This is a genomic window from Natrialba aegyptia DSM 13077 (assembly GCF_000337535.1).
In the GTDB taxonomy this organism is placed as follows: Archaea; Halobacteriota; Halobacteria; order Halobacteriales; family Natrialbaceae; genus Natrialba; species Natrialba aegyptia.
In genome coordinates, this window is the sequence record NZ_AOIP01000056.1 from 56,561 (window position 1) to 114,231 (window position 57,671).

The 57,671-nt window shown below is 56.8% G+C and carries 45 protein-coding genes and 16 pseudogenes (2 of these 61 running past the window's edge); 30 read left to right on the forward strand and 31 right to left on the reverse strand.

What is annotated here, in order from left to right; genetic code table 11:
• A protein-coding gene (gene tnpA / locus C480_RS19630; RefSeq protein ID WP_049904059.1) for an IS200/IS605 family transposase crosses the window boundary here: on the reverse strand, positions 1–267 show its 5' portion. 141 nt of this gene lie to the left of the window's left edge; only the first 267 of its 408 coding nucleotides appear in the window; it begins with the start codon at positions 265–267; its stop codon lies beyond the left edge, outside the window.
• 44 nt (positions 268–311) lie between these two features.
• On the opposite strand from tnpA, the pseudogene C480_RS19635 reads away from it, so the two are divergent.
• Positions 312–1,593 (forward strand): annotated as a pseudogene (locus C480_RS19635) (RNA-guided endonuclease TnpB family protein); the annotation flags it as partial.
• Between the two features lie 157 nt (positions 1,594–1,750).
• Positions 1,751–2,608: pseudogene (locus tag C480_RS19640) on the forward strand (LLM class flavin-dependent oxidoreductase); the annotation flags it as partial.
• 144 nt (positions 2,609–2,752) lie between these two features.
• Here the strand turns inward: C480_RS19640 and C480_RS22630 are convergent.
• The 3 genes and pseudogenes from C480_RS22630 to C480_RS24690 all read right to left on the reverse strand — a co-directional run bounded on the left by C480_RS22630 (position 2,753) and on the right by C480_RS24690 (position 5,414).
• Positions 2,753–3,498, reverse strand: a pseudogene (locus tag C480_RS22630) (IS6 family transposase).
• A gap of 190 nt (positions 3,499–3,688) precedes the next feature.
• Complete coding sequence (locus tag C480_RS19650) at positions 3,689–4,321, reverse strand: LysE family translocator (RefSeq protein WP_006667401.1); 633 nt, start codon at positions 4,319–4,321, stop codon at positions 3,689–3,691.
• A 355-nt stretch (positions 4,322–4,676) separates the two neighbouring features.
• Positions 4,677–5,414, reverse strand: a pseudogene (locus C480_RS24690) (PEP-utilizing enzyme).
• A gap of 186 nt (positions 5,415–5,600) precedes the next feature.
• Between C480_RS24690 and C480_RS19660 the strand changes: the two are divergent.
• Positions 5,601–6,056: a universal stress protein gene (locus C480_RS19660; protein ID WP_006667403.1), complete on the forward strand. Its 456-nt coding sequence runs from the start codon at positions 5,601–5,603 to the stop codon at positions 6,054–6,056.
• Positions 6,057–6,066: 10 nt separating this feature from the next.
• Here C480_RS19660 and C480_RS19665 read toward each other — a convergent pair whose 3' ends face one another.
• The 8 genes from C480_RS19665 to C480_RS19695 all read right to left on the reverse strand — a co-directional run bounded on the left by C480_RS19665 (position 6,067) and on the right by C480_RS19695 (position 15,878).
• The gene (locus tag C480_RS19665; RefSeq protein ID WP_006667404.1) at positions 6,067–7,458 is read right to left on the reverse strand and encodes a hemolysin family protein; all 1,392 of its coding nucleotides are present in this window, start codon (positions 7,456–7,458) and stop codon (positions 6,067–6,069) included.
• A 5-nt stretch (positions 7,459–7,463) separates the two neighbouring features.
• Positions 7,464–9,566, reverse strand: a complete 2,103-nt coding sequence (locus C480_RS19670) for a dipeptide ABC transporter ATP-binding protein (protein ID WP_006667405.1) — start codon at positions 9,564–9,566, stop codon at positions 7,464–7,466.
• On the reverse strand, positions 9,563–10,483 hold the full coding sequence (locus C480_RS19675; protein ID WP_006667406.1) for an ABC transporter permease: 921 nt from the start codon (positions 10,481–10,483) through the stop codon (positions 9,563–9,565). The genes C480_RS19670 and C480_RS19675 overlap by 4 nt, the downstream gene beginning before the upstream one ends.
• Positions 10,480–11,475 carry an ABC transporter permease gene (locus tag C480_RS19680; RefSeq protein ID WP_006667407.1) on the reverse strand — a complete coding sequence of 332 codons (996 nt, stop codon included), beginning with the start codon at positions 11,473–11,475 and terminating at the stop codon, positions 10,480–10,482. Before C480_RS19680 ends, C480_RS19675 begins: the two co-directional genes overlap by 4 nt.
• A complete protein-coding gene (locus tag C480_RS23570) occupies positions 11,472–11,648 on the reverse strand; it encodes a hypothetical protein (protein ID WP_161607035.1) in 177 nt (58 codons plus the stop codon). Before C480_RS23570 ends, C480_RS19680 begins: the two co-directional genes overlap by 4 nt.
• Before the next feature lie 14 nt (positions 11,649–11,662).
• Positions 11,663–13,573 carry an ABC transporter substrate-binding protein gene (locus C480_RS19685; protein ID WP_006667408.1) on the reverse strand — a complete coding sequence of 637 codons (1,911 nt, stop codon included), beginning with the start codon at positions 13,571–13,573 and terminating at the stop codon, positions 11,663–11,665.
• 118 nt (positions 13,574–13,691) lie between these two features.
• Positions 13,692–14,342 (reverse strand): helix-turn-helix domain-containing protein, encoded by a 651-nt coding sequence (locus C480_RS19690; protein ID WP_006667409.1) that lies wholly within the window; start codon positions 14,340–14,342, stop codon positions 13,692–13,694.
• A 99-nt stretch (positions 14,343–14,441) separates the two neighbouring features.
• Positions 14,442–15,878, reverse strand: a complete 1,437-nt coding sequence (locus C480_RS19695; protein ID WP_049904061.1) for an SLC13 family permease — start codon at positions 15,876–15,878, stop codon at positions 14,442–14,444.
• Between the two features lie 125 nt (positions 15,879–16,003).
• On the opposite strand from C480_RS19695, the pseudogene C480_RS22635 reads away from it, so the two are divergent.
• The 3 pseudogenes from C480_RS22635 to C480_RS24380 form a co-directional block, all read left to right on the forward strand.
• Positions 16,004–16,216 (forward strand): annotated as a pseudogene (locus C480_RS22635) (IS5/IS1182 family transposase); the annotation flags it as partial.
• Positions 16,210–16,365, forward strand: a pseudogene (locus tag C480_RS24835) (ArsR family transcriptional regulator); the annotation flags it as partial. The pseudogenes C480_RS22635 and C480_RS24835, both read left to right, overlap by 7 nt.
• 92 nt (positions 16,366–16,457) lie before the next feature.
• Positions 16,458–16,748, forward strand: a pseudogene (locus tag C480_RS24380) (transposase); the annotation flags it as partial.
• A gap of 21 nt (positions 16,749–16,769) precedes the next feature.
• Here C480_RS24380 and C480_RS19705 read toward each other — a convergent pair.
• From C480_RS19705 to C480_RS24840, 3 genes and pseudogenes are all read right to left on the reverse strand, one after another.
• The gene (locus C480_RS19705) at positions 16,770–17,630 is read right to left on the reverse strand and encodes an aldo/keto reductase (RefSeq protein ID WP_049904063.1); all 861 of its coding nucleotides are present in this window, start codon (positions 17,628–17,630) and stop codon (positions 16,770–16,772) included.
• 142 nt (positions 17,631–17,772) lie between these two features.
• The gene (locus C480_RS24625; RefSeq protein WP_083873438.1) at positions 17,773–18,087 is read right to left on the reverse strand and encodes a YqcI/YcgG family protein; all 315 of its coding nucleotides are present in this window, start codon (positions 18,085–18,087) and stop codon (positions 17,773–17,775) included.
• Positions 18,088–18,178: 91 nt separating this feature from the next.
• Positions 18,179–18,661 (reverse strand): annotated as a pseudogene (locus tag C480_RS24840) (phosphate-starvation-inducible PsiE family protein).
• 148 nt (positions 18,662–18,809) lie between these two features.
• On the opposite strand from C480_RS24840, the gene C480_RS19720 reads away from it, so the two are divergent.
• Positions 18,810–19,751 carry an alpha/beta hydrolase family protein gene (locus tag C480_RS19720; RefSeq protein ID WP_006667414.1) on the forward strand — a complete coding sequence of 314 codons (942 nt, stop codon included), beginning with the start codon at positions 18,810–18,812 and terminating at the stop codon, positions 19,749–19,751.
• 380 nt (positions 19,752–20,131) lie between these two features.
• Here the strand turns inward: C480_RS19720 and C480_RS19725 are convergent, their stop codons facing one another.
• The 4 genes and pseudogenes from C480_RS19725 to C480_RS22655 all read right to left on the reverse strand — a co-directional run bounded on the left by C480_RS19725 (position 20,132) and on the right by C480_RS22655 (position 22,586).
• Complete coding sequence (locus C480_RS19725) at positions 20,132–20,632, reverse strand: hypothetical protein (RefSeq protein ID WP_241433886.1); 501 nt, start codon at positions 20,630–20,632, stop codon at positions 20,132–20,134.
• 111 nt (positions 20,633–20,743) lie between these two features.
• Positions 20,744–20,836, reverse strand: a pseudogene (locus C480_RS23305) (IS6 family transposase); the annotation flags it as partial.
• Positions 20,837–20,920: 84 nt separating this feature from the next.
• A complete protein-coding gene (locus tag C480_RS19730; protein ID WP_006667416.1) occupies positions 20,921–21,772 on the reverse strand; it encodes an aldo/keto reductase in 852 nt (283 codons plus the stop codon).
• Between the two features lie 154 nt (positions 21,773–21,926).
• Positions 21,927–22,586, reverse strand: coding sequence for a helix-turn-helix domain-containing protein (locus C480_RS22655; protein WP_006667417.1), 660 nt, complete (start codon positions 22,584–22,586; stop codon positions 21,927–21,929).
• 230 nt (positions 22,587–22,816) lie between these two features.
• On the opposite strand from C480_RS22655, the gene C480_RS22660 reads away from it, so the two are divergent.
• Together C480_RS22660 and C480_RS24845 are read left to right on the forward strand one after the other, a co-directional pair.
• Positions 22,817–23,071 (forward strand): SDR family NAD(P)-dependent oxidoreductase, encoded by a 255-nt coding sequence (locus C480_RS22660; protein ID WP_161607036.1) that lies wholly within the window; start codon positions 22,817–22,819, stop codon positions 23,069–23,071.
• Between the two features lie 169 nt (positions 23,072–23,240).
• Positions 23,241–23,708: pseudogene (locus tag C480_RS24845) on the forward strand (YbaK/EbsC family protein).
• Positions 23,709–24,250: 542 nt separating this feature from the next.
• Here C480_RS24845 and C480_RS23575 read toward each other — a convergent pair.
• Positions 24,251–24,421 carry a hypothetical protein gene (locus C480_RS23575; protein ID WP_161607037.1) on the reverse strand — a complete coding sequence of 57 codons (171 nt, stop codon included), beginning with the start codon at positions 24,419–24,421 and terminating at the stop codon, positions 24,251–24,253.
• Positions 24,422–25,653: 1,232 nt separating this feature from the next.
• Between C480_RS23575 and C480_RS19755 the strand changes: the two are divergent.
• A pseudogene (locus C480_RS19755) lies at positions 25,654–25,944 on the forward strand (IS5/IS1182 family transposase); the annotation flags it as partial.
• Between the two features lie 961 nt (positions 25,945–26,905).
• Here C480_RS19755 and C480_RS19760 read toward each other — a convergent pair.
• Positions 26,906–27,967 (reverse strand): halocin-H4, encoded by a 1,062-nt coding sequence (locus C480_RS19760; protein ID WP_241433888.1) that lies wholly within the window; start codon positions 27,965–27,967, stop codon positions 26,906–26,908.
• Positions 27,968–28,149: 182 nt separating this feature from the next.
• Positions 28,150–28,941: a helix-turn-helix transcriptional regulator gene (locus tag C480_RS23310; protein ID WP_152424117.1), complete on the reverse strand. Its 792-nt coding sequence runs from the start codon at positions 28,939–28,941 to the stop codon at positions 28,150–28,152.
• 278 nt (positions 28,942–29,219) lie between these two features.
• Here C480_RS23310 and C480_RS22670 point away from each other — a divergent pair.
• Together C480_RS22670 and C480_RS19770 are read left to right on the forward strand one after the other, a co-directional pair.
• Positions 29,220–29,603: pseudogene (locus C480_RS22670) on the forward strand (geranylgeranylglyceryl/heptaprenylglyceryl phosphate synthase); the annotation flags it as partial.
• A 413-nt stretch (positions 29,604–30,016) separates the two neighbouring features.
• Positions 30,017–30,271 (forward strand): DUF7692 domain-containing protein, encoded by a 255-nt coding sequence (locus C480_RS19770; RefSeq protein WP_006667425.1) that lies wholly within the window; start codon positions 30,017–30,019, stop codon positions 30,269–30,271.
• 575 nt (positions 30,272–30,846) lie between these two features.
• Here the strand turns inward: C480_RS19770 and C480_RS23315 are convergent.
• The 4 genes from C480_RS23315 to C480_RS19785 form a co-directional block, all read right to left on the reverse strand.
• Entirely contained in the window at positions 30,847–31,194 is a 348-nt protein-coding gene (locus C480_RS23315; protein WP_152424118.1) for a hypothetical protein, read from the reverse strand.
• A gap of 452 nt (positions 31,195–31,646) precedes the next feature.
• Positions 31,647–32,312, reverse strand: coding sequence for a hypothetical protein (locus C480_RS23320; RefSeq protein ID WP_152424119.1), 666 nt, complete (start codon positions 32,310–32,312; stop codon positions 31,647–31,649).
• A 194-nt stretch (positions 32,313–32,506) separates the two neighbouring features.
• A complete protein-coding gene (locus C480_RS22680) occupies positions 32,507–33,253 on the reverse strand; it encodes a quinone oxidoreductase family protein (RefSeq protein WP_083873440.1) in 747 nt (248 codons plus the stop codon).
• Between the two features lie 273 nt (positions 33,254–33,526).
• Complete coding sequence (locus C480_RS19785; protein WP_049904087.1) at positions 33,527–34,189, reverse strand: helix-turn-helix domain-containing protein; 663 nt, start codon at positions 34,187–34,189, stop codon at positions 33,527–33,529.
• Positions 34,190–34,285: 96 nt separating this feature from the next.
• Here C480_RS19785 and C480_RS19790 point away from each other — a divergent pair, with 96 nt between their 5' ends.
• From C480_RS19790 to C480_RS19800, 3 genes are all read left to right on the forward strand, one after another.
• Positions 34,286–35,494 (forward strand): CaiB/BaiF CoA transferase family protein, encoded by a 1,209-nt coding sequence (locus C480_RS19790; RefSeq protein ID WP_006667429.1) that lies wholly within the window; start codon positions 34,286–34,288, stop codon positions 35,492–35,494.
• Positions 35,491–36,579, forward strand: coding sequence for a LeuA family protein (locus tag C480_RS19795; RefSeq protein ID WP_241433889.1), 1,089 nt, complete (start codon positions 35,491–35,493; stop codon positions 36,577–36,579). The genes C480_RS19790 and C480_RS19795 overlap by 4 nt, the downstream gene beginning before the upstream one ends.
• Before the next feature lie 470 nt (positions 36,580–37,049).
• Complete coding sequence (locus C480_RS19800) at positions 37,050–38,867, forward strand: sodium:solute symporter family protein (RefSeq protein ID WP_006667431.1); 1,818 nt, start codon at positions 37,050–37,052, stop codon at positions 38,865–38,867.
• 74 nt (positions 38,868–38,941) lie between these two features.
• On the opposite strand, the gene C480_RS24850 is transcribed toward C480_RS19800, so the two are convergent.
• The gene (locus tag C480_RS24850; RefSeq protein WP_152424127.1) at positions 38,942–39,088 is read right to left on the reverse strand and encodes a transposase; all 147 of its coding nucleotides are present in this window, start codon (positions 39,086–39,088) and stop codon (positions 38,942–38,944) included.
• 654 nt (positions 39,089–39,742) lie between these two features.
• Here C480_RS24850 and C480_RS19810 point away from each other — a divergent pair.
• Entirely contained in the window at positions 39,743–40,546 is an 804-nt protein-coding gene (locus tag C480_RS19810; RefSeq protein WP_049904077.1) for an N-acyl homoserine lactonase family protein, read from the forward strand.
• Entirely contained in the window at positions 40,547–41,863 is a 1,317-nt protein-coding gene (locus tag C480_RS19815) for a hydroxyacid-oxoacid transhydrogenase (RefSeq protein WP_006667434.1), read from the forward strand. It begins immediately after the preceding gene.
• A gap of 57 nt (positions 41,864–41,920) precedes the next feature.
• On the opposite strand, the gene C480_RS19820 is transcribed toward C480_RS19815, so the two are convergent.
• Complete coding sequence (locus C480_RS19820) at positions 41,921–42,253, reverse strand: DUF7344 domain-containing protein (RefSeq protein WP_006667435.1); 333 nt, start codon at positions 42,251–42,253, stop codon at positions 41,921–41,923.
• 161 nt (positions 42,254–42,414) lie between these two features.
• Here C480_RS19820 and C480_RS24735 point away from each other — a divergent pair.
• The 7 genes and pseudogenes from C480_RS24735 to C480_RS22705 all read left to right on the forward strand — a co-directional run.
• A pseudogene (locus C480_RS24735) lies at positions 42,415–42,537 on the forward strand (ABC transporter ATP-binding protein); the annotation flags it as partial.
• A 147-nt stretch (positions 42,538–42,684) separates the two neighbouring features.
• A complete protein-coding gene (locus C480_RS19825; RefSeq protein ID WP_006667436.1) occupies positions 42,685–44,343 on the forward strand; it encodes an ABC transporter substrate-binding protein in 1,659 nt (552 codons plus the stop codon).
• Positions 44,340–45,677, forward strand: a complete 1,338-nt coding sequence (locus C480_RS19830) for an APC family permease (RefSeq protein WP_006667437.1) — start codon at positions 44,340–44,342, stop codon at positions 45,675–45,677. Before C480_RS19825 ends, C480_RS19830 begins: the two co-directional genes overlap by 4 nt.
• A gap of 518 nt (positions 45,678–46,195) precedes the next feature.
• Positions 46,196–46,300, forward strand: a pseudogene (locus tag C480_RS24395) (IS6 family transposase); the annotation flags it as partial.
• A gap of 49 nt (positions 46,301–46,349) precedes the next feature.
• Entirely contained in the window at positions 46,350–46,907 is a 558-nt protein-coding gene (locus tag C480_RS22700; RefSeq protein ID WP_083873442.1) for a maltose acetyltransferase domain-containing protein, read from the forward strand.
• Positions 46,908–47,049: 142 nt separating this feature from the next.
• Complete coding sequence (locus C480_RS19835; protein ID WP_241433890.1) at positions 47,050–47,784, forward strand: CPBP family intramembrane glutamic endopeptidase; 735 nt, start codon at positions 47,050–47,052, stop codon at positions 47,782–47,784.
• A gap of 36 nt (positions 47,785–47,820) precedes the next feature.
• Positions 47,821–47,985 (forward strand): annotated as a pseudogene (locus C480_RS22705) (IS5/IS1182 family transposase); the annotation flags it as partial.
• An 87-nt stretch (positions 47,986–48,072) separates the two neighbouring features.
• Here the strand turns inward: C480_RS22705 and C480_RS23335 are convergent.
• Complete coding sequence (locus tag C480_RS23335; RefSeq protein ID WP_152424121.1) at positions 48,073–48,489, reverse strand: DUF7344 domain-containing protein; 417 nt, start codon at positions 48,487–48,489, stop codon at positions 48,073–48,075.
• Positions 48,490–48,678: 189 nt separating this feature from the next.
• Here C480_RS23335 and C480_RS23340 point away from each other — a divergent pair, with 189 nt between their 5' ends.
• Together C480_RS23340 and C480_RS19845 are read left to right on the forward strand one after the other, a co-directional pair.
• Positions 48,679–50,061, forward strand: a complete 1,383-nt coding sequence (locus tag C480_RS23340) for a DUF7504 family protein (RefSeq protein ID WP_152424122.1) — start codon at positions 48,679–48,681, stop codon at positions 50,059–50,061.
• Positions 50,062–50,139: 78 nt separating this feature from the next.
• Positions 50,140–52,251: a hypothetical protein gene (locus C480_RS19845; protein ID WP_049904080.1), complete on the forward strand. Its 2,112-nt coding sequence runs from the start codon at positions 50,140–50,142 to the stop codon at positions 52,249–52,251.
• A gap of 165 nt (positions 52,252–52,416) precedes the next feature.
• Here C480_RS19845 and C480_RS24970 read toward each other — a convergent pair whose 3' ends face one another.
• A complete protein-coding gene (locus C480_RS24970; RefSeq protein ID WP_444993594.1) occupies positions 52,417–52,551 on the reverse strand; it encodes a DUF7503 family protein in 135 nt (44 codons plus the stop codon).
• A 248-nt stretch (positions 52,552–52,799) separates the two neighbouring features.
• Here C480_RS24970 and C480_RS24400 point away from each other — a divergent pair.
• From C480_RS24400 to C480_RS19855, 3 genes and pseudogenes are all read left to right on the forward strand, one after another.
• A pseudogene (locus C480_RS24400) lies at positions 52,800–53,063 on the forward strand (IS5/IS1182 family transposase); the annotation flags it as partial.
• 310 nt (positions 53,064–53,373) lie between these two features.
• A complete protein-coding gene (locus C480_RS19850) occupies positions 53,374–54,771 on the forward strand; it encodes an ATP-binding protein (RefSeq protein ID WP_006667444.1) in 1,398 nt (465 codons plus the stop codon).
• 99 nt (positions 54,772–54,870) lie between these two features.
• Positions 54,871–55,677 (forward strand): NAD(P)/FAD-dependent oxidoreductase, encoded by an 807-nt coding sequence (locus tag C480_RS19855; RefSeq protein WP_006667445.1) that lies wholly within the window; start codon positions 54,871–54,873, stop codon positions 55,675–55,677.
• A 394-nt stretch (positions 55,678–56,071) separates the two neighbouring features.
• On the opposite strand, the gene C480_RS19860 is transcribed toward C480_RS19855, so the two are convergent.
• Positions 56,072–57,334: an FAD/NAD(P)-binding protein gene (locus C480_RS19860; RefSeq protein ID WP_006667446.1), complete on the reverse strand. Its 1,263-nt coding sequence runs from the start codon at positions 57,332–57,334 to the stop codon at positions 56,072–56,074.
• A gap of 104 nt (positions 57,335–57,438) precedes the next feature.
• Between C480_RS19860 and C480_RS19865 the strand changes: the two genes are divergently transcribed.
• Positions 57,439–57,671, forward strand: the 5' portion of a protein-coding gene (locus C480_RS19865) for a GTP-binding protein (RefSeq protein ID WP_006667447.1). Its footprint extends 1,036 nt past the window's final position; 233 of the gene's 1,269 nt are visible here — the first part of the coding sequence; it begins with the start codon at positions 57,439–57,441; the stop codon falls past the right edge of the window.

A 57,671-nucleotide genomic window follows, 5' to 3' on the forward strand; every position in this document is an offset into this window, starting at 1 on the left:
CAGCAAGTGCTTTCCAGAGTACGACTTGAACTGCCGTGCTACCTCAGCAGGGCTATGTTTCGGGTCTGTTTGCACGAACAGATGAATGTGGTCGTCTGCAATCTCCAACGCCAAAATCTCGTGGCCGAAGTGGTCGGCAGTCTCCGCAAACAACTCTCTCACGTCCTCCTTGACCACACCGAGAACAGAGTGTCTATACTTCGGACACCACACGAAATGATACTTGCAGGAACTAACCGAATGTGCGTGACTGCGGTACTCTTCCATCCCTAATCCCTACATTTATGACAATCTGGAACGATTGTCAATGCATGGGTGAAGAAGCCACGAAGACGATCCAGACGCGGCTCCACATAGCGTCTGGTGAACGATCGTGGCTTCACGACGCCCGCCTCGCCTCTCGCGAGATATTCAACCAAACCATCCGCCTCAAACAACAAGGGTACAATCGCACCGAGATACAGAAGGAGGTTGACCGCGACAACTTCCTACGGAACAACAAGTGCGCGGTCGTCGGCAAAGCCCTCCAAACATGGGACTCCTACCAATCACTCAAAGACTGGTGGGAGAATCAAGACGACCCTGACCGAGGGAAGCCGNCCGCCGAGTACGGACAAATCTGGTGCCTACCCGCTTGTGATGGCGCACACGGAAGGCTACCGCCTCACCGTGAACGACAACACGAACCGCGTCCAGTTCCGCATCAGCCCGAAACCCTACAAGAAGGTCAAGGGCCATCTTCGCGGTGAGCCGGACGCAATGGACGAACTTCGAGACGCCCTCACGTCGGATGAGGTGGATATAGGGCAGGCCGAACTCCTGTACCGCGATGGCGTGTACTACCTACACGTCACGGTCACACGCGAGTTCGACGTGCCCGAACCCGATACCGCCGATACGGTAGTCGGTGTGGACATCAACGAGCGCAACGTCGCTCTCACCGCCCTCGACCGCGACACGATGCGAACGAAGGGCACGCTCGTCCTTGACTACGGACGGGTGAAGCAGGAACGCCAACGTTACCACACCATTACGAAACGTTGTCAGGAACACGGCAAGACGAGCATCCACCAGAAACTCAGTGACAAAGAAGAGCGATTCACCGAGTGGGTATTGCACCGTCTTTCCCGTGCTGTCGTAGAGTTCGCAGAGCAGTTCCCGAACCCGGTTATCGTGTTCGAGGATATGAGTGGTATCCGCGAGGAGATGCAGTACGGGTCGTATATGAACCGCCGGTTGCACAAACTGCCGTTCCACAAATTCGAGAGGTTCGTCTCGTACAAGGCGACGTGGCGGGAGATTCCGACGGATACGGTGGACGCTTACTACAACTCGCAGACGTGTTCGTGCTGTGGTGAGCGTGGGTATCGGCAGGGTCGGCGGTTCAGGTGTCCGAACGACGAGTGTGACGTGGCGCAAGACCACGCCGACCGGAATGCGTCGGTGAACATCGCGTGGCGTGAGAAGGCGAAACTCGATGGTAACGAATCGAATTACCGGACTCACAAAACCCAACCACAGGTTCGGTTGGTGCGTCTGTCCGGGTCGGGGCGCGTAAGCCGCCCAACCTCATCCCGCTCGCTTGCCGAGCAGNACAAAACCCAACCACAGGTTCGGTTGGTGCGTCTGTCCGGGTCGGGGCGCGTAAGCCGCCCAACCTCATCCCGCTCGCTTGCCGAGCAGAGAGTGCTAGCACACAGCTGAGGGAACCAACAAAAGCCTCGGGCCACCGCGCCCGAGGCTGTTTACCGATGGGTATATGCCGGGGATAATACCTGCACTGAGCGCGCTAGCAGCGGTCACCAACGATATTGAACTCGGGCCGTGTATCGCACTGGCCCCACTGTATAACCCGATTCGACTCGCGGAGGACATCGCGACGATCGACCTGATCGCGGGCGGGCGGACGACACTTGGCTTCGGGATCGGTTCAAATATCGATTTGCTCAACGCGTTCGGGATCGCAGGGGATGAACGAGTCGATCGACTGACGGACACCATCGATGTGATTCGGGGTGCATGGTCGGAGGGGTCACTCAATTATGAGTCGAATTTTCACGAGACACCAGCCGATATCGACGTGACGCCTAAACCGGCACACGATGTGCCGATCATGTTCGGTGGCGTTGCAAAGCCAGCCGTTCGGCGTGCCGCCCGTATCGGGGATGGCTGGTGTGCGCCCCAGAGTCTCCCGCTCGAAGCCATTCGCAAGCGTGTCGCGGACATCGAAACCGTTCGGGAAAATGAGGAGATCGACGGCGATTTTCAGGTCTATTTGGTCTTGGATGGGTTTGTCGGGGACTCCCACGAGCTAGCGTGGGAAACAATGCGTGAGGGTTATTTCTATACCACACGTCGATACGCAGAAATCGACTCAGGCGAGCCTGTCGACGAACTATCCACTGAGCAAAAGCAGGATCTAAAAGAACAGGCGATATTCGGCACACCCGAGCAAGTCGTTGACGAACTTCAGACGTACCGCGACGCCCTCGGCGATGATGTCCACATCATATTTCGATCGTACCATCCAAACATAGGCACGGAGGAGATGGCTAGCTGTATCCGTCGACTCGGCGACGAGGTTCGACCTGAGCTGGTCAGGGCATAGCAAAACAGCGTGTCCCAGTATCTCACAAACCGAGTAATCGAACCATCCGCTTGTTGATGGTAGCCGCTCTATACCTGATGTAGTCGCATCTTCCAACTCGTCCAGAAGTTGCGACTGGCGTGCTCAATGCATGAGTGGCACTGTCTAGTTTAGCATCTCCTCGGCTGGCGTTCGGCATTGAGTGCTTGATTCGGTCGATCGTGGTTGTAGTAGTGTCTGAAGCGTCTAAGTCAGCGTCTTGCACTGGCCGGACTGCCGCGCCAGAAGGAGTGAAAGCGGTCGAGCCGCATTGAGACCGTCTGAAACCACTTTTCGACGTGGTTTCGGTCACTGTAATTGAGCTGACCACTCAATTCGTGGCGTGCGAGGGCAGTCAGATAGCCGCCAGCATCGACGAGAAACTCTGTCTCGTCGATATCGTGTTTCTCGGTGAGACGGTGCAGAAACGCCGCCGCGGGGTCAGTCCCGCGGCGTTGACNGGCGTTGACGAGACGCACAGCGTCTCGTTCGCACACCAGAACGCAAGGCGTTCTGGGGACGGCTGTAGATGTCGATTTCGAGCAGCAGCGTTGATTTGGTGTCGATCGCGGCGTACAGCCACTTTTTCTCGCCGTCAACCTCGATCTGTTTCTCGTCGACCGCGACTCGCGACGGCTGCGCCGTCGGCGGGTCGCTCTGGGCCTCCGAAAGCTTGTGCGTCCAGTTCCAGATTGCGCCGTGAGAGCGGTCAATGCCGAGTAATTCGAGCACTGATACAATCTCTCGAACCGACAATCCCATCGAATGCAGACGCACCCCGAACACCCTGACGGGTGTCGGGTGCGCTCGTTCTCCCAAACCTCATCACAATCCACGTCTAAGGTCTCTCTGAGCAGGTTGGCGAGTTGCATTGGACACTTCTCGCCACCACCTGCTCATTCCTCAAACTCTCATCTAGACAGTGCCTGCTCACTTAAATCTCACTGCGATGACGTAAGATGGCCAACGGAAGGTGTTGTCAGCATGAAGGTCGAGAACGGAGCCGTCATTATTGTCGGCTAAACGCCATTTGTAGCCAGTTTGCGTAGCTAAGGGATTTTCCTACGTAGTAGGTCTTCGTTCAAGGGCGAGTTTGACACCAAACCCGACCAGAACGCTTCCGCTTGCCATGCGCAGCATGGTCTTCACGAGATCTCGTTCCGTGATTACCCGCCGCGCTCGGGCCGAGAACACCGCCAGCATCGCTTGATAGACGAATCCAAGACCCGCAAACAGGACGCCGAGCAGGAATATCTGGACGGAAACGTTGCCTCCGGGTTCGACGAACTGCGGGAGAAACGTGAGGAAGAAAATCGCCACCTTCGGGTTTAGGACGTTGATCATCAGAGCACTCCGATACGACGCGCTGGGCGTGTAAGTGGTTCTCTCCGGCGTTATCTCGAACTCTTCGGAATTTCTAAACGTCTGAATGCCCAGATACACGAGATATGCCGCCCCGACGAATTTGACGACTGTGAAAGCCACCGCCGATGTGCGTAGCAGGGCGGAAAGACCCAGTACAGCCGCGGTCGTGTGGACGATGCTTCCAGACGAGGATCCGAGTGCAGCAGTGATACCCGAGGTACGCCCGTCGCTGATACTTCTGGTCAACGTGTAGATACTGTCTGGACCAGGGGAGACGATGAGGGCGAATGCGATTGGAATGAATGCGAGAATGGTACTCAGTTCAAGCATATCCTTCGAGACACTCCCGCTCGAAATAACTCATTCGTCGGTAACGAATGGAGGGAACCACTTGCGACGTGTTCGTGACTAATCGAGCTGGCTACTATCCCCTGTTCGACTCCACGCTGCCCCGAGAGCCACGCCTAATGCGATGCCGATGGCTATCCACAATACCAGAAGTCGGCTAGGTCGATTCGTTATGCATAGCCACCGCCGAAATGTAGGCTGGTTGGATCGGATTCAACACGTACCATGCACGAGTGGACTCTCTCCCTGACTTCAGTCTCTGCAGAATCTCGAACTTCTTCGAACTACCGAAGCTGATTTTTCCAGAACGATCCAGAACGATCCAGTGAGTGAGCCATCAATCGTCCTCAATGATCTCAACCGTTCCCCGGGTTCCGTCAATCCGCACCCGCTGTCCCGTCTTGATGCGACGTGTCGCTTCAGGTACCGACACCACGGCTGGTAGCCCCTATTCGCGCGCGACGAGCGCGCCGTGGCTCAACCGGCCGCCAACTTCTACGACGATGCCTGCTGCGTTCAGGAATAACGGCGTCCAGCCGGGATCGGACGACGAGGCGATGAGAATTTTACCCTTCTCGATCGTCTCTTCGGAGGGATCGTGAACGACGCGGGCAATCCCTTCAATAGCACCGCCTGACACGCCCGTTCCGACGAGTGCGTTTTCCGGGACATCCTTACGCTCGATGTCCCCGCTTGGCGCTTCACCTTCGCTCGTCAACACTGGTGGCGCATCCAGTGCCGCGTGGCGGTTGAACGCGGCGCGTCTGGCGTCGATATTGACCGCGATCGAGTCACCATCGAGCGCAGCGAACAATTCGCCTTTTCGGAGGAACCAGACGTCGTTGGAACTGTTCAAAATTCCCTCCGTGACGAGGAGGTCGCCGGCGTCACGGAGTGTTTCATGCCACGCCGTGAATATGTGGGCCAGACCCTGTTTTGGGTACTCACGTGTCTGGATGTAAGCGCGATACGTTCTGATGAGTCGGTGAACGAGACGTTTTCGAGTCGAGCCGAACAATCCATTATCAGCTCGCTGTTCGAGCCGCTTGGCTGCGTCCAGTGCTCCACGTTCCATCTGCTGGACATGTTCGCGGTGTTCGCCCGACTCACCGTGGTCGAGATTCGCGCGAACTGTCTCGAGCACTCTTTGGGACGGAACGGATCGATATATCTTGAAAAATAATATCTGAATGTCTGTTCCTTCCTCACCGTGGTGGAACCATTCCGTATATTTACATAATTCGGCCACGGCTATTCGAATATGTCAATACTTGCAGCCGTCGATGCGACGAGTGAGCACGATTCCGTCGTCGAGATCGGATACGATCTGGCTTCGGCCTACGAGACAGAATTGTCCGTCCTCCACGTCGTCTCACAGGAGGCGTTCGAATCTCGCAAGGCGGCTGTCGAACGCGTCTCGGATGTGCAGGGGTATAGCAAACCGCAGCGCGCCGACGCTGCAGCGAACGTCGCGAACAAAGTAGTCGTCGAAACGCTCGAGAACAGCGATCGCGAGACGATCTCGACGGTCGGACGCGTCGGCGAACCAGTTCCATCGATTCTGGACGTCGCAGCCGATATCGACGCCGAGTACATCGTTATCGGCGGCAGAAAACGGTCTCCGACCGGCAAGGCTCTGTTCGGGAGTACGACTCAGTCCGTCCTACTCGAGGCCGATCGGCCAGTAGTCACTGTTATGTCGGATACGGGAGAGTAGGAACGACCCGCTAACTCAAGGTAGCCACGCCCGAATCGTCGGCTATCGATGGATCGGGTTCGTCGATGCGGACACGCTTGATTCGCGTGTCGTCGACGCGTTCAACGGTTAATTCGACGCCGTCGTACGCGAACGTCTCGCCGGGTTCGACGAGTCGTCCCGCTCGATTAAAGACGAAGCCGGCGATCGTCTCGAACTCCTCTCCTTCCGGGAATTCGACGCCGATGACATCGTTGACGGCTTCGATATTCACCTCGCCGTCGACCCGGACCGTCCGTTCGCTGACGCTTTCGATGGGTTCGTCTTCCTGCGTATCGAGTATCTCGCCGACGACCGCCTCGACGATGTCCTCGGTCGTTATGATCCCTTCCGTCGTCCCGAACTCGTCGATAACGACGACCTGTTCGACCCGCTCGTGACGCATCTCGTGGAACAGTTCGTCGACGTGTTTGCTCTCCGGGACGTGTAGCGTCTCTTCGATGTGAGCCTCGAGCGAGGAATCCTCAACTGACTCGCCGTACTGGGAGTCTCGGACGAGATCGCCGAGTGCGACGACCCCGACGATGGCATCGAGGTCTCTCTCGTACACTGGCAGGCGGGTATGACGACTCTCGACGCACTTCGCGACAGCATCATCGACCGTCGCCGTTCGGGGGACGGCGGTTACGTCCAGTCGCGGTGTCATCACTTCCTTTGCGATGGTGTCGTTGAACCGGAACACCCGCTGGAGCATCTCGCGTTCGTCGGCCTCGATGATCCCCTCACTCTCGCCGGTCCGTATCAGTTCTCGGATCTCCTCACGACTCACGTAGGACGACTCGACGGCGGTTCCGCCGCCGCTGAGATTGTTGACGAGACGAGTCAACGTATCGAACGTGACCACCAGCGGATACAGCACATACTTCGAGACCTGCAGCGGCCGAGCGACCGAGAGGGCCCAGGACTCCGTATTCTCGATGGCGTGCGATTTCGGCGCGCTCTCGCCGAACAGCAAGACGACGGCCGTCACGCCGAACGTCGCCGCCGCCATCGCCTGTCCCTGCCCGACGTACATCGCGAACAGTCCGGTCGCGATCGACGACATCGCAATGTTGACGAGGTTGTTCCCGACGAGGATCGTCACCAGCAGCCGGTGGGGGTCAGATTTCAGTGCCTGCACCGTCTCGGCACCGGGTCTCCCGTCCTCGACGAGCACCTCAATGCGGTGGTGTGCCAGCGAGAACATCGCTATCTCCGCCGAGGAGAAAAACGCCGACAGCACAAGCAACACCAGTAGCGTCCCGATTCCGATGGCGGCCACAAGGTTCGTCGACGGATCGACGCCGACGGCACTCGGGACGATAGCCGCGCTATCGACGTCGACCGGGGCGCTTCCTACCGCAGTCGTCTCGAGACCGGGCATGGAAGTCAGTCACCGACCGAGTCAGTGTTGGCCGATTCCGGGAACTTGGTCTCGTCTACCGCCGATGCGTCCGACGCGTTGAGTCCCTCCTCTCCCTTCGGGAAATAACACGCCGCTCGATGGGTCTCATCGCCGATTTCGTCGATGGCCGGCTCGGCCTCCCAACACGACCCCTGTGCCTTCGGACAGCGCGGGGCGAACGCACAGCCCGAGGGGAGGTCGACCGGGTCCGGCGGCTCACCCTCGAGTAGGACGCGCGTTCGATCGGCCGTCGGATCCTTTTCCGGTGCAGCCGAGAGCAGCGACGAGGTGTAGGGGTGTCGCGGCTGGGACGCGATTCGATCGACGTCGCCTTCCTCGATGACGCGGCCGAGGTACATGATGGCCAGCCGATCCGATACCTGCATCAGGCTTGCGAGGTCGTGGGAGATGTAGACGATCCCGATGTCCTCCGCGTCGGCTAACCCGCGCAGCAGGTTCAGCAAGTTGACTTTCAGCGAGACGTCAAGCATCGACGCCGGCTCGTCACAGATCAGGAAGTCCGGATCCAGAACCAGCGCCTTGGCGACCGCCACGCGCTGGCGCTGCCCGCCGGAGAGTTCGTGGGGGTATTGGTCGAGGAATTTCTCGGCAGGGGTCAGCCCGACTTTCTCGAGCGTCTCGACGATCGCCCGCTCTTTTTCGTCCGTGCGGTAGTCGTGGATCGTCAGTGGCTCGCCGACGAGTTTGCGGACAGTCTGGCGGGGGTTCAGCGAATCGAAGGGGTCCTGAAAGATGATCTGGACCTTCCGCCGGAACTCTTGGAGGTTGCCGTCCCGATAGTACTCGTAGGGTTCCCCGTCGAACATGAAGTCGCCTCCGGTCGGATCCTCGAGCAAGGCCATCGTCTCGCCGAGCGTCGACTTCCCGCAGCCGGACTCGCCGGCGACGCCGAGCACCTCCGACCGACGGACGGACAGCGAGACGCCGTCGACCGCTTTCACGTAGTCGGGGTCCTCGCCGCGGAGCTTGCTCAGCAACGGCTGGCTCTGCTCGTAGTGTTTTTCCAACGCGTCCGTCTCGAGGATGACCTCGCCGCGGTCGGAGTCGGCGTCACCGTCGTCGGGAATGTTCCACGTCTCCGGTTCGTCGGCGTCTCGACGCAGCTGCGCTGCTTCCTTGACGCGATGGCAGGCCGAGCGGTGGTTCCGGTTGGGGAGATCGACCAGATCGGGATGGGACTCCCCACACTCGTCCGTGGCGAACGGACAGCGGTCCTCGAAGACGCATGCCGTCGGCTCTCGGTTCAGATTCGGCGGCGAGCCGGGAATCGCGACGGGGTCCTCGTTCTCGTCGATCTCCGGGAAGGAGTTCTTCAGCCCCATCGTGTAGGGGTTGGTTGGGTTGACCAGCACGTTGTCGACGCTTCCCTGTTCCATTACCTTCCCGCCGTAGAGGATCGAGAGGTCGTCGCAGGTCTCCGCGATGACACCGATTTCGTGGGTGATCAACAACAGCGAGCTGTCCATCCGCTCTTGGATCTCTAAGATCTTGTCGATGATCTTGTCCTGAACGATGACGTCCAGCCCGGTCGTCGGCTCGTCGGCGATGATCAGATCCGGTTCGAGGGCCAGCGCCATCGCGATGGTGACTCGCTGACGCATCCCGCCGGAGAACTCGTGGGGATAGTTGTCGATTCGGTCCGGATCGAGGCCGACGATCTCGAACAGTTCGCGGACGCGGTCGCGCGCCTTCGCGTCCGTAACGTTGCGGTGAGTGTGGATCGCCTGTGCGATCTGGTCGCCGGTCGACATCACGGGATCGAGCGAGTCCATCGCGCTCTGGGGGATGTAGGCGATGTCCTCCCAGAGGACGTCCCTCCGTTCGGCCTCCGAGAGCGAGGTGAGATCGGTCCCATTGAACTCGATCGTCCCGCGCTCGACGGTGCCGTTCCCCGGGAGCAGCCCCAGTAGCGCCTCCGCGACGGTGGACTTCCCAGAACCGGACTCACCGGCGAGACCATAGTTGACGCCCTCGTCGATGCTGAACGAGACGTCGTTGACGGCGTGGACTGTTTCGTCGTCGGTCGCGTACGTGACTTTGAGGTTTTCGACGTTGAGTAGCGTCATTGGTCGGTCTGAATTTCGGGATTGATGACTTCCTCGTAGGCTCGTCCGATGAGGAACACCGAGGTGGTTATCGCAGCAATACCGATCGCGGGCGGAAGCACCCACCACCACGCAACGCGCATGTTGCCCGACGCGAACACCTGCCGGAGCATCCGACCCCAGCTGGTCATCGTCGGATCGCCGAAGCCGAGGAACGCCAGACTCGCCTGCGCGGCGATCGCCCAGGCGACGCCGTAGGCGGTATAGAGGAATCCGATCGGCAACACGTTCGGTGCGACGTGATACAGCATCGTCCGCAGGTTACTCGCCCCGCTGGCTCGAGCGGACCTGACGAACGTCCGCTCGCGGACCGACAGCACCTCGGAGCGGACGACCCGCGCTGGCATCTTCCAGAGGAACGTGGCGATGATCGCTGTGATCAGCCAGATGTTCGGCGTCATGAACGTCAGCAACAGCAACGCCATGGGCATGAACGGCAGCGAGAACGTCAGGTCGGTCAATCGCATCAGGAGTTCGTCGACCCAGCCGCCGTAGTAGCCGCTGACGACGCCGACGGTGAAGCCGAGCGCGCCCGTTCCCAGCCCGCCGAACAGGCCGACGATGAGCGTCGGCCGCGCGCCGGCGAGGAACTGGCTCAGCACGTCCTTGCCGTACGCCGTCGTCCCGAATAACGCGTCCGCGCTCGGGGCCGTGAGCCGGAGCACGGAGCCGCCGTCGCCGCGAACGGTATGCTCGATCGGGTCGTGGAGGGCCAGGTACGGCCCGAACAGCCCGAGGAATACGAACGCCGCGACGACGAGCATGCCGGCGAAGGCCATCGGGTCCTGTCGCAGGAACGCGAACTGGTCGCGGACGGTCGTCCACAGCGCGTCGGCGCGCTTGTACAGCTCTGCCTCGGGTTTCGTTTCGGTACTCATGCGGAGCCACCTCCGTTCGTCGATACCGTCGGATCGAAGTACGCGTAGAGGACGTCGGCGGCGAGGTTCGCGATGATGACCGCCAGCGCCATGATGAAGACCGCGGCTTGGACCAGCGGGTAGTCCTGTTGCTGGATGGCCAAGACGAGTTCGCGGCCGATACCGGGCCAGCTGAAGACCACCTCGAGCAGGATCAACCCCTGGAAGATCATGCCCAGTCGGAGCGTGAAGTAGGTCAGGATGGGCAGCATCGAATTGCGGCCCGCGCGGGCCAGTTGCTCCATCTCGGTGAGTCCCTTCGCCCGGTGGAGTTTGAGGAACTCCGAGCCGCGTTTTTCGACGACGCCGTTGCGGGCCAACAGCAGGAAGTCGCCGCTGTAGTAGAGGACGGCGACGGTAAACGGTAAGAGGTAGTGATGGAGGAAGTCGAGCGAGACGAACGTCTCGAGGTAGCCGTCCGGCGTCGCCCGGATCGACCGCATTCCGAGCGCGGGGACGATCTCCAGATTGTAGGCGAAGACGATGATGAAGAAAATCGCCGTGATGAACACCGGCGTCGAGCGCAGCAGCGTCGTCGAGACGATGCTCGCCTTCTCGAGGCGGCTGCCCCGGTTCCAGCCGGCGTACATCCCCAGCACTGAACTCAGGATCGCCGTGGTCACCAGCGCCGGCACGAGCAGGATCAGCGAGTTGATCAGCCGCGGCTCGAGGACCTCCCAGACCGGCTGGCTCCGCAGGATGGAGTAGCCGAACTGGAAGGTCAGCAGGCTCCCGAGGTAGTTGATATACTGTTTCCAGATCGACTGATCGAGCCCGTACATCGCCCGGATCTCGTCGATCTGCTCCTGATTGAGGTTCCCCGAGGTGACGAGCGCCTCGAAGGGACTCCCCGGCAGGAGCCGGAGGACGACGAAGATGACCGAGACGGCGACCAGCGTCAGGAGGACTGAAATCGCGAGCCGCTTGAGCAGGAACCGCTGGAATTTGCTCATCGGTTCTCACCCGCCACGATACCGGTCGCCGGCCGCGCCGTTGCACCGGCCGCACTGTCGCACTCGAGCGGTGCGCGCTCGGCTCGAGCGGCGGCGTGGTCAGGGTGTCGGTTCGCCTCGAGTCGGGTCCGCCCCCGCGACGGTCGCGGGAAGCAGTCGGTTGTGCGGTCCATTGGTGTCTGGCTGTTCATGAGAAATCTGGTTGGTCGAGGTCCGAGCGGCGCTCGTTGGTGTTTTCGGGCTGAAGTCGCTCAACAAACGCTCCCCACGCGTCGCCGTTGGGGAACCGCAAGTTGCCGTCGTCGTCCCACGTGTAGCCTGCCCGCTTGAGGATGGTTCGTGCGTCTTCGACGTCGTAGCTGTAGTCGGTCGTCTCGGGGTTGTGCCACTGGGTGAGCGACGAAATCAGGTTCTCTCCGTTCGGTACCGTCGCCTGTCCTTGGAGGAAGTCCTCGACGAACCCCTGTGAGTCGACCGCTTTCGCGAGCGCGACGCGGAATTCCTTGTCCCGGATCGGCGGACAGGAGAACATGAGTTTCGCGTTCAGTGGCGCGTAACTACCGACGGACATCTTCTCGATCCCGTCGGTGTTGGCCGCACGGTCGGCCTGTAGGGTCGAGAGTGTCGTCCCGATGGCGTCGATCGACCCGCTCTGGAGCGAGCCGATCAGCGCATCGACGTTGCTCACGTTGATCCAGATGACGTTCTCGACGCCGGGGCCGCGCTCGGCCTGATCGCCGAGGGCGTCGGCCCGCCAGTCGTCGTCGAACATCCAGTGGCTCTCGTTGCGCGAGGCCTCGAACCGGGTCCCCTGCTCCCAGTCTTCGAACTGGAAGGGGCCGGTGCCGACGGGGGCGTCCGGGTTATGCTGAGACGGGTTGTCGACGTCCTCCCACCGGTGTTTCGGGAGGATCACGCTCCGGACGACCCGCTGGGTCATGAACGAGGCGTCGGGGTTCGACAGGTTGAACCGCACTTCGTGATCGCCGAGCACCTCGACGGACTCGATCGGCTCGTAGAACGGCACCTGACTCGTCGAGGCGTATTCGTCGTACAGTTCGACGGTGAACGTCACGTCTTCGGCGGTGAACGCCTCGCCGTCGTGCCACTCGACGCCCTCGCGCAGCGTGAGTTCGACGGTCGTATCGTCGACGAAATCGCCACCGGTCGCCAGTGCGGGGACCACGTCCAAATCGGGTGTCGCGTCGAATAATCCGTCGTAGATGAACGTGAGTCGATTGGCCTCCGCGCCGCCGGCGGCCCACGGCAGATTCAGCGAGTTCATCGACGTGGTGACACCCTTGACGTAGGTCCGGTTGTCCGTCTCGGGCTGGAGGTTGACCTCCGTCCAGACAAACGAGTCCATCGTCGGGCCGTTGCCCGGCGTTTCGACGTAGCCGCTCCACCGCTCCGTGTTCACCGCCGTGATGATGTTCGGGTACAGCGTGATGAGCGCCCCGACATCTTCAGCGAACAGTTCCTGCGCGCGGTCGACGAGTTCCTCGCGCTTCTCGCGATCGGTCGTCTGGGCCTGTTCCGTGAGAACCTCTTGTAGCTCGGGATTGTGGTAATTGTCGTAGTTCGAGAGCGATTCCTCGGTCGCGCGCATCAACAGCGGGTTCGGATCGAGCCCCCGCTGCGGGTCGGGCCCGTGCGTGCTCATCGAGATGACCGCCTCGAGCCCCCGCGTTTCCCAGCTCTGGGCGTATAGCTGGTTCAGCGGTCGATCGTTGAGCCTGACGGCCATACCCAGGTCGTTGAGACCGCGCTTGACCATCAACGCGTGTTCGCGCATCCACGGATCGTCCTCGCTCGAGAACTCTACGGGTAACCGGTCGAGCACCGAACCGGCCGTCGCGCTGTAATCCAGCGGTGGTGATTCAGCGTCGACGGTCTCCCACTCGCGCCAGTGCTTCGTTTCGACAGTCTCCGGGACGCCATCGGGCACGTCCGGCTCGAGACTCTCGCCACGACTAGCGCTACAGCCCGCCAATGCGCTCGTTCCGAGCGCCGCGGTGGCCGTGGCGATATAGCCACGTCGCGTGAGTCGGCCACCGACCCCTGCGACCGAACCTTCATGATTTTCTTGCGTCGTCATCCACCCCCACGTTATGGGCTAACTAGGTTCGGTCTACTCCCTATCGGCACCGATAGCTATCATTCTTTAAGTGAGGGATGGTGTGAAAACCCACTCTCGAGACGAACTCGGATAGCGATCACTCTTGCGGCCCGTAAATGAGCTCGAGCAATGTTCGCTCGGCGGTCCGAAGACGTTCGCTCACTGTCGACTGAGCGATGTCGAGTTCGTCGGCGAGATCAGTTGCTGATGCCTCTCGGGGGATATCGAAGTAGCCGTAATTGTACGCCGTCTCGAGGACAGCCAACTGTTCGTCAGTGAGTTTCGAGACGAGAACCTCCGTTAACCGTCCGCTGTCGAGCGGTTCGCCGGGGTTCTCGTTTTGGGTCACCGACAGGAGTTCGAACTCGCCGAGGGTCTCTTGGACCTCGTCGGCCATCGACCGAAACTGGTCCCAGTCGCGCGTCGTCGTCACGATTTCGAAGACGTCATTCTGGAGAACGATGCGGTTCGGAATCGCCTCCTGACGGAGGACCAGACCCAGAATAAACGGGTACGACTCCGTTGCCAAAATGGTCAGTCGGCGAATCTCGAGATCGTCCGATGCGGTCGGAATCTCACTGCTATAGAACACCGATGTGCCGGAGATACCTTCAAGGACCGTTTCGGGGTCAAACCCGGTGTTTGACGCGACGGTCAGGGACTCAATCCACGTTCCATCTTCGACGTAGAACGCGTTGTCGAGCTCGATACTCCGGATGTCGTCCATCTCTCGATGGATCTTCGCCATCACGCCCGTCGGCACAGTAGTGAACTCAACACGTAGAATTGGCGACCCACCTATAGGGAAGAGTCCGGTCCGTTCATATATAGCTCACGCTTGTCGCGATCAGGTCACCAGCGGCCAGTAGACGAGCCACGAGAGGGCAGCGACACCGAAAGAGAGTCCCATCGTCACGATTCCGAACGAGGCGATATCGCGATGCGATAGCGGCCCTCGATCCATCGATACCAATACTGCCGTCGTGTTAAACGGGAGGATCGTCGTCGAACCGACGACCAGTAACACGGTAAGCGCGAGAGACAGCTGGTCGATACCGAACGCGTCCGCGAACTCGAGGACGATCGGGAGCGCAACGACGATCGCCGCCGAGCCGGTCGAGAACAGGATTCTGATCCAGACAGCGATGGCGACCAGCACTGCAACGATCTGCCAGTGGGCGAGTAGCTCGAACGGAACCCACCGCATGAGCACATCGATGACTGCCCTAATCGCACCGGTCGCGTCCATGACGTCCAGAATCGATAACATAGCGCCAATGAGGAAGATGATACCCCAGTTCACCGCTGCGATATCCTCCGCCGAGATAATGCTGACGGGCGGTATGGAGAGCACTGTGACCGCCGCGACAGCCGGTAGTACCGTTGGTAACCCGACGAACGATCCGACGATCCAGCTCACGACGGCCCCGAAGAGGACGATTCCGACGATACGCTGCTCGCGAGTCAATGGAGTCGTCCCCTCGCCATCCACCTCCAGTCGGATCCCGTTATCCCTGCCGATCGTCGTCTCTCCGTCGACCGTCGCGAACAGACCCGCACAGAGGGTCGCCAACGCGTAGAGGAGGACCGTCGGCGGAAGCATCAACACGGCCCAGTCGACCCACGTTATTGACCGGACCGTGGTCGCGACGATCTCGGAGGTGACTAACGCCATTCCGCCACCGGTCATTAGCGCCATCGACGCGATCGGGTTGACGTGGCCGAGAACGAGAAACGCCGCACTTTCGAAGCCGCTATCGGCTTCTAATTCGAACGCACCCGCGAGTCGTTTCACGATCGGAATGAATGTTACCGCGCGAGCCATCGCAGAGGGCATCACCAGTGCCAATGCGAGAATACTCCCGGCAACTGAGTGCAGCGTCCGACGCGGCGTACTGTCTGCAGTCAGCAGTTGACGCGCCACCCGTTGATCGAGACCGACACTCGCCGTCGCGTCACCCAACAACAGGAGCAACAGTAGGAAGAAGACGAGCGTCGACGTGAATCCCGTCGTCGCTGCACTGAACGAATCGACAGTCCCCAGCGCGAACAGTAACGTGACGCTGAGAACGCTCGAGACGACATACGGCATGGGTCGAGTCAGCCAGAGGACGAGCGCAGTCAGGAAGACTGCAAGCGTGCGCTGTCCGTCAACGGTCAGCGCCGGCAGTGGTGGAAGCGTTGCGCCGACGACGAGCACGCAGACAGCTACGAGAAGGCCCACTGTCTGACGGGACACTAGTACTGTCTCTCGTCCTGACAGTCCCTCAAACCGGTCTCTCATCACCGCTATGGTTGCCGTTCCCGCTGAAGAATCTGGTGACATAGCGGCTGGTGCTGTTCAGCGTCATTCGAGGGGCTCTGTTGAAATCCTCCAGAGGTTACAGGTTCGACCGGTAGTGTGACCGAATGCAGGCCCTCCCGAAGTCACGGGTACTCCAATTTGTTGAACAAGCATTCCACTTGGCCCGGCGAGCCGTGGCTCAATATTCCTCGAAGTTCTCAAAACGACGCTACACGCTCCACCAGCATATCGTCTTGCTCTGCCTCAAGGTTCGGAAAAACACGACCTATCGGACACTTCTTGATGAACTCATCGAAATGCCCCGGATTCGGAGAGCTGGCTTCGTGGCGGGACGCCGGATGAGAGTTGAATCGTCCCGTGGGGTGTCCAATCAATTGACCACGAGGACATCGATTTCTGGCAAGGTCGTCTTGAAGGCGATATCGCCGACGAAGCGGTTGCTTCCCTCATCGAAGAACTCCAGTAGCGGTTACTCGTTGAACTCTTCTTGGTAAGGGACGAGAGCGGGAACGCAACTGTCGCGCTCGCGCCGTGGCTACGGGCGCACGGCCCGAAATCAAGCCGATCGTCGAAGACCTGCTCAATTCGGCTGAGGACCTCGTCCACGTTGACAATGTACTGATGGACCGAGAGTTCAACAGTCAACACGTTCTGGAGATGGTCAGCAAACGCGGGCTCACGTATGTCGTTCCAAAGCGGATGCACACGAGTGAGAGAGCCCAGGCGAAGCGACTCTTCAAGAGCGATACGGATCGGTACGTGAACGACCGAAAGCTCCACTTAGGTAAGAACAAGTGGCACAAGACGACGCACGTGTATCGCCGAAACGAGAATTCTGAACACACCGACCGCGTCGCGACCGCGGTGGCCTCAGTTCGCGGCCTCGGTCAGCCGCTGGACCTCGTCGTCGCTGAGCGACAGGTGAGTGGCGGCGACGTTCGACTCGAGGTGGTCGGGATCCGAGGTTCCCGGAATCGGGAGGATGACGTCCGCGCGCTCGAGCAGCCAGGCCAGTGCGACCTGACGCCACGTCGCGTCGTGCTCGTCGGCGATCTCGTCGAGGAGGTCGCTGTGTGCGTCGAGGTCGTCGCCGTCGATCGGGGCCCACGGGATGAAGCCGATGCCGTTCTCTTCACAGATATCGAGGACCTCCTGGCTCCCGCGATCGTTCAGGTTGTACCGGTTCTGGACGGTCGCGACCTCGACCTGCTCGCGAGCCTGGTCGAGGAGTTCCGGCGAGACGTTACTGACGCCGACCTCGTCGACGAACCCCTCGTCTTTGAGTTCGGCGAACGTCGCGACGGAGTCCTCGAAGGGCGTGTCGTCGTCGGGTCGGTGGAACTGGTAGAGGTCGATGGTATCCGTCTGCAGGCGATCGAGCGAGGTGAGCACCTGATTGCGGATGTAGTCCGGATCGCCGTGGGCGATCCAGTCGCCGTCGTCGTTGCGCAGCAGGCCGGCCTTAGTCGCGACCAGCACGTCGTCGGGGTCGCCGATCGCCTCGCCGATGAGCCGTTCGCTGACGGCCGGGCCGTAGGAGTCGGCCGTGTCGATGAGGTCGACGCCGCAGTCGACGGCGTGCCGGACGACCTCGCGTGCGGTGCCCTCGTCGTCCGGCGAGCCGATGATGTCTTCGCCGGTGATCCGCATCGAGCCGAACCCGAGCCGGTGGACGGTCGCGTCGCCGATCTCGAACGTGTCGCTCTCGTTGGTGATCGCCTCGTCGCTCATACTCGTGCCGACAGCGGCCCGCCTCTTGAAGAGTGGCTTGCCCGAACGGCATGCCGGTTCCGCGAACACGCGGCTTCCGGCCTTCGAGCGAGGATCCACAAGCCTCGATCCTACGGGCCTCTGACCCGCGAATTCGCGGCCGTCACCGTCGCTCGCGCCCTCGCCGACTCCCCTCAACGTCGGTTCGCTCGGGCAGCGGACACCGAGCCACGCTCTCCGCGTTCGTCTCCGGGAGCATGTACTGCTTCCACTCCCGGGTCCGCGGGTCGACGAAGTCGCCCGCGTCGGGGTGCATCGCGACGTCGTCGTACGCCGCTGGGCGGTCGAAAGAGCACCACCAGCGACGGGTACTCGCCGATCGATTCGTAGGTCTCGTGGAACTTGGCCAGGGGATCCACGAGGGCCGCGAGTCGTTCCTCGATCCGGTCCTTGCCGAGCAGTTCCACGGCCACGACATCGACTTCGGTCGACCGCGGCATAAATTTCGAGCCGACGTTCGCCGAGCCGTCCGGGCACGCCGACCCGACGAACGAAGTGCGGCCGCGGCGTCAGCCGTACACGCGCTCTGCGAAGAGCAAGGCGACTAGGCCAAAGATGATGATCGTGTACGAGACGGCGGCGAAGAGGGCGTCCTGCGCGGTCGCGTACTCGTCCGTCCGGAAGATGATCGCCTTCCGGACCATCGCAATCACGCCAGTGTAGATGACGAGCCTACGATCTGGCGGGTTTCGCTCTCCTGCGTGTACGCGATGACCGTGTGATACACCTCGACGATGATCAACAGTAGGAGGCCGGTGTCAATGAACCCGATGACGACGAGCGGATCAGTGATGGTCTGCGCTCGAATCGACCGCAGATCTGCAGCGTCAGGTCGACGACGCCGATCGCGAAGAGGATCGCGAATACCCAGGCCGCGATCAGTTGACGAATCGAATGAACCGATCCGCGGCCGCGGCGATCCGATCGGAGCCGGTGACGGTCTCCGGACTGCCGCCTGGCGGGTCCGGTGGCGGGGAATCGTCGTCGGCCATGATGCGATCGAACCGTTGGTCCGTTCTGAACATCGATTCGAACGCCGATAAATGTTCGACGTCGCGCCCGTCGGTCCGGGCGGCGGACAGCGTTCGATCTGCAGAGCATCACGCGTGTAGTTATGGTCCCGCCGGTCGTCGTGCCGGTGTGAGTGCCACTCGCGACGCGATCCTCGATCGCCTCGGAACGATCCCCGACCGCCCCGATCCGGCCGTCGAAATCGTCTCGACCATGGCCGCCGACGGGTTCGAGCGCCGACTCGTCGAGTACGACGTCGAACCGGGAGAGCGAGCCCGAGCCTATCTGCTCGTGCCGGACGACATCGATGCCGGCGACGAGCGCCCCGGCGTCCTCGCCGTCCACCCCCACGCGGGCGAGTTCGCCGTCGGCAAGTCCGACCCCGCCGGGCTGAGCGAGACGGCCGCGTACCACTACGGCGTCGAGTGCTGCCGGCGCGGCCACGTCGTCTGCTGTCCGGACCTGCTTTGTTTCGAGGACCGCCGCCCGGCCGAGCGCGAGCGCGCGGCCGGGACGGCCCCCGCGGGCGCCGACTACGAGAAGTTCGTCGCGATGGACCGTCTGCTGCGCGGCTCCTCCCTCCAGGCGAAGTACCTCTCGGACCTCGCCGCCGCGCTCGACATCCTCGAAGCCCATGACTCGGTCACTCCCGATTCCCTGGGTGTGCTCGGGCACTCGCTCGGCGGGCAGGAGGCCGCCTGGGTGGCCTGGTTTGACGACCGCGTCGACGCCGCGGTCGTCTCAAGCGGTGCGGCGCGACTCGCGGCCGTCCAGCGCGAGCAGATCACCCACAACTTCGCGCTGTACGTCCCCGGGCTGCTGACGGTCGGCGATATGGACGACGTCCTGGCGGACGCGGCTCCGACGCCGCTGTTGGTGACCCACGGTACCGAAGACGGCATCTTCCCGCCGGACTCCGTCCGCCGGCTCGGCGACACGGTTTTGGACGCCTACGCCGACGCCGGCGTTCCAGAGCGGTTCGAGCTGACGTTCTTTGACGGCGGCCACGAGTTCCCCGCCGACGTCCGGTCGAACGCCTACGCTTGGTTGGATCGCTGGCTCGATCGGTGACCCCGGTGCTCGCTTCCCACGACGCGATCTTGGTGATGCGCTCTGCTCGAGTACGACGTCGTCTCCAGTCCGTCCGGTCTCCACTCGGACCGCTGACGAAGGCGTCGCCGTGAGACGTCCTCGTCGGTTCAGAAGGCGGTTCGTGGCCGACGGGTCACTCGCTTTGCGATACGCGTTGTCGATCGCAGACGGACGGTGCCTCCCGGATTTGAACCACACGATCTTTCGCGAGAAGGGGATAGCTCGGTCTCAATCGGGTGCGTAAGAGACACCAAGACACACTCATTCGGCGCGATCATCACGGGCAAGTCGCGTCTGATTGGTCCCTCATCTGGCGGATATTGATTTCCATAAGAGACACAGAACTGCGACGAAACGGCCTACATAATCGCCAAGACGCCAACGATCCAGACCGGAAGGGGAAGCAGTACGAGGGCGCTGATAAGCGGTCTATCACGCAGAGACGCCGCAGCGGCGTACAATTCGGCGAAGATGGCGGTCTGTCCGAGATAGAGGAATAGTTGCCACTGCGTGAATTCGGAGCCACCAGACACCAGAACGGTCGAGATCTGGGCATCGCTTAGTACTATGGGTGCGAAAAAGAACATGAAGACATACGCAGCGGCTATCGCGCACGCCCCCCAGAGTACGACGAGACCGATTTCCAGGACACTCGCTGCTGGCCGATTCCGCACGTACACGAGAGCCCCAATAACGAAGGTGACTAACTCGACGATTGGTTGCAGTGGTCCCACCAGCGCTCGCAGCAGGTCGAGCCGCAACGCTATCGTCGTCCAGTAGGCCCACTCCAAGGCCAGTCCGACCCCGACGATGCCGACCAGCGCGCCAATAAACATTCGCCTGTCCAGATCGGTAATCACCGACTGGATATCGTTATCTAAGACGGAAATCGATGGGAAAAGCTCTATTAATTATAATGATGACGTCTAATACATATACGGTAGTATGTGTCTTTTGTGGCTGGGTACTGTCTAGTTTAGTACCTCTTCGGCTGGTGTTCGGTCATTGAGTGCTTGATTTGATCGATTGTGGTTGTAGTGGTGTCTGAACCGTCTGAGCCGAGCGTTCGAGTTACTGCTTTTCGAAATCCGATCGGGAAACATCCGAGGACTGGGTGGAACTGAGGGGGAGTTGGCGCTTGTGAGCTCTCAGGTATTGGCCTCCACTTCACTTAGTTGTTTGACGAATTCCGGGTCCCGGTGGTCAGGGAACAGCGATTCAAACTCATTTAGCTCTGAGATCGTGTTCATATCTTCGGTACTCAGTTCGAAACCAAAGATATCGAAGTTCTCGACGATCCGCTCCTCATGGACTGACTTAGGGATCGCAACAATTCCTCGCTGTATCAACCATCGAAGAACGACCTGTGCAGCCGATTTGCTATACTGTTCGCCGATCGAAACCAACACGTCGTTCTCGAAGAGGTTGTTCCGTCCTTCAGCGAACGGCCCCCAGGACTCATGCTGGATCTCATGCCTGCTCATGAACTCAGCGTCTTCGGTCCGCTGGTAGAAGGGGTGTGTCTCGATCTGATTGACTGCAGGGACGACCTCGTTGTGGACGATCAGGTCGATCAAGCGATCCGGGTGGAAGTTGCTAACACCGATGGCTCGAATCTTATCTTCGTGGTAAAGGTCCTCCATTGCCTGCCATGATCCATGAACGTCACCGAAGGGCTGATGGATCAGATACAGATCCAGATAGTCCAGTCCCAGTCGGTCAAGTGACCGTTCAAACGCCCGCTTCGTACTTTCGTAGCCAGCATCCTGTATCCAGAGCTTCGTGGTGACGAACACGTCCTCTCTCGCTACATCGCTCGTCTCGATCGCTCTGCCAACAGCCTCTTCGTTCTCATACCCGGCCGCAGTATCGATGAGACGATACCCGGTACGGAGAGCATCGGAGACACTTCGTTCACATACTTCGAGATCATCAATCTGATACGTACCGAATCCGAGGATCGGCATTTCCACGTCGTTGTTTAGCGTGACGGTTTCCATTTCCACATTTGAAGGTAGACCGCGCGCCATTTGGATTCGATGCTATTCTAAAACCTCATTTAAGTCCCTTCGCTAGCCCGAGCACTCCTCCATAGAGCGTCCCGGATAGTAGCATCTGATTAGAGACCCAGTGAGTGACTCAAGTATGGAACGTCTACTGTGGCTGTGTCCCAATGGTCGACGTGATCAACTGGCGTTCCCCTCGGCGAAGAAGATTCGACATCGAGGGTTGAGAAATACCCATCTCCTCAGCCAAGTCGCCTGCCGTGACCTGTCGGGGATTATCGTAGTAGCCGCGAGAGATAGCGAGCGCCAGTGCCTCGTATTGCCGGGCAGTTAGCCCGTATGGTGAGTGTTCATCTGGGGACGGAGAATCCTGCGTGATCGAGAGAAGATCGACCCGAATGCCATGCTCATCGCAATGATTCCGCATAGTATTGAACGACTCATAATCTCGAAAAATCTTCTTTTCGTACCATCCCTCCGGAATGATGGTCGTCGGTTCTGTTTGAGCCTTGGCGAACCGTCCGGGAACGAACGCTTCCGAAACAGTATCCTCCAGTTTGACGTCGAGCTGATAGACATCCCTGCCGCTCTCGCGTCCAAGGGGGGTTGTCCCTACTACTTCATCGAGAGCTATGAGATCATCTTCAGTAACACCATCTGCTGGGTCGAGATGGACGACGAACACCTGAGAGTCCTCTCCGAGGCACAGGCCGTGTTCACACTCGAGTCGATTGGACGGTAACGATTCTGCGAAACGAACGAACGGAAGCGAGGGTGAACTGACGAGGAGTTCCGCAGACACTGTCATAGGATGGAGGAGACGCTACTCAGACTTAATCCTCTAGATCGGTACAGCCGGTGCCGACTCATATTCAATCATATCCTTTTGTTCCCCACGAGAGTGTATTTAAATGCACTTCTATAGTAGCACAGTACTCAGGACCGTAGACTCACTTTAATCAGAGGATGGAAACGTCGACACAATCGGATGACTGGACTGCAAAGGATATACCCGACCAATCTGGCCGCACAGCCATCGTGACTGGCGCGAACAGTGGGCTAGGATTTAAAGCGACCAAGGCATTCACGCAGAAGGGGGCGCACGTCGTCGTGGCATGCCGGAGTCTTGAGCGGGCAAACCGTGCACGACGAGAAATCGAATCGATGGTCACCGGTGCATCACTGACGGTGCTGGAACTCGACCTTGGAAGCCAAGCATCGATTCGACAGTTCGCTACTGATTTCGATTCCGAGTTCATCGACTCGATGTACTTCTCAACAACGCTGGTGTAATGATGACGCCGTACTCGACGACAGAAGACGGATTCGAACTCCAATTTGGGTTAACCATCTCGGACACTTCGTACTCACTGGACTCCTCATAGATCACCTCATAGAGACGGAAGGTAAGACGCGTATCGTCATGCAGAGTAGTGTGGCCCACAAGAGTGGAACTGGCGGAATCGATTTCGGCAATCTCAACAGAAGACAGTCATACGGGCGATTCGAGGAGTTCTCGGAGGGGACGAAGACGGCAGCCGCGGCCGCCGACGCCGTCGGCTGTGACGTCGCCCAGATCGCGAGCAGTCTCGTCTTCGAGGCCGATGGCGAGCCCGTCGTGGTCGTTACCAGCGGTGCGAACCGCGTCGACGAGGACCGGGTCGCCGAGGCGATGGGTGCTGACTCGGTCGGAATGGCCGACGCTGACCGGATCAGAGAGCTGCTCGGCTGGTCGATCGGCGGCGTCCCGCCGATCTGCCACGATTCCGATGTACCCGTGCTGTTCGACCCCACTCTAGGGTAGTTCGACACGCTCTGGGCGGCCGCGGGAACGTCGGAGGCGTGCCTCGCGGACGCCGAGGAGCACCTGGTCGCCACCGCCCCCTCGAAGATTATTAACACTGACGGATACGATACGACATTTTATTAATTATTGTGGTGTAGATGATAACACTTTTGTCCCCGTTCTCGTTTGTGGGAGGTATGGCACGTACACGCCGAGAACTGTTGAAGCTGAGTGGGGGAGTGATGGTCGCCGCGGCGCTCGCCGGCTGTACCGACGGCGGCGAGGAGGGGGAGGACGACGAGGGCGAACCCGAGGACGAGGGTGAGGACGACATTGACCCTTCTGAGCGGGAGCAGAACGAAGTCGGAGGAGCCGAGCCGCGCGTAGCCGTCACCTATGACGGCGGNGAGGACGACATTGACCCTTCTGAGCGGGAGCAGAACGAAGTCGGAGGAGCCGAGCCGCGCGTAGCCGTCACCTATGACGGCGGTGTCGCCGTGCTTGACGGCGACAGCCTGGAGGTGCTCGATGAGTTCGACGCCGAAGGGTTCGTCCGTATCAATGAGGCCGGGGATGGCCGGCACGCCTTCCTCACGGAGGGCAACAGCTTCCGCCTCCTGGACGCCGGCACGTGGGGAGAGCCCCACGGTGACCACAACCACTACTACACCACCGACCCATACCTCTCAAATGTGACGGTTGATGGGGACACTCCGGGTCACGTGGTCTCTCATGACGGCATCGGAACCCTGTTCTTCGACGGTACGGGTGAGTACCACTCCCTGGATCTTGCCGACCTCGACGTCGAGGCTGACAGCATCGAGACCGAACGTTTCGAAACTGAGGGTCCCCACCATGGCGTCGCTGTGGTGCTCGAGGACGGTTCGCGATTGGAAACGCTCGAGGACCGTTCCGGCGCTCGCTTCCTGGACGCTGACGGCGAGGAAGNGTCGCTGTGGTGCTCGAGGACGGTTCGCGATTGGAAACGCTCGAGGACCGTTCCGGCGCTCGCTTCCTGGACGCTGACGGCGAGGAAGTGGACCGCAACGAGGACTGCCCTGGCGTCCACGGCGAAGCTGCAGGGCCGGACGGCATCATTGCAGTCGGCTGTGAGGACGGGGTCCTGGTTTGGGACGGCGACAGCTTCGAGAAGCACGATACCGGTGAGGAGTTCTCCCGCATCGGCAACCTCTTCTCCTCCGAGGGCTCTCCCATCCTCCTGGGCGACTACCGCACGGACGAGGAGGGCGAGGAGCCGATGACCGAGGTGGCCCTGGTCAACGCTAAGACCGGCGAGATCACCACAACCGACGTGGGCTCTCCCTACAACTTCCGCAACCTCCAGCGCGGACCTGACGGGGAGGCCCTCGTGCNACCACGATCACGACCATGATCACGAGGAAGACGACGACCACGGACACGACGACGACTGATCGATCCGCCGACCCGTCGGATCACGGGCTTCATTCCCGATGAATTTATTAAGAAATTAGTTTGGGATGGTAATCCTATTCTAACTCAGTCCTTGCAAGAGAGAGTCGACCCGCGAGTGTGATCGAAACGTGCTTGGTTCGGTCCTTCATCTGTGATGTTAGTCATCCGTCGGCCTCTAATGTGTTTACGTGCCGTGTGACCGAACTCTTCGCTGTCTCTCGCTGATTTGTAAGTGTGGGGACTGAAACATCTGGTCCAGTAGTGTCGACTACGGCAAGCGTCTCACGCTCTCCATCTGATGGCGTAGCAGTAATATTTAGCAGCATCCACTCACGNATCTGGTCCAGTAGTGTCGACTACGGCAAGCGTCTCACGCTCTCCATCTGATGGCGTAGCAGTAATATTTAGCAGCATCCACTCACGAACCTGTCCATCAATATCATTATAACCAAGCGTCGACTTGACCGCTTGCTCGTGAGCCATTGTCGCCACTGTTAACGGAAGACGGATATCCCAAGCTCCCCCACTCAGGCTCACTACAACGGATCCTGTAGCAGTTCGAATGCCTTGTTTTGCCGCCGAGTAACGACAGTTTCAGACGGTCTCACTGTAATATTCCGTCAGATTAACCGGGAAATAGACGCCGTCTGCCGATATGGCATCGCTCAGACGGCTAGCGTGGATGTGTCGAAATATTGCCAAACAGCACGTTGATGATCCGGACGTACCCACCGCGCCGGACGGCGCGGACGGGTACGCCGAGTGGATACAGATCGCGTTGATTCTGTTCCGCGTCGAACTGGAGAAAAGTCTCCGCGAAACCGAGGACTACCTCAACGAGATGCCCGGTGTTCTTGCCGAGTTCGATCTCGACGACCCACCGCACTACAGCTCACTCTGCCGGTGGGAACAGGAGTACCGGATGCATGAACTCCGCCGCCTGCTCCCTCTTCTCTGGACGTATCCGGGAACGGCATCGCCGTCGTCACTGGAGCAATGGTGCAAGATGCCATAATTCTGACTCTCCGACAAACACCGCAAGCGACAGCTACTGCATCTCCTGACTCCAAGAACCGGTCTCTAACGTCGTCAAACCGTGAATGATTGACACCACCCCGACGCCATCTTGCGTTCAACAAGGCAACGCCATATCAACGCTGATGAACTCGTTCAGATACGGTCGACAAAGCAAGAGCGCAACAAGGATGATCACATAGAGTCCAAACTGGACGATTACACCGGAAAGGAAGAAGTTCCCCGTCGTGTTTTCGCTGACTCGCTTTCAAATCGCCATGGGAAACTCGAGCTTTCCGGCCATGGCGACCCACGCCAGTATTGAGGGTACTAGCAGATTGGATCTCAAAAATATAGTTGTGATTAACCGAATTAAATATATGCAACTATACGTAAGTTAGAGACGAGTAGATCGAGCCATAAATCCACTGAAAGACAAATATGAACTCAAGGACAACACGACGTTTCTTCCTTGCTGGAAGTACTAGCTGTATCGCTAGCTTAGCAGGCTGTTCAGCTTTCAATCAAGGCGAGAGTAGTCAGGCTTCGATCGATGAGGCAGAAGCATACCAAGTAGCGCCTGATCGATTGGTCGCTCGAGTAGTACTTTCCAGACCAGATGACTCTGAGGTACAGGTGAGATTACGTTGGGAACTACATACTGAGGAGTATAACCAACACATCGAAACAGTAGTCGTTCTTAAAGGAGACTACAATCCCAGACCGGTTAGCGTACTACTGGAATCAGCGACTGAAATTGAGTTAGAGGAGGTAACCAGATCCGCAATCAAAATCGTCCGTCACGGCCCACCTGATTCCGATTTTGTCTCTGCACCCTTCAACGAATGAAGCAGCACAACCAAAAGAGAAGTTGGAAGTTCTAATTTCGTTAGTTACTCGAGCTCAAGTCCCTCCCGCTTTTCGTCCATCTCCTTGTAGACCTCGTCAGCAATCCCAGGATCAGTGACAGGTGACACTTCGATGTTCTTCTTCGGGTCTGCGATAAAGACCTCTTCAGAAGCTGCGTCTTTGTTAGCCGGGGCTATTGCGGCTTCGCTTGTATCGACCTTCTTAATGCCGTATTCTTCTCGCTCTTGTGCGGTGAGCGTATCCGGATGCGGGGGAGCCGTGAAAGAGACATCAAACTCTGTGACCACCGGATATTCTGGGAATGCGATTCCCGTGTTTTTAACAGTGAACGACTCTGAGGCTTCGAGATTGAGCTCATCGCGAACGAGCAAGAAGGTCGAAGAGTCTGCCCATGCCGGTCCGTTCAGAGGAGTATAATCCCATTTACGATAGACGGACCCACTACTATCCGATTGACTGGAAACCCAGTGAACCATATCAGATAGGAAGTATGTTGAACCAAGTGCCAGTCCGCCCATTGCAGGATTCAATGCAGTAAGAGCGAGAGTGATTCCATCTCGAGACAGCGCATAAGCCGAGTAGTCGAAGTTACCCGACTGATCAGTCGGAGAAGAGCCGATCCAATCTGCATCATCTCGACTATAGATGTCTGACGCACCACTCACCTTGATATCTTGCCACCACATGGCCTCGTTTTTATTGTCCTTGATCGGATCTCCACTGCTATCGACAAAGCGGCAGGCGGTAGTACCTTCGATTGTAAAGTCGTATGACCACTGATTAGACCCCTTGCTGTGGGACGGTGCATAGGCAGTAATGTCAGTGCCTAACCCGATTTGGAAGTCACCGTCTCCGTACATGTCCGGTCCTGTATAGGTGTCCTGATCCTGGGCACTTACAGGATCACCATCCGGTTCTGGTGGGGTCAGATCGTTTGCAGCCACAGTACCAGTACCAACAATACCACCAACTCCGAGTAGGCTAAGTTGTTTTAGTGCAGTTCGACGGGTCTGCTGTCCTTTTTCCTTCATTGTTTCCCAAGCGATCGTTAAGGCGATCGCATCATGAGTTACAACCGAGAACATGATTATGTTAATTGTTGAGTTTTAACTCAGTATAAGAAAGAAAGTTCACTGCTGGGCATTTACGCTATTGGTGAGAAGAATCACAGATATTGCAAGATAGTCATCAGTGAGATGGATGACTGCTACATTCCCATCGCATGGAGAGGAAGTGAGACGACAAGTCCGACAACTAGACAGCGCGGCTAATAAGATTGGTAAGATTCTCTCTCCTCGATTATTGAAGAACGTTCCATATATTCATTGATCACAGACTTTGCCCATTTAATACCATCGTCATTTTCATTTATGAGTGTGGCTTCTATACCACCAACACCGTTTACAGCTAATACAGCGTAATCCTCTCTATCTGTTTCCATTATCCAAATTGGGAAAGGCAAGGATTCATCTATTGAAAAAACATGGATATTCTCATGGGTTGTGAACTTGAGCATTTCCTCTTCAATAGCCTCAAAAAGTTCCTGTAAAATACAACTCTGAGATATAATAACAGCGTTTAAACCGTTCTCAGAAGCAGCTTCCATGACCATCTGACGGTAAGTCGGTAAATGAATGGGAGCTAGTCCATAAATCTTAGAGGTTGATTCAAGAATTTCTCTAACCCTTTTTAGTGATGATTCAGGTACTTGAGATTTTGATTCATATATGATAGAATGTCGTATGAATTCTCGATTAACCATAGCAGGATTTGATATTTCATTAATAACATCTCCCATATTAGTTATTTTATTGATTAATTCGATATACTCTGTATGAGATTTATACGCCATCTGCCCTTTGACTGTTAGTTGATATGTTCCACCCGTCTGTTCAGTACAATCCAATTCTTGCAGTTTATCAATAGCTCTATCAACTGTTGATCGGGATACTTCAACGTTTTCCGTTATTTCTGGTTTCGTCCTTGCACCCTCACTGATAGATTTCATTATATTATATCTCTTATTCAAAGTCGTTCGAAGTTCAGATCCACACTCCATAGTATATTGTTATACTTTCTAATATTTGTGCCTTAGGAATGAAGCATCTAGAGTAAGCGCTTTTGTGTACTACTTTGTGGATTCCACAGCGCGATTCTGATCACTCCTTTGAGAACGGTTGAATTTGAGTATCCTCCGAAACTGCGCCCATCCACAACCTCGGAGGATGGTATTGATGTGTGGTTTATTTCCAAGGTATTTGGGAGTGTATTAGCTAATCAAGAGGTGATCTTGGCCTATCGTAGGAATCATAGTGGATTGGACTGATGCTCACTAGAATGCCTATCAATTGGAACGGAATCACTCATATCACGAAGGTTGATCCAGCGGAGAATTTACCCGAGAATTTGCACATCCTCGCACATACGGATTTAGTTATCGTTGGTGGATCCGATGGTGTAACACAAAAGAATTCTCTTGATGTTATCACACAAATCCGAATTCAATTTCCAGACTTACCTCTGTTTCAAGAGCCATATAGCTCAAGTCATGTCTCTACTGAGATGATAGATACTGTAGACGTACTTTCCGCACCAGCAGTCTACAACGGAGACTGCGACAACTTCGTTGTAAAACACGTGGATTTCTTTACAGAGGTCGGGAGTAGGCCCGAAGAAGTATTCGGTGCTGGGCTTCCACTTGTAGGCGACCTGATTGCGTCTATAGTAAGAGTTAGAAATAGTTGCTTACTTTGGTAGCCGGCCGATCACTCGCATCAGCCGGCTCTGCTGAATTTGTGCGCTCTATTCAGCACGACTCAACGAACATCATCTATATCTGATTGTAACTCCAGCGGGCTATTCGCATCTGTAGTTATCAGGACGTTCGACCAATCACACCATGAATAGAAGATGTTGAAGTGCTATTCTGATTCAACTGCCATGGGTTGCACGTCGGCAAAATCAGTTTCCCGAATATGCACACGAGTTCAAGCAGGCCGTGTGCAGATCTCGTGTTGATCGACTTCGCGAGACCGGATTCATCTCTGTAGGCCAACAGGTTCGGTTGATTTTGGACCGATATGGGCCGTTCCGTGAGTCGAAAAACTAGGATTTCGGGGGTCGTGTGTACGAGTATGCGTATTAGAGCCGATGGTGACTATGCATATCGACGAGACGCTATCGAACACCCAGCCGACTTCGACGACTGTAACAAGACGAAAGCGGTTGTGAATGCCTGCGATGATGTGCTGCATTTTGTCCAGGCAGCTTGCCAAGTGCTTGCCCGTGATGATCTGACGCTCGAGCAGCGGCAGGAGATCGCCGAGACACTATCAACGAGAGTGGTAGACTTTGAGGTTGAGACGGAGATCATCGTCACTACTGATTAACAGCATTCCAGGATGTCATAGAACAGTTCTCATATCCGCTCTCTCTTTCTCTCTCTGTGACTACCCGACAAACGGTAAGTACAGAGGAAGAACATGTTATCACACCAGAAAGACAAGGTGCGTACCAACAGATATATTATATTTTCTAATAGTTGGTTGTTATAATGGAGATCAAGCCTATGGAGATATTTTCTGAGCCAAGCGGGTGGGAACTGGCTCGAATACAGCTGGTTACCTCACTCGCTTTCTTCAGTATATACGCATATTTTGAACTCCTTCATTCTAGTGGGTTAGCCGCTACGCTTGTCATAGGAATCGCTTCGGGCATATCTGGGGTCGCTGAAATGCTCCCAAAGGACCGACGATACTTAGCGACCGTATTGAGAATCGTTGCGATAGGAATACTCGTAGCTCTGGTAGTACTATCACTCCACAGACTGATCTCGTAATAGCAGAAAATGGGTGTCGTCAATAAGTAGGGGTACTTGAGGGTGTCATAGAACGAGTCGCATGGCCTTTCTTTCACCCATCCTGTATGGAATGGATTGTTCCCTACACCTACGAACCGAACAGACCTACCAGTTGGTATCTTCTGGTTTCCACGGATGGGCCTGCCAGTATTGTCTTGCCCGTATACCTGCCGCAATTCCAACTACAAGATATGCGACAGTCCATACTGACGCTCCATTAACGACGAGTGTGTAGATACCCACAAGCAAACCGCACAGTGCCAGTACTCCAAACATCATCGCAAGATTAGTCGCGGTATACCCACGAACGAGGGTAGATACTGCTCCAAGAATAGCGGCGATTCCGATTACAAGAAATGGGAACCTCTCAAAGTAACCGTACCACACGCTTATGAGACCGAGAACGACCAATCCATACGGGATATATCGGAGGCGTGCTTTGCGGGAGACCATACCAAAATTGAAATGCCATTGAACAAGAGTCTTTTTCTCTCTTAGCGTGTCTCATACCGTTTTTTTACATCCTCTGTACTTACCATTTGTCTGGAAGTCGTAGGATGAGTATGCGAACCTTCTATGACACCCTCGTACTTTGCAAATCCCACTCTTTGTTTCCCCTGATTCCTAACTGGACACGGCGGTCAGTAGAGGTGAGTCATCTAGCGTTTTGTCCGTGCTCTGTATGAGATGGTTCCAAGAATTCCTGAAAGGAGAAGCAAGCATCCGGCAAAAAACATGCCATTCAGTCCCACCTAATCCAGACAGTAACGTATTCTGGATGAAGCTAGCGAATACGACTGTGATAAAACCGCTTCGACGCGAGACTAATTCTTCTCCTGCCCGCGCTCAGGTTTCCTGTGGACCGTAAGGGCGACTCAATCACGGAATATGTCATTTTGACGTGCTCACAACCCGAATAATCGGAACGGTCGCAGTATCCGCTCAGGAAGGGTACTTACCCGGTTGGTAGCCCGTGAAGGGGCTTTTTTGAGTGCGTCACCGATTGATCGGTCTTCGAATTGTGCATAATACTGATCATTCCTCTTACTGACCGCATCTGTCTTTACAAGTATCTCAAGTGCTCCCTCAATCCGATGACGAGACAGATCAACAGTAGATATGAGTTCATCCGCAGACTGTGGTTCTCTTTCGATGGCGCGCCCGACGATCTGTGCATCTCCGAATCGTTCCATCGGGTTAGGTGAACCAGACACCGTTGCTCCGGCACCCGATTTCAGGTCGTAGAGACCATCGAGCACGAGCCATCCACCAACGAGTAGAAATCCGATTTTGATTACCACCATCCCTTCTGAGTAGGTGAGACTATATATTCCCAATCCGAACAGAGCGAGTCCAATAGGGATTTTCCCCCAACCGTTGTTGATACCGAATCGTCGTTTCACTGGCTGCCAGAGGCGTGCTCCAACGATCCCAATCGTTGCTCCGCCGATAGCACTTGTTGAAATGTCGGTGAAGTGCCAAACCATGGCTAGACCGACAACTGTCGCCCCAATCTCTATTGGGAATGAAAGTCGGTCGAACCAGCGGATGGCTTTTGGCCGTGATCCCATACTGGTGATTCTCAGGCAACAACTAAAGGTGTTGGTGGTCACTCGACATGGTTTCGGTGCAACCGCACGGGGTGGCGTCGCGGCGATCACGAAGAAGTACCTGTCAGCAGTCACCACCTCGTTGCAAGATACGCAAGTGGAGTGAACGGATAGTTCGCTCCAGATTGGGTGAAAAGAACGCCATGCGGATCGTTCTATGACACCCTCTCACCGCTAGCTACGCCATAGGCAACCAGCCGTCCGAACGAGGCAAGTGCTTTCAGACTGTTGTGATGAACTGATCCCCCGACACCATCAAGGATGAGGTCAACTCCATCGCCATCGGTTAGGTGGTTGATTGCATCGACAAATGAAGTCTTCTCGTAGTTGATGCAATGGTCGCACCCAAGGGCACGAACTCTGTCAAGTTTTGCGTCAGTACTTGCTGTTCCGAACACCACCGCACCAGCCTCCCGAGCGAGTTGTATGGCTGCAGTACCGACGCCACCTGCTGCTGCGTGGATAAGAACTCGATCGTTAGTGCTGAGGTTTCCCCACTCAAACAGACAATTGTGTGCGGTTAGGAACTGGATTGGAACTGCCACTGCCTCACAGAGGGGGAGGGAATCTGGAACACGAAATGTATGACTCGGTTTCACAAGTGCATACTCGGCATAGCCGTCTGTCCCCCCGACTACGTAACTGACAACTCTATCACCGACCTCGAATTGCTCAACAGTATTCCCCACGGAATCAATGACTCCAGCAACCTCGAAGCCGGGAACATATGGAGGGGCTGGTCCATCGGGATACGTGCCCCGACGGTGCATCACGTCAGCGAAGTTGACTCCTGAGGCTCTGACACTGATGCGGAGTTCATCGTGAGATGGAGTTGGCTGCTCGCGAGTTCTTACTTGGAGAACAGAGGGTGACCCATGCTTGCTGACTTCGATAACTTTCATACTTTGTCAAATGAACAGTGGTTGATTGGTGTTTCGACCCCTCCACGCAAAAGACAAAATTAACTGAGTATTCAATAAGGACACTGTAGTGAGCAATTGAGAGTTCGGATTTGGTAGCTTTTAAGGATTTCAATAGTACCAGTGACGCGGATTTCTGGACCGGAATGGGTGGTCCATCTTCGTTTACCAGAGCCTCGGAAATGATTGTCCCGTTCCTATTTCGATCCTGCCGGATGTCCTGATTATGGCTCAGACTGCACGTCGAGGTGCCGCCTACCGGTCGGGTTGAGCGTTCACTATATCCTCCGGTATAGTCGGTGCCGTGGCCCCACTGTTGAGCGTTTCCCCGATGACTTTCTTTTCGGCCTTCCTGAGGTGTTCGAGGAACGTGGTGTGGCTGATGTCGAGCCGATCGGCGAGGGTCTTTACGTCCGTCTCCCGCGGCCAGTCGAAGTAGCCGTGTTCGTAGGCGAGTTCGAGCACTTCGCCCTGACGCGTTGAGAACGCGGACGAATAGCCTGCGAATGGTTTGAGCCGCTCCAGCCGAACAGAGCCCAGCTCTCGTAGTCCGTCGATGATGTTCTTCAGATCTTCGCGATTGAAGACGACGATCTCGAACATTCGGCCAGTGCCGTTGAACTCGTTCATCCGCTGGAACATCCCATGGTTTTCACGGATGATCGGGATTACGCCCGATGACCGCTTCGTGATGAGCAGTTGGGACTCTGCAATCGGCTCGACAGAGTACACCGCGTCGTTCCCGTCGAGCACTGCCGCGATGGTCTCGCGGTGTTCGCCCGCGTCAATGAGGAATTTGATCGTCTCCCCGTCAATGACTTCGAACTTGTACATCACGAAGGTCTCGTCGTGGATCGATTGCAGCTCGCTGAGAGCATAATCATCGTTGAGGTCAATGTAGATTGTTGCAGTGAGCATGTGGAACTCCACTTCATCCCCATGACGTATAAACAGCCCACACTTGTTGGGTTTTTACTCATTCACTATCAATTCATATAGTTAGTATACGCACCGATGACTGATGATACGACACAGGGGCCGCTTGCCGGTCTCGACGTGATTGACTGCACCGGAATGATCAGTGGTGGCTTTGCAACCGCACAGCTGGCTGACTTCGGTGCGAACGTGATCAAGGTCGAGCACCCGAAGCACGGTGATCCAATCCGAGAATGGCCGCCGTTCGACGGTAAGACCTCCCTGTGGTGGAAGTCGGCCGGGCGGAACAAGCGGTGTATCACGCTTGATCTAAGCACCGAGCAGGGCCGCGAGCTGCTATTCGAACTGATCGACGACGCGGACCTACTCTTCGAGAACTTCCGGCCGGGCACGCTCGAACGCTGGGATCTGGGTCCCGAAACGCTCCGCGATCGAAACGGAGAACTGATCGTTGTTCGTCTATCGGGCTACGGGCAGACGGGTCCTCGATCGGCGAAGCCCGGGTTCGGAACGGTCGCCGAGGGTATCGCCGGGTGGGCCGATGTCAACGGATTTCCCGATCGCGAGCCGCTGTTGCCACCGATCAGTCTCGCCGACCTAACCGCAGCGCAGTTCGCGGTGCAGGCGTCGATGTTCGCGATCTTCGAGCGCGACATCGGCGCAAGCGGAACCGGGCAGGTGATTGACGTGAGTCTCTACGAACCGCTGTTCCGGCTGTTTCTCGGCGACGTCGAGGCGTATGACCGGCTCGGCAAGGAGTGTGAGCGGACCGGCAACCGCCATTCGAGCGCCGCCCCACGCAACGTCTACGCGACATCCGACGGCCACATTACGCTGTCTGCGTCCTCACAGCGTATCTTCGAGAACGTCATGGACGCCATTGGCCGCCCCGAGCTCGTTGACGACCCGCGGTTCGAGACGAACAACGACCGTGTCGAGAACGCCGACGAACTCGACGCGGTCATCGAGGAGTGGACCAGCGAACGCACGACTGACCGGGCGATCGCCGAGATGGAGGCCGCAGACGCCATTGTCGGCCCGGTCTATAGTATGGGCGATATCTTCGAGGATGAGCAGTACGCGGCCCGAAACAACATCGTCGAGATCGAGGACGACGATCTGGGCACGCTTCGGACCGCGAACACAGTTCCGAAGTTCTCACGCACCCCAGGGAGAGTTGTCCACGCCGGCCCACGTCATGGCCAGCACAACGAGGAGGTCTACCTCGAGGAACTCGGCGTTCGGCGCGAGCGCTACGAGGAGCTTCGTGGGATGGAGGTCGTATGATGCTGCTCAGCGATGTAACGCTGCGCGAGGGCGACCAGATGTCCGATCGCGACTATTCCGTCAAGCAGAAAGTTGATGCCGGATGCGCGCTCGACGATCTCGGGCTTCCGTACATACAGACGGGCTTTCCGATCACCGGCGAGAAGGATTACGAAGCGACACGCCGTCTCTCAGGGGCGGTTTCGGCCGAGACTATCGGCCTCGCGCGCGCTCTGACTGGTGATGTCGATGCCGCAATCGAGGCCGAAGCAGACATTGTCGAGGTGATCCTGCCGCTTTCGGATCGACACCTCGAACACACACTCAGCGCAACCCGCGAGGAGGCGTTCGGAATGGCCAACGAGGCGATCTCCCATGCAATCGACCGGGGGGCGACAGTCCACGTCACGCTCATCGACGCCTTCCGGACCAACCCCGCCGGCATCGTCGATTTTTTCGAGCGGTTCCCCGAACCAAAGTTCATCAACCTGGCTGACACCGTGGGTGCGCGGGTTCCGAAGTCCGTCCAGGAACTGCTCGCGTCGCTCGACGGCTCGGTCGATTTCGACCGCGTCGGTGTCCACTTCCACGATGATCTAGGACTTGGGACAGCGAACACGCTCATAGCCTATGAGGCCGGCGTCGCAAAGGCCGACGTAAGCGTCGCCTCGATTGGCGAGCGCGCGGGTAACACCGCGCTTGAGGAGCTCGTGGTCTCCGGGACAATCGAGCATGACGAAAAGTTTGGAATTGAGGTCGATCGGCTCGTCCCTGTCTGCCGGCGCGTCCTTGATGACCTCAAGGAGTCGGTCGATCCCCGGAAGTCCGTCCTGGGCGAGGCCGTCGTCACCCACGAGTCGGGGCTTCACACGGCCGCCATGCTCAACGATCCGAGCGTCTTCGAGCCCTATGACCCAGCACGCTTCGGCGGCGAGCGCCACTTAGTGTTCGGCCAGGGAACTGGACAGGCGAGCGCGCGTATCCTCCTCCGGCGCGCCGGTGTCGAGCCTACGGATGAACATATCGAAGAGTTGCTTTCGCTCCTCGACCGCGAGGGTCCCGTTGAACTCGGCGGAGCGGTCGCGCTCGCTGGCGACCTCCAGTAGCGCCGACGAGTTTCCGCAGACAACGTCGATCGTTCGTTCTTGTCTTGTTGAACGCCAGACGGAGAAAGTATTTCCTTACGATGATCAATTCTTCATCGATAAAGTGGCTAACTCTTTTGAATCCTACACACGGGTGGTTTAGAGACAGATTTCATTCTGAAAAGCGATACAAATAATGGGCGTGCATGTACTCGGAGTGCACAAATACAATATTTTTAATATTTGCCTATGGATACAATACATTCACAGGGGGTAGTAATCGAAAGACGGCATCTAATCCCTATATATCCGGATTTAGCCTCGATACGGTCTGAAAATTTAACAGAGTATTCATTTTTGTGTGGGGGAACATATAAAAAGCCAACAAGTGTCGGTGCAATCATCTTATACCTTCATAATCAAACCAAATCTATGTTGAACAATGGAATTGAATTGGATAGGAAACCACGTCAGGCGACTGGGAGGGACTAATGAGCGCCGGATCGTTCGTCCTCCAAGCGAGTCTCGAACCGGAAACAGCCTCGCTGGGATGGGTGATCGTTGTTTTAACCGCCGTTTCGCTCACGGCGTTGATCGCCATCGGATGGTACTCTGCGAAGAAGAACATCGGAAACGACACGGCTGATTTCTTTTCCGCGAGCAAGTCGCTGGGATTCGTCGTGATCGCCCTTTCAGTGTTCGCGAGCGTCTTCAGCGGAAGCTCGTTCATCGGCCACCCCGCGGAGACCTACCGGTCCGGAGCGGCGTTTCTGGTCTTCCCGCAGTTTATGATCGCTGGGCTGATCGGTGCACTAATCATCGCACCGCCGCTGATAAACCTTGGACGCAAATGGGACTACACGTCGCCGATCGACTACATCGAACACCGGTTCGACCCGAGAGTCGCCTTCCTTGTATTGCTGCTGATGATCTGGGGAACGTTTATCCAGTTTATCGAACAGTTCATCGCGATGGGGTATCTCGGCCAGGTCGCCTCTGGTGGGATCCTCTCGTATCAGGCCGTTACTGTCGTCTTTGCGGCCGTGATCTTCGTCTACGTCGCCTTGGGTGGATTCAGGGGGACTGCGATCGTCGCGGGGGTACAGGGACTGTTGATGCTCCTGTCGGTGTGTCTCTTACTCGGCATCATCGGACAGCTTAGTAACGGTGGGTTCACGACCCAGGTCCAGTCGGTCTGGCAGACTGCGCCCGAGAAACTGACGCTCCCCAACGCATCGACGATGCGGGGCTGGTACGGCCTCGTGATCCTCATCCTCTTTGGCGTTCCGACGTACATCCACATCCAGCAGTTCTACCTCAGTGTGAAGGACACGGGCGATCTACAGCGAACCTTCCGGATCCAGGCGCCGATCTTCCTGTTCGTGGCGCTCGTCCTGTGGGTGGTCGGTCTCGTCGGGGCCGGGGTGTTCCCGGGGCTTGTGGAGTCACAATCCGAGCGCGTCGTCCCGTACCTGATGGGGACGTACGCTAGCACCGGCGGGGGAACGCTGTTTCCGTCGCTCATCTCGCTCGGCATCATCATGTCGACGCTCTCGACGGCCGGAGCCACGGTAATGGTTCTTTCAATGGCTATCGCGAAGGATATGTATGAACGCTTTCTCAACCCCGCAGCGTCCGACGGGCGGGTAATCAACGCGAGCCGGCTATCAATCGCCGTGTTCACGGCCTTTGCTGTCGTCGTCGCGTTCACTCCCGGCCTCACGATCTGGGGTTGGGTGCAACTGAAGTTCGAGTTCCTGCTCCAAGCCACCCCAGCGTTCCTTTTCGGACTGTATCTCCACCGAATAAAAAGCAACTTCGTAATCGCGGGGATCGTCGTCGGCTGCCTCACCGCACTGGGGATCTACTTTGTCGGCAACGGAGAGGTCTACGGTATCAACCCCGGAATCATCGGGTTCGCAGTGAACTCGGCCGTGGTTGTTGGCGGAAGCTACCTGACCGGCGAAACCGATGAAACGAGACAGACGCGAGAGATCTTGCGGTACAACGCGGTCGAGTACCAGGACGGAAGTGACGAAAGCGAGGTCAGGTACGTCCTTCCCGGCCAGAAAAAGTCCTTCTGGGCTGGACTCGGAATCGTGCTCACGCTAATCGTTCCATGGTACGCCCCGTCGAGCTGGAACGCACAGGCGCTGTTCGGCCTGCCGATCTGGACGTGGGTGATCTTCGGGGCGCTGATCCTTGAGGCCCTGCTCGTCGTCTACGGAACGATCGTCTGGCGTAAGCGACCGATCGAACAGACGAGCGCTCCGGTCGGAGTAGTTCGTGACAGCGAGGCTGACGACTGAGAGTGATCAGCGCAACTTCTGAACATCTGGGAGGAATGTCTCGATTCAGTCACTAACGAAGCTCAACAGGTGATTCAACCGGAGAAATGCTTGGTGAGGAGCGCTTTGAAGTGGTCTCGGTCTGCGAAGATCTCTGGCAAGATCTCGCGCTTCAGTCCTTGCCACAGCGGTTCAATAGCGTTCAGCGTCGGTGAGTATGTCGGGATGAAAACAAAATCGATGCCGAGTTCGTCGGCTCGCTATTGTGTGAGATAGGCATGATGAAAACCGTAGTTATCAGCCACGAGCAGAATCCGGTTGGGCGGATTTTGCTCGCGGATCTCTTTAAGTGCCTCGACGATTGTCTCTTTCACTAGCTTCTCTTTGAACGTGATCCCGCTGTTCCCAGTCAGTGCGTAGAAGCTGATTGACTGCCACGGAACCGTCACTAACGGCTTTGGGATTTCGAGCCTCCGGTACGACCATATCCGTAGGGAGTTCTCGAACGGCTGTGGCCATGCTTCATCGAAAGAATCCCAGGACGACTAGACCATCCTCCTGGCATGTGTGATTATCTTCGCCGAGCGCCTGAGCGTACCAGTATTCGTCAATGCGGCGTTGTGTGTGATCGTACTCTGACGCCGCGGTTGGAATACATTCCCCACCGAGTTCAGCCGGTTCGTTGAGAATCTCCCACCGCTACTAGACCAGCTACTCCCGATGTCGACGTCCATCTCGTCGCAACGACGGAGATACGATCAACAGCGACACTCCGTTGTCGATGAACTGCGATAACGACGATATGCAACGCTACTGCATCGGCCAAGACCAGTCCCCCCATTCGATCTGGAGCAGTCTCCCAAACCCATTTATTATTGAACATTGATTAAGGATATATGGTAGATGCTAGCATTGATGTGATCCATCGCGGTGGGTTGAAGTGTGATCTCAACTATCTGATCCAGGGCAACACACTTGGGAAGTACGACGAACCCAACCCCGACACCGACTACGAGGAGATTCCGGTGTGGAACCTCGTCATCGACCATCCGGAGGCAACGATCCTCTGGGACACAGGCAACCACGAGGACGCCCTCGACAGCCACTGGCCAGAAGGTCTCAAGCAAGCGTTCTACCCTCACGACGTGCAAGAACACACGCTGGAGGGCGACCTTGCGGACGCGGGCTACAGCCTCGATGACATCGACGCTGTGTTTCAGACCCACCTGCATCTGGACCACGCCGGCGGACTCCACCACTTCGACGGGACGGACGTTCCGGTGTATGTTCACGAGAAGGAACTCAAGTTCGCGTACTACTCCGAGAAGACCGACAAGGGAAGCGCCGCGTACATCCTAGAAGACTTCGACCACGACCTTAACTGGGAGATCGTCCACCAAAACCGCGAGAGCCACTTCGAGGACGTGGAGTTCATTCGACTTCCGGGACACACGCCCGGACTCATGGGGACGAAAATCCATCTGGACAACCATGGAACGCTTGTGTTCGCGGGCGATGAGATCTACCAGTCGGTCAACTACGAGGACGAAGTGCCGCTGGGTGCCGGTCTACTCTGGAGCAACCAGGAGTGGTTCGATAGTCTCCAAACGCTGAAAGACCTCGAACGCTCCCACGATGCCGAGGTGGTGTACGGTCACGATCCCGACCAGTTCGAAGAGATCCGATCGGGGTGGTCCTGAATGAGCTACGACCGCTCCGTCTCGGCCGACAGCCACAAACTCTCTCCCGAGAGCGTCTGGCATCTGTCTCTTATACACATCTCTGATGGCGCGNGGGACGCCACCGATGAACTCGCCTATCAACTGCGCGATCTCGGCGTCGAGGGGACAGCCACCGGGCTAGTGATCACCGACGAGGGGGTCGCCGATGCCGGCCACGCGGACCGTGTCGTTGCCCACCTCACGGACGCTGGCCTCAATGCCGACCTGTATGACGAGTCAGAGCGCGAACCCTCGATCAGTGCTATCGAGGACTGCCTCTCGTTTGTCCGGGAGCAGACCGATAACGGATATGACTTCTACGTCGGCCTCGGCGGCGGGAGCTGTATGGATACCGCGAAAGCTACTCGCGCGATCATCGCCAATGGCGGCAGCCCGCTCGACTACATCTCCGAACCGACCGGCGACGGCCAAAGTCTCACTGAGTCTGGGCCGCCGCTGGTGCTGTTACCGACCACGGCCGGCACCGGCGCCGAAATCTCGCCAGTTGCCATCCTCTCGGTGCCGGAGAAAGAGATCAAGGAGGCCATCTCGAGCAACCACGTCCGGGCCGATGCTGCTGTTCTCGATCCCACGCTGACGACGACGCTCCCGCCGGAACTCACCGCAAGGACGGCGATGGACGCGCTTGGCCATGCGATTGAGGGGTACACCACCCACGAGCATGACTCGTTGCTGCGTGCGAGCGATCCGGCCGAGCGCCCAGTATACGCCGGCCGAACCCAGCTCACCGAGATGTTCTCCGAGAAGGCGATCCGCCTCCTCTCAGGGGGTGCACGCACTGCCGTCCACAATGGTGACGACCTCGACGCCCGAGAGGATATGTTGCTGGGTGCACTGTTCGGCGCCATCTCCGGGCTCACGGCCGGTGCCAGCCTCTGTCACGCGATGGCGTATCCAGTTGGAAACAAGTACCACACATACCACGGTGAGACTATTGCCGTACTCACCCCCGCGAGCACTATCGACTACAACTCCGCGAGTGACCCCAAGCGGTTCGCCAAGGTAGCCGATATCTTCGGCGTCGAAACCGCGGGGATGCCGAACCGCGAGGCCGCCAACGCACTCAAACAGGAGTACATCCAGCTCCAGCAGGACCTAAACGTACTCCCCAGCGGCCTCACCGAACTTGCTGGAATCACGGAGGAGGACATCGACTGGCTGGCCCAGCAGACCGTCAATACGCAGGAGCGCCTGCTACGGTGTAACCCCCGACCGGTGACCAAGGAGGATGTCGCGGACGTGTTCCGCGACACGCTGCACAACTGGGAAGACTAATAGAAGCAACAGCCAGAACAGAAAGGAGAACCAGAAAAATCCCGCTTCAAATCGCAGTCAATCGTCCTCAGGCTGTTCAAGCAATCTGGCGACAGTCACGAACGCATCAAATTTCGGTGGCGCACCCTGTACCTGAACAACCCCCTTATCACGACGATACTGGATGAACTCGACCTCCGCAGTCTTGGGAAGATGAGTATGCTGTAGGTCCACCACTATCTCATCGAACTTCTCCCACGAATCATCTTCCGGTGGATCATCTTCCCAATCAGCGATCGTCTCTACAAGCTCCTCAATCGGCACAGGGCCGTCTCGCTCGTACAGATAGTATAGAGCATATCGCCTGCGTTCGTCGCTGAGCAGGTCGAAGATCGTGTCTAGTGATACCATATGTTGTAAAGAGTCGTACTGCTGATTTAGCCTCATCGCTTATTCCAACCCTTGACCCTTTTTCACCGGTAATTTCACGAATTGTTATCCTTCATGGCGACGCCGACCCCAACCGTGGTGAAGTCATCCTCGAGACAGACGAGTTGGAAAAATACTACGAGCAGCGCCAGCGCGTAGCGGTCGCCAAGGTGCTGGTTCTAGATCCAGACTTCCTGATCTGTGACGAGCCGGCGGCGATGCTTGACATCTCGCTGAAAGTCAACGTGCTGCGTGGGTTAGCTGATGCGGGACGTCACCGTGGTCGGTGGTCGATCACGGACCGGCCGGTCTCTCGACCGGTGGCTTCGCCGTCAATAGCGGTCGGTCGACACCCATCAAGAGCAGGCCCGCTACCCAAAATTCTCCGCCCCGACAGTCACAATTAGTTCCCGATGCGACGACGAAACCTCGGACGCGACGGCATCCTGACCGAAACCGATCCTCGAAGGGGGATGAACGCAGAGAACACGGGGGACGACCGGGGACGGCCGACACGACGCGACCTGCTCGCCGGTATCGGAGGGACGAGCGCAGCCCTGTTGGCCGGCTGTTCGACAACGATAGGGACGGATCCTGCTTCGACACTCCGGATCGGCACTCTCCGACCACCGATCACGCTCGATCCGATTACGGCCGACTCGATCGGCTCGGAACAGGCCATCGAGCGCGTCTTCGAGGGACTCTACGCGTACGGCGAGGGGACCGACATCGTCCCCGCGATCGCCGACGGCGAGCCCACGACCGAAGACGACGGACGCGAAGTCATCGTCGAACTCGACGACAGCGCTCGGTTCCAGAACGGCCGAGGCGTGCGCGCCGAGGACATCGTCTACTCGTTTGAGACGCCGCTCGAGGAGGACGCGCCGACGGCGTGGCGGGTGAGCCCCTTCGAATCGATCGCGGCCGAGGACGAGCGGACCGTCCGATTCACGCTCGAGGAGCTGTATCCGGGACTCGATCACGCGCTGACGCATCCGATCGTGCCCAAGCAGGAACGCGAAGACGACAGGGAGGCGTTCGCCACGGATCCGATCGGCGCCGGCCCGTTCGAGGCCGCGTCGTTCAGCGCGGAGAAGAAGGCCACACTGCACCGCTGGGACGACTACTGGGGCGAGACCGAACCGGAGATCGAGCGCCTCACGCTGGCGTCCGTCGAGTTCCCGATCACCCAGCTGACGAGCCTCCGGACGAACCGCAACGACGTAATCGGGCCGGTCTCGCCGCTAATCGTCGATCACGTCAGCGACGTCGCGAACGCGTCGGTGAAGCGCCGCGAGGGGTACACGTCGTTTTACTACGGGTTCAATCTGAACGAGGGACCCACGACCGACCACCGGGTGCGAAAGGCGATCAGCTACTGCATCGACCTTGAGACGGCGGTCTCCGAGTTCGTCGAGCCCATGGGTCAGCGCCAGTACAGTCCGCTGCCGCCGCAGGTGGCCGACGACTGGGACCTGCCGGTCGACGAGTGGACGGACCTCGCCAACGAGAAGAACGTGGAACGGGCCAAGAACCTCTTTCGCGAGGCCGACGAAGCCAGCGGTCAGCTCCGCATCCTCACGTCGATGGATCCCAAACACAAGGAGTTCGGCGAGGCGCTCGCGGGCGGGCTCCGGGACGCCGACCACGGCGCTCTCGTCATTTCGAAGCCCGAAACGGAGTTCGTCGACCGGTACGTCTCTGGCTCCGAGCGCGACTACGCGGTGTTCGTCGGCGAGATCAGCGGTACGCCCGACCCGGACACACATCTCTACCCGACGTTTCACGAGAACATGACCGGCGTGACCAACGGAACGTTCTACCGCGAGGACGCGGTCATGGACCGGCTCGAGTCGGCTCGACGGACGGACGACCGTGACCAACGCCGTCAGTTGTACGAGGCGGCGATCACGAGGCTGCTCGAAGACCGGGTCTGCCTGCCGATCTGTTCGTTCGAGAATAGCTTCGCCGTGGACGCGGGCGTTCAGAACTTCCGCGTCCATCCGATTGCACGGGTTAATCCGCGGCTCGTCGGAGAGAACCGCGTCGTGACGGTGGGTGATGGATCGTGAGCGACGACAACGGCGGTGACGACCAGGGTAAGTTCGGCGTCGGAACGGCCGTTGCGTTGGGAGTCGGCGGCATCGTTGGCGGCGGGATCTACGCGGCAATCGGGATCGTCGTGGCTGCCGCCGGTATCCTGACCTGGTTTGCCTACAGCCTAGCGACCGTCGTCGTCTGCTGTTGTGCGTACTCGTATATCAAGCTCAACGACGCGACCGATAGCAACGGCGGCTCGGTCACCTACATCGAGGAGTTGTCGGGAAGATCGACGGTGGCCGGCGTCGTCGGCTGGACGCTCGTCGTCGGCTACATCGGGACGATGGCGATGTACGCCTACGCGTTCGGCATGTACGGTCAGATGATGATCGGTGTCGAGTACGTCTTCGGACTCCCGATCCGCCAGTTTCTCTCGATCGGCATCGTCGCCGTCTTCGTCGGCCTGAACCTCCTCGGTGCGGGCTCGTCGGCGTCGGTCGAGCGATTGCTTGTGTTCGTACAGGCGGGTATCATCGCCGTCTTCGGTCTCATCGGGCTCTGGTACGGGGCAGCGAACTTTCAGTTACGACTCGGACTCTCGCAACTCGGGTTCAATCCAATTCTCGCGGCGTCGGTTGGGTTCGTGTCGTTCGAGGGGTGGCAGCTCCTGTTCTACGATCAGGAGCAGTTCGACGATCCCGATGAGACGCTCGCGAAGGGCGTGGCCATCTCGATCCCGATCGCGGCGGTCATCTACATCCTTGTCGGATTCGTTATCACGACGCTGTTACCCGAGGAGGTGATCGCCGCCCAGCCCGAGCCGGCACTGCTCTACGGTGCTCTGCTCATCTCGAAGTGGCTCGCGCTTGCGGTCGGAATCGCCGGACTCGTCTCGACGGCCAGTGCGATCAACTCGACGCTGTTCAGCGAGGCGCTGTTTGCGAAGAACCTCATCAGCGACGACATTCTCCCTCACGAGATGGGCGACCCCGACGCCGACGCCGCACCGAAACGGGCCGTTCTCGTTATCGGCGCCTTGACAGCCGCGTTCACCGCCCTCGGTAGTCTCGAGGCCGTCGTCGAGTTCGCCTCGCTGGCCTTTATCGTCGTCTTTGGTTCGATGTGCGCGCTCGCGCTGACGGTGCGCGATTCCGACGACATCGACCTCAACCCGATCCCACCACTGGTCGGCGCGATCGGTTCAGCGGCGTTTTTCGTCATGCTGACGTGGTATCTCTACTCACAGCTCCCCGCGGTCTTCTGGCTGGTCGTCGTCATCGCCGCGGCGGTCTTCGCGGTTGAGGCGATGTACTTCAAGCGCCAGACGCTCTCGGAAGGCGTTCGAACCGTCGAAAAGCGTATCTGACCGCTCCCGTCTCCGCCGCTTCCCATCGTGAGATCGGTTTCGGGTCCAGACTCCAGAGAGACTTGCTCCACCGCCACGATGAGAACGCAGGCCGAATCCCTAATCCGTCTCTCGTCGGGGCAGCCGTCGGCATGGCCACCGGTTGGATCGAGTTCGAGTTCCGGTTACTGAATCATATCGGCCAGCCATACGGCTGAAGACCCTCTTTAGCGAACTCGATGTCCTTTATAAGTTTACTGAGTGTTTCGACGTCGAAGTAGCTTTGTTGATCATAGTCCTGTGGGACAATTTTCTTTCGGGGATTGATCAATACAGACCAGTTTCGAAAGGCGCTGGTGAATCATCGTGGGGCGTTGGGTTAGACCATCTTAGTGGCACTGTGAATAAGCATAGTCACTTCGCCAGTAGAGATCCGCTAGAAGTTGAAGCCAGAATTGTCCAAGAGTAGTGCATCGAGCCGCCTGATCTAGTGCCTGAAGTCGCTGTTGTCCATCAATTTACTCGTTCTGACGAGACAGTCCAGCGCACGCCGCTGGATCAGACGGTTCAGTCACCACTACAACCACGATCGGCCAAGCCAAGCGCTGAATGGACGCACATCAGCCGAGGGGGTACTGAACTAGAGGACCCTTGCTCAGAAACTCCTATTTAGTCAGATAGCCAGTGACAGCTATGAACAGTGAGAAAGAGAAGATGTTGAACGGGGAGTTGTATGATGCCGACGACCCTGAACTAGTGGCCGAACGGGAACATGCACGAGACCTCACGAGACGCTACAATAACACGACACCGGACGCGCAGAAAGAGCGACAGCGAGTATTAGAAGATCTTCTTGGTTCAGTCAGTACCCAGTGCCACATAGAGCCACCGTTTCGCTGTGACTACGGATACAATATCCACGTCGATGAGAACTTCTACGCGAACTTCGACTGCGTTGTTTTGGACGTATGTCGGGTAGATATCGGACGGAACTGCCAAATCGGACCAGGGGTCCACATCTACACAGCAACTCATCCACTCAATGCAATCGAACGAATCAACGGACCAGAGTACGGCAAACCAGTAACAATCGGAGATAACGTCTGGATTGGTGGTCAAGCGGTTCTCAACCCCGGCGTGGCGGTTGGTGACAACTCCGTTATTGCATCAGGGGCCGTCGTCACTGAAGATGTTCCAGAGAATGTCGTTGTTCAAGGTAATCCTGCGACAGTCGTAAAAGAACTGGATTGACAGTCCTCTTTTGCAGTTTGTGAACGCCAATAGTTCGATTGTACTACATACGCCTCAAACGTATTGATCTTGAGAGGGATACTAAGAGTGCACGTCGTAGCGGTGAATATATCATATAGACGCGGGAATGTTCAACAGAATAATGGATAACAGACAACAAGCAGACGAATTGAGCGGCTCTCCCTTACAAACCGGCTGGCGTAGTAGGGTACGTGCGCTTGTAATCGGCCTTGGATTGGTCGTCACCGCTCTCCTGATCGGAACGGCTCTTTCGATCCCCCTATTTGTGCTGGGTGGAACCAGTCTCGCTGCGCTCACCGCAACGATCATTCTGTCGGAAGCGGGCTATGCCATCGCCGGATGGCTCTACCTCCGACGATGGTTCAGTGAGTCAGTGCCGATAACGCTGCCGACACCGCGACAGGGTGTGTGGGTGATCGCCAGCACACTCCTCATGCTCGGGATTGCAACCGGAGTTAGTGCACTCAGCACCATGTTCGACGTTCAGTTCGGCCGTGTGGATCAAGAGTTCATAGCAGGCAATCCGACGATGGTGCTCGTGATGGCAGCACTGTCGTTCGTACTCATCGCGCCAGCGGAGGAGTACCTGTTCCGCGGTGTGATTCAGCAACGACTGATGCGGAGTATGCAACCCAGTGCTGCCATCGTCGCCACTGCATTTCTGTTCGTTATTCCCCACGCCATCGGCTATCTCGGTGGTGCAGAGGGTGTGTTCCTTCTTAGCGTCGTCCCGTTCTCGCTCGCGGTTGTAATGGGCGTTCTCTACGAACGAGTCAATAACCTGTCCGTCCCGATCCTTGCTCATGCCTGCTACAACGCGGCTCTGTTCCTCACAACGTACGTTACTGAGTTCTGAGAGAATCTAAACAAGCGTTGGGAAGCATGCGAACTCGCCGGCTGGTTCCACGTTGTTCTGCATTGTTTTCGGCTTGAAGAGGGCTACAGATACCGTGAAACAGCGTATTGGCTAGAGAATATGGCCGAGGTTCGTAACGGACTCGGCTTAGATCGGGACGATCTTTCGGATTCCAGTACGATCGACAAGTCGCGTCATAGAACAGGGACCCTACCTCAATGCACGAAGTGCGTAGAATGGGGATCTTTCCCTCGATTGGCTACGTGCTGTCAAGCGCTAGTTCACCAACTACTCGCTCACATCAAGATCGGCGTGTTCGGTTTCATAACACTGCTCTAATAACGAATGGATGTGACTTGATTCCAACGACCATTTGATTGCCCCGCTTCGCCGATCGTATTCGATCAAACCACTGTTGGTAAGTTTGGGGAGGTGGTTGTGATAGAGGTCGATTAAAACTGGTTTGCGATCATCCGGAGTGACATCCGATGATGAGCAATCGAGCTCGTGTGCCGTTATCTTGGTCGCTAGTGATTCGATACTGGCTAACTCGTGTTCGCTGAGATAGTAGAGAACGTCGCGGCGCCGGTGATGACTCAGAATAAGCAATAACTCATCAATTCGTGATTCGTCGCTTGATGATGAACGTTGTCGGTCGATAAAAGGAAATTGATTTCTGGCGCCACCTGAATTCTGATCAGCCATATACATACGAATACGACGGTCGGTAATAAGTCTGGTAGATAAATGCTACTTTCAATAGTTGATAATCAATATAGTAACATCTGTCTATCAAACAATCTCTCTCATATAATAGTAATTTAAAAATATGGCGGTAGTACGTTGATAATCCGAGAGATTTTCGTCCATGCCGATTGTACAGCAATCATCTCAATGACTGATGAAGACGACCAGAATTCAGATCGGAATGATTTGCCCGTATTTCCGTCTCGAGGTCAACAGTGCACATCCGATAGTGAACCGCCGAGTCATGCTGTCGTGAAAGCAGTTGCCGACGAGTCCGATACAGGGCTGATAGATTTACCGCCACTCAACGATGTTGTCGATACTGAAGCCCTAAATACGCTTGTCCGGGTTAACCACCAGCACGATGAAGCATGGCTGAGGATCCGCTTTTCCTACGCTGGTTACACCATTACCATTACCGAAAACAGCGATATCAGTCTCTCTCGACAAGAGGGTGCAAATCCGGCTATCGTGGATATCAAACCCGACTGGCCACACGCCACACCGGTATCAGAGGGCATCAACAGCCGCTCTACCAGTAATCTCGCTGCGGGAGTAGTCAGCGCGGTAGCCGACCACTCCGGCCATGATCCTGCTCACGTTCGCCAAGCGATTGATGACATCCTCGACCGTTCCGCACTCGCACGTCTCAACAGCAAGCGTGCAGATAGGATTGCTCGCGCCGGCGCGACGGTCCAGTTCTCGACGCTCGGCTACGATGTCCTCATCGAACCTGACGAGACAATTGCTATCGGTTCGGCGCTTCAGCGGCTTCAACTGACTGGTGCTAATGTACTGCTCGTTGGCGCCGTGCCGGATTCGGTTATGGACCTCGCAAGCAGTAATCTGCTTGGTGAACGCGACCGTGATCGACAACGACTATTTGCACTTCTCGATCGACACATCAATTCGGCGATTAATCGGCTATCGAGAATCAACGACACCACCGAGACTGCTCGAGCCATCAACTATGCGAGCACAGCCCGATCGGCTGTTCCCGAATCTCAATCGATTACAGATCCCCAACCCAATACGGATACCGATTCCTACACATTCCCTGATACGAACACCGACACTCCATCCGAAAATAGATCCGTTCCACCTGTTGGCCCCGACCATCACAGCGCTCGTAATTCAGAGGATACACCAGAGATAACAGTCAAAACAGTTGATGAAAATATCGAGGCGTTCGTTACTACTATCGAAGCGACAGTAGAGATGATCCAAGAACAACAATTGGAACCGACAGAACTGCGGTTTTGTTTCGATTCCCTCCGTCCGCTCCTCGAAGAACATGGTGTCAAGAGGACCCGATCGATCCTTGAACCGATCTGTGAACAAGTCACCTCCGCATCGGGGATCGGCCATTATATTTTTCCGGTCGAATACGAATCAGAGCATGTACAGGCACTCAAGCCCTTATTTGAGGCAACAATCGAGATTCGCATCAATGAAGTCGAGCCAATGCAACGTTGGCATCTCCATCGGAGTGACTACACGACCGAGTGGTTCACACTCCGAATCGACTGAAGGAGTACGCCGAAAGGATCGACAGGTTGCAAGAACGATTTCAACCACGGCGCATCAAATCATGAGCACAAATAGATCGTGAATCCAACGTTCAAAGCAGCCGATGATCGTCCGGGCGTAACGGTCATTGATCTGATAGAGAATCGTCAATTCCCGCTCCAAACATCCACCCAGATCGATCCACAGCAAATCGGAACCGACAGTTTTCACTTTCCAGTTGATACAGCAGTCGAGTTCATAACGGACCAATTGGTGCTACCGTACGTCGTTCCGACATGCGTTCGTGATCAGCATGGAGAAATGCTTCTCGAAACGGAACACTACGCGTACGAGACGTTACCGGAGAACGTATACCTGCTTGAGTTGACGGCACCAATCAAACTCTACGTATGTGTCCGGAGTGAGATCACAATTGCTTCATCGGACGATCGACTGGCGTTCGACTTCGGGTCGCCGATCCACGTCCAACTTGGTGCACGGTCCCTCCACGAGAAACCCGCTGCAACCGTCAAATCAACCGCTGATCCAACCGACTTGGCGTGTGCCGTTTCGACGTTTGGGTCCGCACTGAAGACCACGACCTGCGAGCGGTCGCTTCCATCATTTCGAGGACATCCACCTCGCCTTGAACTCGCTGATCAGTTGCATGTTCCGGATGAAATTGAGTCCCCAGATACCGGTATTACGATCGTTGCGCCACCCGACCGGAACGCGATTTATGCGACCAGTTCGCTTGCATATTATCTCGGTGCGACTGTTGTCACCGGTGAAAATCCACGTATTGAAACCGACGCCGGTTTCGAGTACAAGATGGGGGAATCGTCCGAGGAGTTCGAGTCATCTATCGAGCGTACCCTCCAGCACGTATTTTTCCTCGACACCGTAACCAGGACGGAGGGAATCTACGACATTGATTTTCACGAACGCAAACAGATCGAAGCACACATCACGCTTCCCTTTGAGGAATTGTACGACCGTACCATCGCCGAGCAACTCGCAATCTACCTCTCGATTCCGTTCGACACAACTGAGGAGTTTCGGCCAACGTGGCAACTTGTCACATATGTGACCCCCAATCCGCGGAACGCGAAGGCATTACCGTTCCTCGCTAATGATCTCTCGCTCATCCAAACGGCTCACCAGACGGCTCAATCGACGGAGGGTCCATCAGCACCATCCGCTGACATTGCCGCGTTCGTCAGGTCCAGCACCAGATCGAAAGACAGCGACCGAGAAGAGACAGACGAAACCAATCACCTATGTGATGGTGTCAACTCGTACGTCTCACCGCCAAAAACCGACACATTCGAGACAGCGTGGCTTGGAGAGGGGACGCCGATTGGTGCAAATAAGCTCTTACCGAGTGCATTTGAGAACGGACTAAACCATTCTCCTCGGGATGCAAGCGATGCTATTGACATAACGATCGTCTGTAACGATCAACAAATGGCAGCCGAGTATAATGAAAGCACGGATGGACTCTATGGCAACCGGGATGAACTTCCGTTCGATGTCACTATCCATCGAAATCTCTCTATCGATAGTCTTCGACAAGTCTTCGCAACCGATACCGATTTCCTCCACTATATTGGCCATGTTGATGGTGAAGCGTTTATCTGTAGCGACGGTGAACTCGACTCTCGGACGCTAACGCAGGTCGGCGTCGACACGTTTCTGCTCAACGGGTGCGAATCGTATCAGCATGGATTGCAACTGATTAAGAACGGGAGCGTAGGAGGAATCGTCACGCATAGTGTAGTCGAGAATCAAGATGCGATTGCTGTCGGACAATTGATTGCACGTCTATTGAATAGTGGATTTACATTGCGCTCAGCGGTAAACCTCGCACGTACCCATCGATTCGTTGGAAATCAGTACGGAGTTGTCGGTGACGGTGGTATCACTGTAGCCCAATCAGGCGGTGGAGTTGCGAACCGTTGCCACATTGATTCAGTTGAAGAGGATCGCTACGAACTGCGCATCTCTACGTATCATTCACAGCACGGCATCGGAGCGCTGTACATCCCTTATATTCCATCTGTTAGTAAACACTTTCTTGCAGGAACCGAACTCCCACCATTCACACTTTCCAGGGACACTCTGAAGCGATTCCTTCAACTTGAAGAAATCCCCGTGGAATTTGATGACAGATTTTACTGGTCATCAGATGATTTCTTTTCCTTCCTCTAACATTCTGCTATCCAAGTAGTGGTTAGTCGGGGATGGTGTCGGGTTTTACCCCCGCGCACGGTGGCGCGGGGCACTCGCCCATGCTAACAACTGCAGCGTTGATACTACTGGTGCGATCTTTCTTCTAAAATATTCTTTATATAATGCTATCAGCCAACAGCTGATTTAATAAATTGAACCGCCATTCCCTGCCGCAACTGTCCCAGCCTGTGACAGGAGTAGACAGATCGTGAATAAAATTCCGATTAATCGTGGGTTTTCAGCGACTTGCTTTGCTAAGGATGTTTTACTATCGGACATTGCAAACCCTACTTTCGAATCAGAGATGATATAATTACCTTAATATATAGTATATTAAATTAATAATATCTTATATATTAGGGTAAAAGATGTTAAATTGTTGCAGTGGAATACTATCGATAGCACCTTCAGTGACGGAGATATCACTATCTAAGCTCTAACAGGCAAGGATCAGCCTCCGCATCGATTTTCACGTAGTTAGGTCTGGTAATCCATTCTTACTGGAGTTAAGAGCCTCTTCTTCAATCATGGAGAGGTCCTATCGGGAAGCGCTCGATCTCTTGAACGAAAGGTCACAAATACTCGGGGAAATCAGCCTCAATACGGCCGACCTCCCTGATCACTCAACGTTACTGAAAGCGTTCGGCAGGATGAAGATGATAGTCTAGCGAGTGCTGCGCCAACAGGCGCAGCTATACAAGTCTCCTGGTCACGCAGCAATGGACGCAACAGTTTTCGATCGCGAAAACACGAGTAACTACTCCTCCCACCGCACGAATTATCTTGTACAACCGCCCACGCTCTTGTATGAGTGGCAGAACAAATTTCGCGCCAATCGTTCGAAGCCGTTGCAGAGAGCAATCGAGACGATGCCGAGTATGCCAGTCAAGTACTGGACTATCGAGCAAGACGACGGGAAGCGACACACGATAGTGGTTGACCGCTGTCGGTCGTCCTCGCAGTCGCCAGTGGCGATAGAGAGCCATTTCTGCTGTCCCGAAGTATGTCCAGAGAACAATCTCCAATTAGGCAATTCTCAATTAGCCTATTCTGGATTAGGTTATTCGAGGGTTTTATCTGGCTGGACGCCAGTCAGAGTGTATGGATCGATTCGTGGATCGGGAGGATGAACTCAGTCGGCTTCGAGAGTGTTATGAGTCGGACGACGCAGACATGGTCGTAATTTTCGGGCGTCGCCGTCTCGGGAAGACCGAACTCGTCCGAGAGTCACTAACAAACCACGATGACGCCGTTTTGTACCAAGCGACTGAAACAACCCGGCAGATCCAACTGGATACGTTCGTGGACGTAGCGGCTGAGTCGTTTCCGGGAATCGACCGGATCGAGAGCGAGTGGGAATCGCTGCTGGGATATCTCGCCGACCAGGATGCAGTCATCGTGTTGGACGAATTCCCGTACCTAATTGACGCCGACGAGAGCCTTCCCTCGGTTATCCAGCGACTCTGGGATCAGGAGTTGCGTGACACAGGCGTGACGCTCGTGCTCGTCGGATCCTCGATCAGTATGATGGAGGAGGCGACGCTCCTCGGGAACAGTCCGTTATATGGCCGGTTCACTGAGAAGATCGATCTCCGCCAGCTCGATTTTGCTGCCGTGCGGACGTTCTTTCCCGAGAGCTATACCCCCGAACAACTTCTATTCGCATGGGGCGTGTTTGGCGGGACACCATACTATTTGGACGGCATCGATCTGGATGGTGATCTCGGAACAGTCATCCAGCAGTCGCTGCTGTCACGGCAGGGATTCCTGCATGACGAACCGGAATACGTGCTCCGGACCGAGCTGACGGAGCCAAACCGGTACTTTGCCATCCTGAAAGCGATTGCCGCCGGGAACACCACGTCGAACGAGATTGCACAAACAGTCGGGATCGATGGTAAACAGATTTCGACGTATACGCAGAAACTGGAGCGGCTGCGACTGGTCGAACGTGAGGTTCCGGTGACGGAGGACAAGACGAAGTCACGCCGAGGACGGTATCGGATTCTCGACCCGTTGTTCAGGTTTTGGTTCCGATTCGTCTATGGGAACGAAGACCGCTACGAACGGTTGGGTGCTGACGCCTACGAGACGGTCATCGAACCGGAGCTGGCGGACTTTGTGAGCCAGGAGTTTGAAAATCGCTGTCAGGACATCCTTCCTGACCTCTATCCCGATCTGATGTTCACCGATATCGGCCGCTGGTGGTATAATGAGTATGAGGTGGATGTGGTTGGGTTCAATGCAGACGGGACGATGGTAACGGGTGAGTGTAAGTTCACGTCCGCGCCACTCGATTACGGTGCGCTTGCCTCGCTTGAAGACCATACAGATGAGATTCGATGGTCGCCTGATAATGGCGAAGTAGGGCACGAGTATGCGCTATTTGCGCGGAACGGGTTCACGCGATCTGTTCGTGATGAAGCGGCTGACCGTGACGACCTGCAATTGTTCACTCTCGAACGGATTGTCGAACCCACTCACCGTCGAATTCGGTGACAGCCCGATTCGTATCAGTCCACTCGAGTGCCAGATTGCAGACAAACTCCGGCTTGCACAAGCAGCAGGCAGTCTCAGCGAAAGAGATTCCACCGTAGCTTGGACAACAGTCCGTACGTCGGACAATTGCTGCAGCGTCTCGAGGAGGAGTTCAATAACGAGCACGCATCCGTGACTCACGTCTGGGAGCCGACCTTCGATCCCAACGCGATCGGCGAGACATCGTCCGTCGGTATCGTCGGTGGGAGCATCACCGCCGCACAGCTCGCCACGAGGGTTGCCCAGTTACCAGGCCGGGACGTGGTTCTGTTCGCCCGAAGCCCGTTTTGCATAGAGACGCTCGAGGCAAGCACCGACTGGATGCACTTTTCGGGTGTGACCGAGAAACTCCACGTTCACCCACCGGCGTCACGTGCCCGCGAGGAACTGGTCTCCAAGGCTCGATACGACGGAACAATGCCACCGTACGTGTTTCGTCGACTCCAGCAAGCGCTCGAACGGGAGCAGGTCGAACTCGAACAATCGGAAATCGCGGTTGCGACGGAAGCTGGCGGAACGGTCGTCGTCACCTGTCGTGATGGCAGCGCGTTCTGTCTCGACGAGCTGATCTGTGCGACGGGGTTCGGATCGCCGTACGACGGTGAACTGTTCTATCATCTCCGTCAGCAATCGGCGCTGCAAACGGGCTACCGTGGAACACCCGTTCTAGATGACGACACGCTCCGATGGATGCGGCAGGACGAGACACCCTCGCGGATCGCGGTTTCGGGCGTCGCTGCACAGCAGGTCCTCGGCCCGTTCGCTCGTAACGTCATCGGTGCTAGACGCGCAGGAGAGCTGATCGCTGGGTTTCTCGAATCCGAACTCACGGACGAACAACGTGGCATATCACGGCCGAGGATGTAACTGTGAGTCCGAAGTTCGGCGCTGTAAAAAAGCCCAGTGTCGTGGAAAATGTTCGTTCCCCGTAACGATTTGCTCGACTAGTTCCGATGTATCGTCACAGTGTCTGAGCGTATGTACGCTATCGTCGGTACACCACCGGTCTTCAAGTTCGACACCCTGTCAAAGTTGTTGTCGAAGGAACTGTCGACAGCAGTTCGTCGGTTGTCCACGGGCCGTCGATGGCGTCACAACCGTCGAACATTCGATTTTCTCGGCCGATCAGTCAGTATTGGCGTATCGGTTCAGGCAAACGGGAAAACTGATCGTCGGATTCTTCGAACCCAACCCCAACGTCGAAAAACGGGACGCTCGGCCGTGGACGAAATCGATCCGTTCGTTCCCACGCTGACCCGGATCAATCGGACACTTCCGTCCCATGTACCGACGTGCCCGTGTTGTCTTCTCCGGAGCGGCGCTGTGTAATGGTGGCCGTGATCCGATCCCCGGCCCGCCTGGCCCCCGGAACGTTGGGTGCGTACGGTCCGACCGTACCGAGCGCAAGCGCCCCGGAGACATACAACGGAACGAACCGCCCGTCACCGCGCTGCCAGGCTAGCGTGTTGTCGTCAAGGACGGGCATTCCTCGATACCCTCGGGCCAGTTCGAGTTCGTCCGCGATTCGATCGACGAATGGGTGATCGAACACCGGTTCGAATCCGGTCGCGAGGACGACCCGATCGCCCAGGAGTTGTAACCCGTGGTCGAGGGAAAGCCGAACCGACTCGTCTTCGACCGTCGCCGAGTCGACCGCTCCCTGTGCGAGCGTAACCACGCCATCGTCGGTTCGGTTCTCGAACTCGTCGTAGAGATACGGCGGAATCGTCGCGTCGTATCGAGCCTCTGAGATCATATCGAATCGCTCGCTCGACCCGGGCGGGTGGACGTGGAGGTTTCGTTCGATGTGCGACCAGTTGATCCACGGCGGGTCCGCCTCGGAGACCTCCCACTCGAGCGGGTGTCGCGAGAGCAGGGCCACCGACTGCGTCTCGCTCAACTCACACGTGAGTTGTGCTGCCGTAATCCCGCCGCCGACGACGACGGTTCGATCGACTGACGCGTCTGGATCGAATCCCTCCCAGACGTGTTCGATACCGTCGAGGCCTGCCGTCCAGTCGGGCCAGCGGTACCGACCGCCGTGACCGATCGCCAAGATGCAGTATTCGGTATCGATCGGTCCCACGGTCGTCTCGAGCCGAAGCCCCGTCTCGCCGGGGAGTTCGCGAATTGCGTTGACGGCGGCCTGACGATGCAGCGAGCCGAGTTCCTTTCGATCAATTACGTACTCCGAATAGTCCAGAAAGAGGTCGAGCGACGGCCGCGGCGGGTAGTCGACCGTCGGAACGAGTTCGTCCTCTCGATTGTTCGCTTCGGCGAAACTTTCGAGACCGAACGGTTCGGTTCCGACGTGGTGTACGAACGTCGATCGGAGAAACTCCATGCTGCAGGCGCGTGCCTTCTGGCGGAACGACGCCAACAACCGGTCGTGCGGATCGACGATACGAACGGTGGATTTGTCGAAGGGAGCATCTTCGAGGAGACGCTGGACGAGGTACGTGCCGTGGATTCCGCCACCGACGATGACACAGCCGAATTTTCGGGTTGAGTTGCGTGTCGTCATACGGAAGATGGTGTGTTGATGTCCAAAGACACTCCCCGCTAGTTAATAACATCTTCGTCGGAGATAATAACTTATATTACTCTTGGTACAGTTGTTAGCAACAGATGAAAGAGCAGACGATCCCCGTCACAGTGCTATCCGGGACGCTCGGTGCCGGCAAGACAACCACGCTCAATCACGTGCTACGCGAGAGCGATAACCGAGACCTCGCCGTACTCGTCAACGACATGGGGGAAGTGAACGTCGACGCAGACCTCGTCGCCGAATCCTCCGACATTTCGGCGGACGAAGAGGAACTGATCGAACTCTCGAACGGCTGTATCTGCTGTGAACTTCG

Bases quoted from the DNA above. Each gene is read 5' to 3' on its own strand.
- C480_RS19650 (WP_006667401.1), bottom strand. From the start codon at position 4,321: ATGCTTGAACTGAGTACCATTCTCGCATTCATTCCAATCGCATTCGCC.
- C480_RS19660 (WP_006667403.1), top strand. From the start codon at position 5,601: ATGTCAATACTTGCAGCCGTCGATGCGACGAGTGAGCACGATTCCGTC.
- C480_RS19665 (WP_006667404.1), bottom strand. From the start codon at position 7,458: ATGCCCGGTCTCGAGACGACTGCGGTAGGAAGCGCCCCGGTCGACGTC.
- C480_RS19670 (WP_006667405.1), bottom strand. From the start codon at position 9,566: ATGACGCTACTCAACGTCGAAAACCTCAAAGTCACGTACGCGACCGAC.
- C480_RS19675 (WP_006667406.1), bottom strand. From the start codon at position 10,483: ATGAGTACCGAAACGAAACCCGAGGCAGAGCTGTACAAGCGCGCCGAC.
- C480_RS19680 (WP_006667407.1), bottom strand. From the start codon at position 11,475: ATGAGCAAATTCCAGCGGTTCCTGCTCAAGCGGCTCGCGATTTCAGTC.
- C480_RS23570 (WP_161607035.1), bottom strand. From the start codon at position 11,648: ATGGACCGCACAACCGACTGCTTCCCGCGACCGTCGCGGGGGCGGACC.
- C480_RS19685 (WP_006667408.1), bottom strand. From the start codon at position 13,573: ATGACGACGCAAGAAAATCATGAAGGTTCGGTCGCAGGGGTCGGTGGC.
- C480_RS19690 (WP_006667409.1), bottom strand. From the start codon at position 14,342: ATGGCGAAGATCCATCGAGAGATGGACGACATCCGGAGTATCGAGCTC.
- C480_RS19695 (WP_049904061.1), bottom strand. From the start codon at position 15,878: ATGAGAGACCGGTTTGAGGGACTGTCAGGACGAGAGACAGTACTAGTG.
- C480_RS19705 (WP_049904063.1), bottom strand. From the start codon at position 17,630: ATGAGCGACGAGGCGATCACCAACGAGAGCGACACGTTCGAGATCGGC.
- C480_RS24625 (WP_083873438.1), bottom strand. From the start codon at position 18,087: ATGTCGTGGCCGTGGAACTGCTCGGCAAGGACCGGATCGAGGAACGAC.
- C480_RS19730 (WP_006667416.1), bottom strand. From the start codon at position 21,772: ATGGAAACCGTCACGCTAAACAACGACGTGGAAATGCCGATCCTCGGA.
- C480_RS22655 (WP_006667417.1), bottom strand. From the start codon at position 22,586: ATGACAGTGTCTGCGGAACTCCTCGTCAGTTCACCCTCGCTTCCGTTC.
- C480_RS23575 (WP_161607037.1), bottom strand. From the start codon at position 24,421: ATGGTGGGGACCCTCAGTTTCGAAACGTTCGGTCTCGATGCTGTCAGC.
- C480_RS19760 (WP_241433888.1), bottom strand. From the start codon at position 27,967: ATGTTCTCGGTTGTAACTCATGATGCGATCGCCTTAACGATCGCTTGG.
- C480_RS23310 (WP_152424117.1), bottom strand. From the start codon at position 28,941: ATGGAGTGTGGATCTGAACTTCGAACGACTTTGAATAAGAGATATAAT.
- C480_RS19770 (WP_006667425.1), top strand. From the start codon at position 30,017: ATGCGTATTAGAGCCGATGGTGACTATGCATATCGACGAGACGCTATC.
- C480_RS23315 (WP_152424118.1), bottom strand. From the start codon at position 31,194: ATGGTCTCCCGCAAAGCACGCCTCCGATATATCCCGTATGGATTGGTC.
- C480_RS23320 (WP_152424119.1), bottom strand. From the start codon at position 32,312: ATGGGATCACGGCCAAAAGCCATCCGCTGGTTCGACCGACTTTCATTC.
- C480_RS22680 (WP_083873440.1), bottom strand. From the start codon at position 33,253: ATGAAAGTTATCGAAGTCAGCAAGCATGGGTCACCCTCTGTTCTCCAA.
- C480_RS19785 (WP_049904087.1), bottom strand. From the start codon at position 34,189: ATGCTCACTGCAACAATCTACATTGACCTCAACGATGATTATGCTCTC.
- C480_RS19790 (WP_006667429.1), top strand. From the start codon at position 34,286: ATGACTGATGATACGACACAGGGGCCGCTTGCCGGTCTCGACGTGATT.
- C480_RS19795 (WP_241433889.1), top strand. From the start codon at position 35,491: ATGATGCTGCTCAGCGATGTAACGCTGCGCGAGGGCGACCAGATGTCC.
- C480_RS19800 (WP_006667431.1), top strand. From the start codon at position 37,050: ATGAGCGCCGGATCGTTCGTCCTCCAAGCGAGTCTCGAACCGGAAACA.
- C480_RS19810 (WP_049904077.1), top strand. From the start codon at position 39,743: ATGGTAGATGCTAGCATTGATGTGATCCATCGCGGTGGGTTGAAGTGT.
- C480_RS19820 (WP_006667435.1), bottom strand. From the start codon at position 42,253: ATGGTATCACTAGACACGATCTTCGACCTGCTCAGCGACGAACGCAGG.
- C480_RS19825 (WP_006667436.1), top strand. From the start codon at position 42,685: ATGCGACGACGAAACCTCGGACGCGACGGCATCCTGACCGAAACCGAT.
- C480_RS22700 (WP_083873442.1), top strand. From the start codon at position 46,350: ATGAACAGTGAGAAAGAGAAGATGTTGAACGGGGAGTTGTATGATGCC.
- C480_RS19835 (WP_241433890.1), top strand. From the start codon at position 47,050: ATGGATAACAGACAACAAGCAGACGAATTGAGCGGCTCTCCCTTACAA.
- C480_RS23335 (WP_152424121.1), bottom strand. From the start codon at position 48,489: ATGGCTGATCAGAATTCAGGTGGCGCCAGAAATCAATTTCCTTTTATC.
- C480_RS23340 (WP_152424122.1), top strand. From the start codon at position 48,679: ATGACTGATGAAGACGACCAGAATTCAGATCGGAATGATTTGCCCGTA.
- C480_RS24970 (WP_444993594.1), bottom strand. From the start codon at position 52,551: ATGTCCGATAGTAAAACATCCTTAGCAAAGCAAGTCGCTGAAAACCCA.
- C480_RS19850 (WP_006667444.1), top strand. From the start codon at position 53,374: ATGGATCGATTCGTGGATCGGGAGGATGAACTCAGTCGGCTTCGAGAG.
- C480_RS19860 (WP_006667446.1), bottom strand. From the start codon at position 57,334: ATGACGACACGCAACTCAACCCGAAAATTCGGCTGTGTCATCGTCGGT.